Annotated in this window: 47 protein-coding genes and 1 pseudogene (1 of these 48 running past the window's edge); 19 read left to right on the top strand and 29 right to left on the bottom strand. The window is 74.1% G+C overall.

Annotation, left to right across the window (positions count from 1 at the left end):
• Both paaK and ACFVGS_RS17585 read left to right on the top strand, forming a co-directional pair.
• Positions 1 to 200: the end of a phenylacetate--CoA ligase PaaK gene (gene paaK / locus ACFVGS_RS17590; protein WP_384418279.1), read on the top strand. It extends 1090 nt beyond the left edge of the window; the window shows 200 of its 1290 coding nt (coding positions 1091-1290); its start codon lies beyond the left edge, outside the window; its stop codon occupies positions 198 to 200.
• A 23-nt stretch (positions 201 to 223) separates the two neighbouring features.
• On the top strand, positions 224 to 604 hold the full coding sequence (locus ACFVGS_RS17585; RefSeq protein WP_385692962.1) for a VOC family protein: 381 nt from the start codon (positions 224 to 226) through the stop codon (positions 602 to 604).
• A gap of 17 nt (positions 605 to 621) precedes the next feature.
• Here ACFVGS_RS17585 and ACFVGS_RS17580 read toward each other — a convergent pair whose 3' ends face one another.
• Positions 622 to 2127, bottom strand: coding sequence for a fatty acyl-CoA synthetase (locus ACFVGS_RS17580; protein ID WP_385692961.1), 1506 nt, complete (start codon positions 2125 to 2127; stop codon positions 622 to 624).
• 156 nt (positions 2128 to 2283) lie between these two features.
• On the opposite strand from ACFVGS_RS17580, the gene ACFVGS_RS17575 reads away from it, so the two are divergent.
• Positions 2284 to 4713 carry a penicillin acylase family protein gene (locus ACFVGS_RS17575; protein WP_385692960.1) on the top strand — a complete coding sequence of 810 codons (2430 nt, stop codon included), beginning with the start codon at positions 2284 to 2286 and terminating at the stop codon, positions 4711 to 4713.
• On the opposite strand, the gene ACFVGS_RS17570 is transcribed toward ACFVGS_RS17575, so the two are convergent.
• The 4 genes from ACFVGS_RS17570 to ACFVGS_RS17555 all read right to left on the bottom strand — a co-directional run bounded on the left by ACFVGS_RS17570 (position 4703) and on the right by ACFVGS_RS17555 (position 9648).
• Positions 4703 to 5809, bottom strand: coding sequence for a calcium:proton antiporter (locus ACFVGS_RS17570; RefSeq protein ID WP_385692959.1), 1107 nt, complete (start codon positions 5807 to 5809; stop codon positions 4703 to 4705). The two genes, ACFVGS_RS17575 and ACFVGS_RS17570, sit on opposite strands and share 11 nt — an antisense overlap.
• A gap of 147 nt (positions 5810 to 5956) precedes the next feature.
• On the bottom strand, positions 5957 to 6847 hold the full coding sequence (locus tag ACFVGS_RS17565; protein ID WP_384418266.1) for a serine protease: 891 nt from the start codon (positions 6845 to 6847) through the stop codon (positions 5957 to 5959).
• A 126-nt stretch (positions 6848 to 6973) separates the two neighbouring features.
• Positions 6974 to 8542, bottom strand: a complete 1569-nt coding sequence (locus ACFVGS_RS17560) for an acyl-CoA synthetase (protein WP_385692958.1) — start codon at positions 8540 to 8542, stop codon at positions 6974 to 6976.
• On the bottom strand, positions 8539 to 9648 hold the full coding sequence (locus ACFVGS_RS17555) for an NAD(P)H-dependent flavin oxidoreductase (RefSeq protein ID WP_384418260.1): 1110 nt from the start codon (positions 9646 to 9648) through the stop codon (positions 8539 to 8541). The genes ACFVGS_RS17560 and ACFVGS_RS17555 overlap by 4 nt, the downstream gene beginning before the upstream one ends.
• 170 nt (positions 9649 to 9818) lie before the next feature.
• On the opposite strand from ACFVGS_RS17555, the gene ACFVGS_RS17550 reads away from it, so the two are divergent.
• The gene (locus ACFVGS_RS17550; RefSeq protein ID WP_385692957.1) at positions 9819 to 11669 is read left to right on the top strand and encodes a serine hydrolase; all 1851 of its coding nucleotides are present in this window, start codon (positions 9819 to 9821) and stop codon (positions 11667 to 11669) included.
• A gap of 32 nt (positions 11670 to 11701) precedes the next feature.
• Here the strand turns inward: ACFVGS_RS17550 and ACFVGS_RS17545 are convergent, their stop codons facing one another.
• The 7 genes from ACFVGS_RS17545 to ACFVGS_RS17515 form a co-directional block, all read right to left on the bottom strand.
• The gene (locus ACFVGS_RS17545) at positions 11702 to 12532 is read right to left on the bottom strand and encodes a DUF5995 family protein (RefSeq protein ID WP_385692956.1); all 831 of its coding nucleotides are present in this window, start codon (positions 12530 to 12532) and stop codon (positions 11702 to 11704) included.
• A gap of 23 nt (positions 12533 to 12555) precedes the next feature.
• Positions 12556 to 13140, bottom strand: coding sequence for a hypothetical protein (locus ACFVGS_RS17540; RefSeq protein ID WP_385692955.1), 585 nt, complete (start codon positions 13138 to 13140; stop codon positions 12556 to 12558).
• Between the two features lie 16 nt (positions 13141 to 13156).
• A complete protein-coding gene (locus ACFVGS_RS17535) occupies positions 13157 to 14098 on the bottom strand; it encodes a proline iminopeptidase-family hydrolase (protein WP_385692954.1) in 942 nt (313 codons plus the stop codon).
• A gap of 103 nt (positions 14099 to 14201) precedes the next feature.
• Positions 14202 to 15110 (bottom strand): LysR family transcriptional regulator, encoded by a 909-nt coding sequence (locus tag ACFVGS_RS17530; protein WP_385692953.1) that lies wholly within the window; start codon positions 15108 to 15110, stop codon positions 14202 to 14204.
• Positions 15111 to 15114: 4 nt separating this feature from the next.
• Positions 15115 to 16314: a glycine C-acetyltransferase gene (locus ACFVGS_RS17525; RefSeq protein WP_385692952.1), complete on the bottom strand. Its 1200-nt coding sequence runs from the start codon at positions 16312 to 16314 to the stop codon at positions 15115 to 15117.
• Between the two features lie 38 nt (positions 16315 to 16352).
• On the bottom strand, positions 16353 to 17381 hold the full coding sequence (gene tdh / locus ACFVGS_RS17520) for an L-threonine 3-dehydrogenase (RefSeq protein ID WP_384418323.1): 1029 nt from the start codon (positions 17379 to 17381) through the stop codon (positions 16353 to 16355).
• A 170-nt stretch (positions 17382 to 17551) separates the two neighbouring features.
• Positions 17552 to 19168 (bottom strand): phytoene desaturase family protein, encoded by a 1617-nt coding sequence (locus ACFVGS_RS17515; RefSeq protein ID WP_385692951.1) that lies wholly within the window; start codon positions 19166 to 19168, stop codon positions 17552 to 17554.
• Positions 19169 to 19251: 83 nt separating this feature from the next.
• On the opposite strand from ACFVGS_RS17515, the gene ACFVGS_RS17510 reads away from it, so the two are divergent.
• The gene (locus ACFVGS_RS17510) at positions 19252 to 19812 is read left to right on the top strand and encodes a hypothetical protein (protein WP_384418238.1); all 561 of its coding nucleotides are present in this window, start codon (positions 19252 to 19254) and stop codon (positions 19810 to 19812) included.
• A gap of 122 nt (positions 19813 to 19934) precedes the next feature.
• Here ACFVGS_RS17510 and ACFVGS_RS17505 read toward each other — a convergent pair whose 3' ends face one another.
• The 5 genes from ACFVGS_RS17505 to ACFVGS_RS17485 all read right to left on the bottom strand — a co-directional run bounded on the left by ACFVGS_RS17505 (position 19935) and on the right by ACFVGS_RS17485 (position 25536).
• Positions 19935 to 22115: a tetratricopeptide repeat protein gene (locus ACFVGS_RS17505; RefSeq protein ID WP_384418235.1), complete on the bottom strand. Its 2181-nt coding sequence runs from the start codon at positions 22113 to 22115 to the stop codon at positions 19935 to 19937.
• Positions 22091 to 23020, bottom strand: coding sequence for an oxygenase MpaB family protein (locus tag ACFVGS_RS17500; RefSeq protein ID WP_385692950.1), 930 nt, complete (start codon positions 23018 to 23020; stop codon positions 22091 to 22093). Before ACFVGS_RS17500 ends, ACFVGS_RS17505 begins: the two co-directional genes overlap by 25 nt.
• Positions 23021 to 23216: 196 nt before the next feature.
• Positions 23217 to 23672, bottom strand: a complete 456-nt coding sequence (locus ACFVGS_RS17495; protein WP_384418229.1) for a hypothetical protein — start codon at positions 23670 to 23672, stop codon at positions 23217 to 23219.
• 247 nt (positions 23673 to 23919) lie between these two features.
• Positions 23920 to 25194 (bottom strand): hypothetical protein, encoded by a 1275-nt coding sequence (locus ACFVGS_RS17490; RefSeq protein ID WP_384418226.1) that lies wholly within the window; start codon positions 25192 to 25194, stop codon positions 23920 to 23922.
• Positions 25195 to 25224: 30 nt separating this feature from the next.
• On the bottom strand, positions 25225 to 25536 hold the full coding sequence (locus ACFVGS_RS17485) for a hypothetical protein (protein ID WP_384418223.1): 312 nt from the start codon (positions 25534 to 25536) through the stop codon (positions 25225 to 25227).
• Positions 25537 to 25670: 134 nt separating this feature from the next.
• On the opposite strand from ACFVGS_RS17485, the gene ACFVGS_RS17480 reads away from it, so the two are divergent.
• Positions 25671 to 26714 (top strand): LuxR C-terminal-related transcriptional regulator, encoded by a 1044-nt coding sequence (locus tag ACFVGS_RS17480; RefSeq protein WP_384418220.1) that lies wholly within the window; start codon positions 25671 to 25673, stop codon positions 26712 to 26714.
• A 163-nt stretch (positions 26715 to 26877) separates the two neighbouring features.
• On the opposite strand, the gene ACFVGS_RS17475 is transcribed toward ACFVGS_RS17480, so the two are convergent.
• Both ACFVGS_RS17475 and ACFVGS_RS17470 read right to left on the bottom strand, forming a co-directional pair.
• Positions 26878 to 28068, bottom strand: coding sequence for an acyl-CoA dehydrogenase family protein (locus ACFVGS_RS17475; RefSeq protein WP_384418217.1), 1191 nt, complete (start codon positions 28066 to 28068; stop codon positions 26878 to 26880).
• Positions 28069 to 28392: 324 nt separating this feature from the next.
• Positions 28393 to 28602 carry a hypothetical protein gene (locus ACFVGS_RS17470; RefSeq protein ID WP_384418214.1) on the bottom strand — a complete coding sequence of 70 codons (210 nt, stop codon included), beginning with the start codon at positions 28600 to 28602 and terminating at the stop codon, positions 28393 to 28395.
• Between the two features lie 352 nt (positions 28603 to 28954).
• On the opposite strand from ACFVGS_RS17470, the gene ACFVGS_RS17465 reads away from it, so the two are divergent.
• On the top strand, positions 28955 to 29797 hold the full coding sequence (locus ACFVGS_RS17465) for a siderophore-interacting protein (RefSeq protein WP_385692949.1): 843 nt from the start codon (positions 28955 to 28957) through the stop codon (positions 29795 to 29797).
• On the opposite strand, the gene ACFVGS_RS17460 is transcribed toward ACFVGS_RS17465, so the two are convergent.
• Positions 29724 to 33299, bottom strand: coding sequence for a BTAD domain-containing putative transcriptional regulator (locus ACFVGS_RS17460; protein WP_385692948.1), 3576 nt, complete (start codon positions 33297 to 33299; stop codon positions 29724 to 29726). The two genes, ACFVGS_RS17465 and ACFVGS_RS17460, sit on opposite strands and share 74 nt — an antisense overlap.
• Before the next feature lie 35 nt (positions 33300 to 33334).
• Between ACFVGS_RS17460 and ACFVGS_RS17455 the strand changes: the two genes are divergently transcribed.
• Positions 33335 to 35428: a SpoIIE family protein phosphatase gene (locus ACFVGS_RS17455; protein WP_384418206.1), complete on the top strand. Its 2094-nt coding sequence runs from the start codon at positions 33335 to 33337 to the stop codon at positions 35426 to 35428.
• 18 nt (positions 35429 to 35446) lie between these two features.
• Complete coding sequence (locus ACFVGS_RS17450) at positions 35447 to 36457, top strand: PHP domain-containing protein (RefSeq protein WP_385692947.1); 1011 nt, start codon at positions 35447 to 35449, stop codon at positions 36455 to 36457.
• Between the two features lie 82 nt (positions 36458 to 36539).
• Here the strand turns inward: ACFVGS_RS17450 and ACFVGS_RS17445 are convergent, their stop codons facing one another.
• From ACFVGS_RS17445 to ACFVGS_RS17435, 3 genes are all read right to left on the bottom strand, one after another.
• Complete coding sequence (locus tag ACFVGS_RS17445) at positions 36540 to 37931, bottom strand: NADP-dependent succinic semialdehyde dehydrogenase (RefSeq protein WP_385692946.1); 1392 nt, start codon at positions 37929 to 37931, stop codon at positions 36540 to 36542.
• A 213-nt stretch (positions 37932 to 38144) separates the two neighbouring features.
• Positions 38145 to 38822 (bottom strand): ThuA domain-containing protein, encoded by a 678-nt coding sequence (locus ACFVGS_RS17440; protein WP_385692945.1) that lies wholly within the window; start codon positions 38820 to 38822, stop codon positions 38145 to 38147.
• 172 nt (positions 38823 to 38994) lie between these two features.
• A complete protein-coding gene (locus ACFVGS_RS17435; RefSeq protein ID WP_384418193.1) occupies positions 38995 to 39621 on the bottom strand; it encodes a TetR/AcrR family transcriptional regulator in 627 nt (208 codons plus the stop codon).
• A 221-nt stretch (positions 39622 to 39842) separates the two neighbouring features.
• Between ACFVGS_RS17435 and ACFVGS_RS17430 the strand changes: the two genes are divergently transcribed.
• The 4 genes from ACFVGS_RS17430 to ACFVGS_RS17415 all read left to right on the top strand — a co-directional run bounded on the left by ACFVGS_RS17430 (position 39843) and on the right by ACFVGS_RS17415 (position 45405).
• Positions 39843 to 42377: an FHA domain-containing protein gene (locus tag ACFVGS_RS17430; protein ID WP_385692944.1), complete on the top strand. Its 2535-nt coding sequence runs from the start codon at positions 39843 to 39845 to the stop codon at positions 42375 to 42377.
• A 6-nt stretch (positions 42378 to 42383) separates the two neighbouring features.
• Complete coding sequence (locus tag ACFVGS_RS17425) at positions 42384 to 43529, top strand: hypothetical protein (protein WP_385692943.1); 1146 nt, start codon at positions 42384 to 42386, stop codon at positions 43527 to 43529.
• Positions 43526 to 44611 (top strand): serine/threonine-protein kinase, encoded by a 1086-nt coding sequence (locus ACFVGS_RS17420; RefSeq protein WP_385692942.1) that lies wholly within the window; start codon positions 43526 to 43528, stop codon positions 44609 to 44611. Before ACFVGS_RS17425 ends, ACFVGS_RS17420 begins: the two co-directional genes overlap by 4 nt.
• A 92-nt stretch (positions 44612 to 44703) precedes the next feature.
• A complete protein-coding gene (locus ACFVGS_RS17415; RefSeq protein WP_385692941.1) occupies positions 44704 to 45405 on the top strand; it encodes a hypothetical protein in 702 nt (233 codons plus the stop codon).
• A 52-nt stretch (positions 45406 to 45457) separates the two neighbouring features.
• Here ACFVGS_RS17415 and ACFVGS_RS17410 read toward each other — a convergent pair whose 3' ends face one another.
• Positions 45458 to 46798, bottom strand: coding sequence for a streptophobe family protein (locus ACFVGS_RS17410; RefSeq protein WP_385692940.1), 1341 nt, complete (start codon positions 46796 to 46798; stop codon positions 45458 to 45460).
• 189 nt (positions 46799 to 46987) lie between these two features.
• Between ACFVGS_RS17410 and ACFVGS_RS17405 the strand changes: the two genes are divergently transcribed.
• Complete coding sequence (locus ACFVGS_RS17405) at positions 46988 to 48343, top strand: DUF6777 domain-containing protein (RefSeq protein ID WP_385692939.1); 1356 nt, start codon at positions 46988 to 46990, stop codon at positions 48341 to 48343.
• On the opposite strand, the gene ACFVGS_RS17400 is transcribed toward ACFVGS_RS17405, so the two are convergent.
• Complete coding sequence (locus tag ACFVGS_RS17400; RefSeq protein ID WP_384423316.1) at positions 48328 to 48507, bottom strand: hypothetical protein; 180 nt, start codon at positions 48505 to 48507, stop codon at positions 48328 to 48330. The genes ACFVGS_RS17405 and ACFVGS_RS17400 overlap by 16 nt on opposite strands.
• Before the next feature lie 92 nt (positions 48508 to 48599).
• On the opposite strand from ACFVGS_RS17400, the gene ACFVGS_RS17395 reads away from it, so the two are divergent.
• Together ACFVGS_RS17395 and ACFVGS_RS17390 are read left to right on the top strand one after the other, a co-directional pair.
• On the top strand, positions 48600 to 50081 hold the full coding sequence (locus ACFVGS_RS17395) for a PLP-dependent aminotransferase family protein (protein ID WP_385692938.1): 1482 nt from the start codon (positions 48600 to 48602) through the stop codon (positions 50079 to 50081).
• Positions 50082 to 50143: 62 nt separating this feature from the next.
• Complete coding sequence (locus ACFVGS_RS17390; protein ID WP_385692937.1) at positions 50144 to 50647, top strand: FBP domain-containing protein; 504 nt, start codon at positions 50144 to 50146, stop codon at positions 50645 to 50647.
• Between the two features lie 100 nt (positions 50648 to 50747).
• On the opposite strand, the gene ACFVGS_RS17385 is transcribed toward ACFVGS_RS17390, so the two are convergent.
• On the bottom strand, positions 50748 to 51941 hold the full coding sequence (locus tag ACFVGS_RS17385) for an acyl-CoA dehydrogenase family protein (RefSeq protein WP_384423309.1): 1194 nt from the start codon (positions 51939 to 51941) through the stop codon (positions 50748 to 50750).
• Positions 51942 to 52098: 157 nt separating this feature from the next.
• Between ACFVGS_RS17385 and ACFVGS_RS17380 the strand changes: the two genes are divergently transcribed.
• From ACFVGS_RS17380 to ACFVGS_RS17370, 3 genes are all read left to right on the top strand, one after another.
• Positions 52099 to 53538, top strand: a complete 1440-nt coding sequence (locus ACFVGS_RS17380) for a CaiB/BaiF CoA transferase family protein (protein ID WP_384423307.1) — start codon at positions 52099 to 52101, stop codon at positions 53536 to 53538.
• Complete coding sequence (locus ACFVGS_RS17375) at positions 53535 to 54200, top strand: GntR family transcriptional regulator (RefSeq protein WP_384423305.1); 666 nt, start codon at positions 53535 to 53537, stop codon at positions 54198 to 54200. Before ACFVGS_RS17380 ends, ACFVGS_RS17375 begins: the two co-directional genes overlap by 4 nt.
• Positions 54201 to 54535: 335 nt before the next feature.
• Positions 54536 to 55144: a CBS domain-containing protein gene (locus ACFVGS_RS17370; RefSeq protein WP_384423303.1), complete on the top strand. Its 609-nt coding sequence runs from the start codon at positions 54536 to 54538 to the stop codon at positions 55142 to 55144.
• Positions 55145 to 55321: 177 nt separating this feature from the next.
• Here ACFVGS_RS17370 and ACFVGS_RS17365 read toward each other — a convergent pair whose 3' ends face one another.
• The 3 genes and pseudogenes from ACFVGS_RS17365 to ACFVGS_RS17355 form a co-directional block, all read right to left on the bottom strand.
• Positions 55322 to 55621: a DUF1876 domain-containing protein gene (locus ACFVGS_RS17365; protein WP_384423622.1), complete on the bottom strand. Its 300-nt coding sequence runs from the start codon at positions 55619 to 55621 to the stop codon at positions 55322 to 55324.
• 194 nt (positions 55622 to 55815) lie between these two features.
• The gene (locus ACFVGS_RS17360; RefSeq protein WP_384423623.1) at positions 55816 to 56598 is read right to left on the bottom strand and encodes an SAM-dependent methyltransferase; all 783 of its coding nucleotides are present in this window, start codon (positions 56596 to 56598) and stop codon (positions 55816 to 55818) included.
• 203 nt (positions 56599 to 56801) lie between these two features.
• Positions 56802 to 56909: pseudogene (locus ACFVGS_RS17355) on the bottom strand (ABC transporter permease); the annotation flags it as partial.

Below are 56909 nucleotides of genomic sequence, written 5' to 3'. Positions count from 1 at the left end.
GGCTCGACGCGCTCACCGTGCGGGCGGAGGCGCGCCCGGACGCCACGCCCGAGCAGCGCGCGGAGGCGGCGCGCGCGATCGCGACGGCCGTCAAGGACGGCATCGGCGTCTCGGTGGCGGTGGAGGTGGTCGACCCGGAGACGCTGGAGCGCTCGGTCGGCAAGATCAAGCGGATCGTGGACCTGCGGGACCGCGCGTAGCCTGGAGGGAGGAGGTGGTAGCGATGCTGGCGGACTCCCCCATAGCCGCGATCATTCCCGTGAACGACCTGGCCCGCGCCAAGCGCTTCTACACCGAGACCCTCGGCCTCACGCTCACGAAGGAGTCGCCCGAGGACACGAGGCTCGAGACCGGTGGCACGGTCATCGGCCTCTACGAGACGCCCTACGGCGGCCAGGCCCAGCACACACTGGCCAGCTGGAAGGTCGCCGACCTCGACGCCGAGATGAAGGAGCTGCGCTCCAAGGGCGTCGCGTTCGAGGACTACGACATGGCCGACCTCAAGACGGTGGACGGCGTGGCCGAGACGGACACGATGCGGGGCGCCTGGTTCAAGGACAGTGAGGGAAACATCCTCTGCGTGATGGAGGAGCGCGAGGGCTGACGCCCCGGGGCAGTCGGTCACAAGGCGCCGAAGCGGTCCCGCAGTTCGCGCTTGAGGATCTTGCCGCTGGCGTTGCGGGGCAGCTCGTCGACCAGGAACACCCGCTTCGGGGCCTTGAAGTGGGCGAGCCTGTCGCGTGCGTGGGCGAGGAGTTCGTCCTCGGTGACGTCCGCGCGCGGGACGACGAAGGCGGTGACCGCCTCGATCCAGCGGTCGTCGGGGAGGCCGACGACCGCTGTCTCGGCGACCGCGGGGTGCGTGTAGAGGGCGTCCTCGACCTGGCGTGAGGCGACCAGGACGCCCCCGGAGTTGATGACGTCCTTGACCCGGTCGACGACCGTGAAGTAGCCCTCCGCGTCGCGGACCGCGAGGTCGCCGGAGCGGAACCAGCCGTCGCGGAAGGCCTCCTTCGTCTCCTCCGGCTTGTCCCAGTAGCCGGTGCACAACTGCGGGGAGCGGTAGACGACTTCGCCCGGCGTGCCGTCGGGCACGTCCTTGCCGTCCTCGTCGACGATCCTCGCCTCGACGTGGCGCACCGGGCGGCCGCAGGAGTCCATGCGGCCCTCGTGCTCCTCGGGGCCCAGCACGGTGGCGAGGGGACCGATCTCGGACTGGCCGAAGCAGTTGTAGAAGCGCAGACCGGGCAGCCGGGTCCGCAGGCCCTCCAGGACCGGCACGGGCATGATCGAGGCGCCGTAGTAGGCCTTGCGGAGGGCGGACAGGTCGCGGGTGGCGTACTCCGGGTGGTTGGCGAGCCCGATCCAGACGGTCGGGGGCGCGAAGAGGCTGTCGCACCGGCCGGATTCGGTCAGGTCGAAGAGGAGCGCGGGGTCGGGTCCGTCGACGATGGTGTTCTCGGCGCCCACCGCGAGGTACGGCAGCAGGAAGACGTGCATCTGCGCCGAGTGGTACAGCGGCAGCGAGTGCACCGGCCGGTCGTCCTCGTGGAGGTCGAGGGCGTCGATGGCGCTCGCGTACTCGTGGACCAGGGCGCGATGGGTCATCATCGCGCCCTTGGGCAGGGCCGTGGTGCCCGAGGTGTAGAGCAGCTGGACGAGGTCGCGGGCGTCGCGGTCCGTGTCGTACGGCTCGGGCGCGGCGAGCGCCGCGAGGAACGAGTCATCGGTGTCGCGCAGGGGCCGTACGCGGAAGTCTTCGGGGACCCGGCCGGCGAGGGCCGGGTCGGCGAGGACCAGCGAACTGCCGGACTGGCGCAGGATGTAGTCGAGGTCGTCGCCCGTGAGGTGGTGGTTGACCGGCACGTGGACGAGACCGGCGCGTGAGCAGGCGAGGAACGCGACGAGGTAGGCGTCCGAGTTGTGCGCGTACGTCGCCACGCGGTCGTGTTCCGCGAGGTCCCATCGCTGCCGCAGGACGGCCGCGGCGGTCGACACGGCGGCGTCCAGCTCCGCGTACGTCCAGGTGCGCTCGCCGTACCGCACGGCCGTCCGGTCCGGGACCCGGCGGGCGCTCTCGCGGAGCACACCGTCGACGGTACGGGAGAGCAGTCGTCGTTCGTCCATGGCTCGGATCCTCGGCCGGGCCGGGCGGCCGGTCAAGTACCCGTCGCGGTTGTCGTGCCCGTGCACCTCGGATACCGAACGGGATGTTGACAGAGCAAGCGCTTGACTGCCTGGATGGCCCAACCCGCATTCCACGCATGCTCGTTGGGAGGCACGTTGCACTTCCGCACCCTGTTTCCGGCCCGACTGAAACACCTCGCCCTGGTCGGCGCGGCCCTCGCCACCGTCACCGCCTCGCTGCCCGCGGCGGCCGTCGCCGACGCCGGCGACCGGAGCCACCGCCCCTCCGACCGCGGCCTGTCGGCCGTCATCCGGTACACCGAGTACGGCATCCCGCACATCGTCGCCGGGGACTACGCGGACCTGGGGTTCGGCACCGGCTGGGCGCAGGCCGCCGACCAGGTCTGCGTCCTCGCCGACGGGTTCGTGACGGTCGACGGCGAGCGCTCGCGCTGGTTCGGCGCGGACGGCGCGCCCGACGGCTCGCTGTCGTCGGCGACGAAGAACCTCTCCAGCGACCTGTTCTTCCGCGGGGCCAAGGACGCGGGCACGGTCGAGGCACTGCTCGCCACTCCCGCGCCCGCCGGGCCGAGCCGGCAGCTGAAGGAGCTGATGCGGGGCTGGGCGGCCGGCTACAACGCCTGGCTGCGGAAGAACCGGATCACCGATCCGGCCTGCGCGGGCGCCGCGTGGGTCCGGCCGGTCACCGCGCTCGACGTGGCGCGCCGCGGCTGGGCGGTGTCCGTCCTCGGCGGTCAGGGCCGGGGCGTGGAGGGCATCACGGCGGCCCGCCCCCCGGCCGCCCCCGCCACCGCGACCGCCGGCCCCGCCAGCGCCGACGCGGCCACGACCGCCGTCCCCGACCCCGCCCGGACGGCCGAGGCCGCCCGCGCGCTCCTCGCCGCCGAGAACGCCACGATGGGCTCCAACGCGGTCGCCTTCCAGGGGAGCACGACCGCGAACGGGCGCGGCCTGCTGCTCGGCAACCCGCACTACCCGTGGCAGGGCGGGCGCCGCTTCTGGCAGTCGCAGCAGACCATCCCGGGCGAGCTGAACGTCTCCGGCGCCTCCCTGCTCGGCACCGCCGTCGTCAACATCGGCTTCAACGACAAGGTCGCCTGGAGCCACACCGTGGCCACCGGCGTCCCGTTCAGCCTGCACCAGCTGACGCTCGACCCGGCCGACCCCACCGCGTACCTGGTCGACGGCAGGCCGGAGCGGATGACCCCGCGCACGGTCACCGTCGCCGTCAAGGACGGGGCCCCGGTCACCCGTACCCAGTGGTGGACGCGGTACGGGCCGGTCGTCACCGGACTCGGAGCGAGCCTGCCGCTGCCGTGGACGGCGACGACGGCCTTCGCGCTCAACGATCCCAACGCCGCCAACCTGCGGGCCTCGGACACCGCCCTCGGCTTCGCGAAGTCCCGTTCCACCGCCGACATGGCGCAGACGCTGCGCCGCACCCAGGGCCTGCCGTGGGTGAACACCGTCGCCGCCGACGCGGACGGGCACACCCTGTTCACCCAGGCGCAGGTGCTGCCGCGGGTCACCGACGAGCTCGCGCAGCGCTGCTCCACGCCTCTGGGCCGGGCCACGTATCCGGCGTCTGGCGTCGCGGTGCTCGACGGCGCGCGCGGCGACTGCGCGCTCGGCTCGGACCCGGACGCGGTGCAGCCGGGCGTCTTCGGACCGTCCCGGATGCCGGTCCTGGTGGACGCCCCGTACGTGGAGAACTCCAACGACAGCGCCTGGCTGGCCAACGCCGACCGGCCCGTGACCGGTTACGAGCGGATCTTCGGCACGGTCGGCACGCCGCGTTCGCTGCGCACGCGTGGCGCCGTGGAGGACGTGGCGGCGATGGCCGGCCGTGGCGGGCTGACGGTGGCGGACCTGCAGCGCCAGCAGTTCGCGAACCGGGCGCCGGCCGGTGACCTGGCCGCGGCCGAAGCGGCGGAGGCGTGCGCGGCCGTGCTCGCCGACGATCCCGAGGCCTGCCGGGTGATCGCTGCCTGGGACCGCACCGTGGACACCGACAGCCGGGGCGCGCTGCTCTTCGACCGGTTCTGGCGGAGGTTCACGGGGACGGCGAAGCCGGCCGACCAGTGGAGGGTGCCGTTCTCGGCGGCCGACCCGGTGCGCACCCCGCACACGCTCAACACCGGCTCCCCCGCCTTCGCCCAGGCGCTGAAGGACGCGGTGGCGGAGCTTCGGGCGGCGGGGATCGCGCTCGACGCGCCGCTCGGCCGGCACCAGTTCGTGGTACGGAACGGGGCGCGGATCCCGGTGGGCGGCGGCACGGAGGCGCTGGGCATCTGGAACAAGACGGAGCCCGTGTGGAATCCGGCGGGCGGCGGCTACACGGAGGTCGCGCACGGCACCAGCCACGTACAGGCGGTGGGCTGGGACGGCGGGCGCTGCCCGGTCGCGCGGACCCTGCTGACGTACTCGCAGTCCTCGAACCCGAACTCGCCGCACTACGGCGACCAGACGCGGCTGTACGCGGGCGAGCGCTGGGTGACCGCCCGCTTCTGCGAGCAGCACATCCTGCGCTCGCCCGGGCTGCGCGTGGTGGTGGTCAGGGACTGAACGACAGGAAGACGAAGGCGGCGAAGATCGAGAGGTGGACGCCGCCTTGGAGGAGCGTGGCCCGTCCGGGCACCACGGTCAGGGCGCTCACCACGGCGGTGAGCACGAGCAGCACCATGTGGAGGGCGCCCAGGCCGAGGACGAGGGGTCCGTCCAGCCACACCGAGGCGAGCGCGATCGACGGGATCGTGAGCCCGATGCTGGCGATCGCGGAGCCGTAGGCCAGGTTCATGCTGGTCTGCATCCGGTCCCGGCGGGCCGCGCGCACGGCGGCGAGCGTCTCGGGCAGCAGCACCATCAGGGCGATGACGACGCCGACCACGGCCTTCGGAAGGCCGGCGGACTCGACGCCGTCCTCGATGGTGGGCGAGACCAGCTTGGCGTTGCCGACGACGGCGACGAGGGCGACCACGAGCAGTCCGAGGCTGAACCAGGTCTCGCGGGCGGTCGGCGGCTCGGCGTGGTCGTCCTCCGACTCCTGCCCCTCCTGGCCCGGCCGCGGCACGGGCAGGAAGTAGTCGCGGTGCCGGACCGTCTGCACGGCGACGAACACGCCGTAGAGCAGGAGCGAGGCGACGGCGGCGAAGGCCAGCTGGGCGGTGGAGAACTCGGGCCCGGGGTGGCTCGTGGTGAACGTCGGCAGCACCAGGGTCGTCGTCGCGAGGGTGCAGACGGTCGCGAGGGCGCCGCCGGAGCCCTCGGCGTTGAAGACGGCGACGCGGTTGCGCAGCGCCGCGACGAGCAGGGAGAGGCCGACGATGCCGTTGCAGGTGATCATGACGGCGGCGAAGACGGTGTCGCGGGCGTAGGTGGCGGTCTTCTCGCCGCCTCCGGCCATCAGCGTGACGATGAGTCCGACCTCGATGACGGTGACGGCGACCGCGAGCACGAGGGAGCCGTACGGTTCGCCGACGCGGTGGGCGACGACCTCGGCGTGGTGGACGGCGGCCAGTACGGCGGCGAAGAGGAGGACCGCGACCAGGCCCACCGCGAAGCCGGGCAGATCGCGGCCCCAGCCGGCGGCGAGGCCGGCGGCCGCGACCAGCGGTCCCCAGGTGGTCCACTGTCGTGCCAGTCCTGCCGTCGTCGAACTCATGCCCTGAATCCTGCCATAACGGCATGAAGGGATCGGTCCCAGCGCGTGGGGTGCGGGCATGACGGAGGCTCAGGCTCGGTCGGACGCCGACCGGCGCCGGAAGGCCGCCCGAGGTGTCCCGGGCGGCCTTCGTGCGCGTGGGGTCCGTCAGGGCTTGGGCAGGGTGCAGCCCGCACGGTTCAGGTCGACGACGTTGCCGGGGCCGACGCACGGGACGATGGTGTAGGTCTGCTGGGCGTAGTTGATGCCCTGGCGGACCGTCACGGTGCCGTTCTGGTCGACCTCGCACGGGTTGTTCACGGTGCAGCTCTGGCCGTCCTCGTTGCCCGTGTTGTTCACGGCCACGACCTTGCCGGTGGTCTGGTCGATCACGGGCGAGCCCGAGGTGCCGCCGATGGTGTTGCAGGAGGAGGTGTAGCGGACCGAGTCCTTCCAGGTCCAGTCGCCCTCCTTGAGGCGGTAGACGAACCCGTCGATGCTGCAGCTGTAGGTCCGCTTCCAGTAGCCGGAGACCACCGTGATGGGCGTGCCCTGGGTCGGGTGGGCGGCGTCGAGGGTCAGGGCGCCGATGCCGTACTGGCTCTGGATCTGCGCGTACGTCTTGGTCAGCCGGTAGAGCGAGACGTCCGTGTCGGTCATCGTGCCGTACGCGATCCGGTCGGCGCGCAGCGTGGCGACCTTGGTGCCGGCCCCGTTCAGGAGCGAGAACGAGCGGCTGGAGCGCTGGTTCAGGACGACCTCGCCGGCCGCCGGGAAGCCGGTCTCCAGGCAGTGGCCGTTGGAGAGGACGAGCGCGGGGTCGCCCGGCTGGGAGGCGGGCATGCGGACCAGGGAGCCGGAGCAGTTGCTGAGCGCGACCGTGCCGGCGAAGTCCACGGCGGCGGCCGCGGCCGTGGACTTCGCCGCCGTCCGCGCGCCGTGCGCCGCGGGGGCCGGGGCCTGCGCGACGGCGTCCCGGGGTGCGGACGCCATGGCCGGGGCCGCCGCCGCTCCCGTGAGGAGCAGCGCGAGCAGGGCACCGACGAGAGGCTTCTTCATGTGGGGGTTCCCCTCTGATGACGATGCAACCGAAGATCCTTCGATTGTCATGCGCATTCTCAAGAGGTCCCGCCCCGACTGACAAGGGCGCGTGCCCTGTTGGCCGGAAGCGACCCCCGCCTGCCGTCACAGCGGCCGGTCGTGCCCCTCCCAGTACGGGTCCCTCAAGCGCCGCTTGTAGAGCTTGCCGTTGGGGTCGCGGGGCATGTGCGCGATGAAGTCGACGGACCTCGGACGCTTGTAGCCCGCGAGGAGGCGCTCGCAGTGGGCCAGGATCGCGGCGGCGAGAGCGGGGCCGGGCTCGTGGCCCTCGGCCGGTTCGACGACGGCCTTGACCGCCTCGCCCCAGTCGGCGTGCGGGATCCCGAAGGCGGCGGCGTCGGCGACGGCGGGGTGGGCGAGCAGCGCGGCCTCGATCTCGGCGGGGTAGATGTTGACGCCGCCGGAGATGATCATGTCGATCTTGCGGTCGCGGAGGAAGAGGTAGCCGTCCTCGTCGAGCACGCCGAGGTCGCCGACGGTGAAGAACTCGCCGATGCGGCCCGCCGCGGTCTTGGCCTCGTCCTTGTGGTAGCGGAAGCCGCCGGTGCTCATCTTCATGTAGACGGTGCCGAGTTGCCCGGGCGGCAGGCGTTCGCCGTCGTCGTCGAAGACCGCGAGCTCGCTGATGGGCCAGGCGCGGCCGACGGTGCCGGGCTTCTTCAGCCAGTCCTCGGCGGTGGCGAAGGCGCCGCCGCCCTCGCTTGCCGCATAGTACTCCTCGACACAGTGGCCCCACCAGTCGATCATGGCGCGCTTGACGTGGTCGGGGCAGGGCGCGGCACCGTGGATGGCGTGGCGCATGGAGGACACGTCGTAGCGGCCGCGGACGTCCTCGGGGAGGGCGAGCAGGCGGTGGAACTGGGTGGGGACCATGTGGGTGTGGGTGCAGCGGTGGTCGTCGATGAGCCGCAGCATCTCCTCGGGCGTCCACTTGTCCATGAGGACCAGCGGGTGGCCGATGTGCAGGGCGGCGCCGGCGAACTGGAGCACCGCCGTGTGGTAGAGCGGCGAGCAGACCAGGTGGACGTTGCCGCCGAAGGGCCTGATGCCGAAGATGCCGAGGAAGCCGCCGAGGTAGGTCTCCTCGGGGGTCTTTCCGGGCAGCGGGCGGCGGATGCCGCGGGGCCTTCCGGTGGTGCCCGAGGTGTAGTTCATGACCCAGCCGAGGGTGCGGTCGGCGGGCGGGGTCGCGGGCTGCCCGTCGAGGAGTTCGGCGTACGGGCGGAAGCCGGCGATCTCGCCGACGGCGTAGCGGTGGCTCGGCGGGAGGCCCGCCTCGTCCGCGGCGGCGGTGGCGGCCCCGGCGAACCGCTCGTGGGCGACGAGGACCTTCGCGCCGGAGTCGGCGACGATCCAGGCGATCTCGGGGCCGACGAGGTGGTGGTTGACGGGGACGAGGTAGAACCCGGCCTGGCCGGCGGCCAGGTAGGCGGTGAAGAACTCTATCCCGTTGGGAAGGACGACGGCGAAGGCGTCGCCGCGCTCCAGGCCGGCCGCGCGCAGTCCGTGGACGAGCTGGTTGACCGCCGCGTGGAGGCGGCCGGCGGACCACTGCTCTCCGTCCGGAGCGGTGATGACGATCCGCTCCGGCTCGGCGGTGGCCTGCGCCCAGAAGCCGTTGGGACCCTGGCTCTCCCGGCTCTCCTGGCTCATCCTTCGCTCCTTCCGGCGATGCGGTTGATCCGGTCGACGGCCTTCTCGAAGCCGCGGGTGAGCTCGTCGAAGACCTGCCGGACGCTGCGCTCGGTGTTCATGCGGCCCACGATCTGGCCGACCGGCGTGCCGAGCAGCGGCGTGACCTCGTACTTCTGGATCCGGGAGACCGCCTCGGCGACCAGGAGGCCCTGCAGCGGCATCGGCAGCGGGCCGGGCCCGGCCGGGTCGTCCCAGGCGTCGGTCCACTCGGTGCGCAGCTGCCGGGCGGGTTTGCCGGTGAGGGCGCGGGAGCGGACGGTGTCGCCGGAGCCGGCGGCGAGCAGCTTCTCGGTGAGCGCGCGGGAGTGGAGCTCGGCCTCGGTGGTGGTGAGCCAGAGCGAGCCGAGCCAGACGCCCTGCGCGCCGAGCGCGAGCCCGGCGGCGATCTGCTCGCCGCTGCCGATGCCGCCGGCGGCCAGCACGGGCAGCGGCGCGACGGCGTCGACGACCTCGGGGGTGAGCACCATGGAGGCGATCTCGCCGGTGTGGCCGCCGGCCTCGTAGCCCTGGGCGACGACGATGTCGATGCCCGCGTCGGCGTGGTGGCGCGCGTGCCGGGCGCTGCCGGCGAGGGCGGCGACGAGCACGCCGTGCTCGTGGGCGCGGGCGACGACGTCGGCGGGCGGTGAGCCGAGGGCGTTGGCCAGCAGCTTGATGGGGTAGTCGAAGGCGACGTCGAGCTGGCCGCGGGCGACCTGTTCCATCCAGCCGGTGATCCGCCAGCCGGAGGCCTCGCCCTCGGCGAGTTCGGGGACGCCGTGCTTGGCGAGGGTGGCGCGGACGAACTCGCGGTGCCCGGCCGGGATCATCGCCTCGACGTCGGCCTCGCTCACGCCTTCGACCTTCTTCGCGGGCATGACGACGTCGAGGCCGTAGGGCAGGCCGTCGGTGTGGTCCTGCATCCAGTCGAGGTCGCGTGCGAGGTCGTCGGGGGCGGTGTAGCGGACCGCCCCGAGGACGCCGAACCCACCGGCTCTGGTGATGGCCGCGGCCACCGCGGGGAAGGGCGTGAAGCCGAAGATGGCGTGCTCGATCCCCAGTGTGCGACTCAGCTCCGTCTTCATGGGCGGCATGGTGCCGCAGCCGGTGTGCCGAGGGAAGAGATTTTCTGATGCAGTGTCAGATTCTTTGCGGTGCCGCGCGCTTCCCGGATCCTCCCGGCTCCGGTAGGAAAGTTTCAGATCTTGCCGGAGTGGCCGAAGTTTTCTTTCAGGAGCGGTGAGAGAGGGTGGGCATGACGGACGAGTCGAGGATGGGGAACCGGGGTCCGAGCCGCCGCGCGTTCGGCGGCGGCGTCCTCGCCCTGGGAGGTGCGCTGATGATCGGTACGGTGCCGGGAGCCGCGGCCGCGCCCGAACCGGGCCCCGGCGGCGGTGCGGGCGGCTCCGGGAGTGCGGGCGAGGCCGGGCCGGGCTTCGGCGCCGCGCGGCGGACGACGCTGCGCCGCGGCTCCGCCGAGCGGGCGGGGCTGCTGCCCGGACACCTGGACCGGCTGGTCGCGGACGCCGAGGCGTATCTGCGTCCCTCCCCCACGCACCCGTGGTACGCGGGCGCGGTGCTGCTCGCGGGACGCGGCGGGACCGTGGCGCTGCACCGGCCGATCGGCACGGCCGTGCGCTACGCGGCGTACGACGAGAAGACCGACACGGGCGTCGAGCTGCCGGCCGACCAGCAGATCCCGATGCGCGAGGACACCGTCTTCGACCTGGCGTCCGTCTCCAAGCTGTTCACCTCGATCCTGGCGGTGCAGCAGATCGAGCGCGGGACGCTGGTCCTGGAGGAGAAGGTCACGGCGTACCTGCCGGAGTTCGGCGGCGGAGGGAAACAGGACATCACGGTCCGTCAGCTGCTCACCCACACCTCGGGGTTCCGGGCCTGGATCCCGCTCTACAAGGAGCCGACGCGGGAGGGACGGCTGCGACTGCTGTGGAACGAGGTGCCGGCGAACCCGCCCGGCACCGTCTACCTCTACTCCGACCTGAACCTGATCACGCTTCAGCTGATCCTGGAGGAGATCACCGGTCACCCTCTGGATCACCTGCTCCGGAACGAGATCACCGCTCCGCTCGGGATGCACCGCACGCGTTTCCGTCCCCCGTTCTCGTGGCGCCGGGGCATCGCCGCCACCGAGGACGCCCGCAGGCCATGGTCCGGGCTCGACCGCGGCATGGTGTGGGGCGAGGTGCACGACGAGAACGCGTACGCCATGGGCGGCGTCGCCGGTCACGCCGGCGTCTTCGCCGACGCCTGGGACCTCGCCGTCCTGGCCCGCACCCTGCTCAACGGCGGGGCGTACGGCGACGCCCGCATCCTCTCCCCCGCCTCCGTGGAGCTGATGTTCACCGACTTCAACACCGACTTCCCCGGCGACGAGCACGGCCTCGGCTTCGAGCTCTACCAGCACTGGTACATGGGCGCGATGGCCACCCCGCGCACGGCCGGCCACACCGGTTTCACCGGCACCAGCCTGGTGCTCGATCCGACCACCGACGCGTTCCTGATCGTGCTCGGCAACTCCGTCCACCCGGTCCGGAGCTGGCGCTCCGGCTCCGCGCCCCGGGTCGCCGCCGCCGACGCCCTGGCCCGCGCCGTGCCGGTCCGCCCGGCCCGGGGCCGTACCGCGTGGTTCGCCGGCATGGCGAACGCGACGACCGCGACCCTCACCCTGCCGGAGGTCCCGGGGGCCGCCCGTCTCGAGTGCGCCCTGTGGTGGGACACCGAGCCGGGGACGGACGGCGCCGTCCTGGAGGCCTCGGCGGACGGCGGCGCGCACTGGGCACCGGTCCCGTTCACCACCACCGCGCGCGGTGACGGACCGCCGAGCCGCCAGGAGCACCCCGCCGGCGCGGTCGGCGGCTGGTCGGGCCGCGCGTGGTACGGGCTCCGCGCCGACCTGCCCGGAGGGACGACCGCGCCCGTACGGCTGCGCTGGCGGTACACCACCGACCGGCGCTACGTGGGCCGCGGGGTGTACGTGGACGCCCTCCGCCTCCTGGACCCGGCGGGCCGGCCCCTCTTCGACGAGGCCCGCCCGGCGGACCGGGCCCGCATCGAGGCGGTGGGCTGGACGGCCTCCTCGGACTAGAAACCGTCGGCGCCGATCGGGCGACGGCCCCGTTACACGACCGGCGTGTTCGCCGCGGGCCAGTGCCGGCGCTCGGGAATCAGTCTGCGCAGGATCCACAAGCCGGCGCGCAGCTTCCAGTCTCCGGGGGTGCGGATCTCGGAGATGAGCGCGGCGGTGCTCCTGCCGATCGACCGAGCCGCCGCCTCGGCCGCATCCGGGTCCAGGAGCCGGTCGCAGTTGAACCAGGCCAGGCCCCGGGCGACCCGGATCCCGTAGTTGGTCAGCAGTTCGTCGCTCCGGGTGAACAGCTGGTCCAGGGAGCGGAGTCCGTGGATGTACCGGGCGGCCAGGTCGTCCTGGACCTGGTCGATGCAGGACCCGAGTACGTCGTTCATGCGGTGGAAATCGGCGATGCGGCCGCGGTCGCCCGTGGCCGCCGCCATGCGACGCAACGCCTCCGGCAGGTCGTAGGAGATGTGCGCCATCATGGAGAAGAGCACGTCTTCCAGCGTGTACGAGCGCCGGACGCACGACGCGGCGAAGACGTCCCGCCACGGCGGGGGGATAGAGTCCGGCAGATCACCGGGCCGGACCTCGCCCACGGAGCCACCGGGCCGTCCTGCCAGCCAGGCGTCGATGCTGTCCATCGCGCCGAAGTAGGCCGATGCGAGCGTCTCGCACAGCTCGGCCACCCACGGCGGGTCCTTGAACGCGGGCGTACCCGCGTCCAGGGCCGTGGCGAGCGTCGTCGTGAGGCGGAAGTAGGTGTAGGCGAACGCGGCCCGGCGGTCCTGCGCGGCGTCGTACTGCCGGACCCGGTCGGCGAGCAGTCCGGCGACCAGGGCGACCTTATCGGCGGGGAGCATGGGCTCGGCGGCCATCAGGAGCGTGATCCTCCTGCCCGCTACGCCGGCGCGCTGATGCGGCCGGTCTCCTCGGTCGCCCTGCCCCAGTCACACAGCAGTTCCGCGAAGAGGCTCTGACGGTCGGGTGAGACCCGGTAGTTCGCGATCCAGAGGGCTCCGAGCAGCGGCATGCGGTAGGTCGCGGCCATGCCTCCGTCGCTGATCTCCGCGGAGTAGGTGAATCTCCGCGTGAGCAGGCCGGGCACGGGGCCGAGTCGCTCCTTGGCGCGCACGCTGACCCCGGTGCCGTTGCTCTCCAGTACGTACTGCTCGTCCAGGAGGTACAGCGTCACGCCGAACTTGGAGATCGTGAGCACGTTGTCGGCCTGGCCGAACTCGCCCTCGTCCGGCTTCGCCACGATCACCGAGTGCTGTCGCGCCGGGCCCACGAGCAGCTCGACGACGTGCATGGCGATCGCGAGGAGTTTGTGCGTCACCCCGATGCGGCTGCGAAGGAGACGACGCCAGGAGGTGATGCGGAACGTGGCCTTCCCCTGCCAGGTGCCGGTCCCGATGTCGAAGTAGTAGACGTGATTGGGTGCGCTCGTGCGGTTTCGAGGGACGCCCTCATGCTCCGTTGTCACACTGCGTAGCCTATCATCACTCTCCGTAAGTGGCTCTCTGAGGCTCGTCCGCTCGGGTGGACCGGCTGCCCGCCTCCGCCTCCACCTCGGCGAGGAAGGCCCCGACCACGCGGCGGTAGTGTTCGGGCTCCTCCGCCGAGGGCATGTGGGAGCTCTCCTCGAACAGCATCCAGGCGGCCCCCGGAACCGCCTCGACGAGGTCCCTGACCAGGGCGGGCGTCGCCACGTCGTAGCGGCCCGAGGTGACGAGCACGGGAAGGTCGATCTCGCCGAGCCGGGCGGTGACGTCCCATTCCTTCAGACTGCCGGTGAGGTTCCACTCGGCGGCGCCCCACAGCGCCTCGTACACATCCCGGTTCATGCTCGTGAAGGAGCGCACCAGGTGCGGCGGCCACGGGTCGAGGCGGCAGAGGTGGCGCGCGTAGAAGGCGAGCGCGGCGTCCTGGTACTCCGGGTCGTCGGTGGTGCCGGCGGCCTCGTGGCGGTCGAGGACCTCGCGTACCGCGGCGGGCAGGGACTCCTTCAGACGCAGGGTCTCGGCCTGGTAGGCGGGGGCGTCGGCGATGGGACCGGCGAGGACCAGACTCAGCAGGCCCCGCGGCCGGGTGAGGACGTACTCAAGCGCGAGCTGGCTGCCCCAGGAGTGCCCGAGGAGATGGACGGGATCGAGGCGGAGCGCCTCGCGGACCGCGGCGAGCTCGTCGACGAAGGTGTCGAGCGTCCACAGCGACGGGTCGTCGGGGTGGTCGGACCTGCCGCAGCCGAGCTGGTCGTAGAAGACGACCGGACGGCTGGTCTCCGTGGTGAGGCCGGCGAGGTCGTCGAGGTAGTCGTGCGAGCAGCCGGGGCCGCCGTTGACGACGAGCAGCGGCAGCTGCCCGCCGGGCGTCCGGGCGCCGACGACGCGGTACCAGGTGCGGTGACCGCGGAACGGCACGGTTCCTTCGGTGACGGACATGACCCCGCCTCCTCGTCTCGGCGGCACCCCTTCCATCATGCGTCCCGCGAAGCGCCGCCGTGCGCCGCCCCGGCCCGACCGGGGGCCCGGGCACGCGGTGTCCTCAGCCGGCCGGCTGGGCGGCCTCCCGCAGTGCGGCGAGGACGGGCTGGATCAGCGGATGGTCCTCGCCGCCGCGCCGGACCGCGGCGAAGACGCGGCGGGTGGGGGCGACGCCGTCGACCGGGCGGACCACCACGCCGGTGAGGTCGGTGCCGCGCAGGGCGGAGCGGGGTACGAGGGCCACGCCCGCGCCGGCGCCGGCCAGGGCGACGACGGCCCGGAAGTCGTCGGAGACGTGCTCCATGCGGGGTGCGAAGCCCGCGTACTCGCAGGCGAGGACCGTCACGTCGTGGCAGGGGTTGCCGGCGGACTGCCCGATCCAGGGGTCCTTGGCGAGGTCGGCGAGCGCGATCCGCTCCCGCCCGGCGAGCGCGTGGTCCGGCGGCAGGACGGCGTCGAACGGCTCCGCGTAGAGCGGCAACCGGGTCAGGCGGGCGTCGTCCTCGCCGGGCGCCCCGCGGTACTCGACGGCCACGGCCACGTCGACCTGCCGGTCCAGGACCATGAGCAGGCTCTCGTCGCCCTCCGCGTCCTGGACGCGGACGCGGATGCCCGGCGCGGTACGGGCGAGCGAGCCGATGGCGGGCGCCACGACGAGGCCGATGCCGGTGGCGAAGGCCGCCACCGTCACCGTGCCGGCCTCGCCCGAGCCGTACGCGGCGAGCTCGGCCTCGGCCCGTTCCAGCTGGGCGAGGACGGCGTTGGCGTGGGTCAGCAGGATCTCCCCGGCCGGGGTGAGCCTGGCACCTCGCGCGCTCCGCTCCACCAGGCGGTGGCCGGTCTCCTGCTCCAGCGCGGCGAGCTGCTGGGAGACGGCGGAGGGCGTGAGGTAGAGCGCGGCGGCAGCCGCCGTGACGGTGCGGTGGTCGGCCACCGCCCGGAGGATGTGCAGCCGCCGCGCTTCGATCATGCCCCTAGTCTCGCAGGGCGGCGCGCGCGTCGACGAACGCGTCCACGGCCCGGTTGACGTCCTCCGTGGAGTGGGCGGCGGACAGCTGCACGCGGATGCGGGCCTGGCCCTGCGGAACGACCGGGTACGAGAAGCCGATCACGTACACGCCGCGCTCCAGGAGCAGCTCGGCCATGCGTCCGGCCTCGGCGGCGTCCCCGACCATGACGGGGGCGATCGCGTGGTCGCCGGGGAGGATGTCGAAGCCCTCCTCGGTCATCCGGCGGCGGAACAGCTCGGTGTTGGCGTTGAGCCGCTCGCGCAGGTCGCCGGCCGACTCGAGCAGGTCGAGGACCTTGAGGGAGGCGGCGGCGATCACCGGGGCGAGGGTGTTGGAGAACAGGTACGGGCGGGAGCGCTGGCGCAGCAGCGCGACGATCTCGGCGCGGGCCGCGACGTAACCGCCGGAGGCGCCGCCGAGGGCCTTGCCGAGGGTGCCGGTGATGATGTCGACGCGGTCCATGACGCCGTGCAGCTCGGGGGTGCCGCGGCCGCCGGGGCCGACGAAGCCGACGGCGTGCGAGTCGTCGACCATGACCATGGCGTCGTAGCGCTCGGCCAGGTCGCAGATCTCGTCGAGCGGCGCGACGTAGCCGTCCATCGAGAAGACGCCGTCGGTGACGATCAGCTTGCGCCGGGCGCCGCCCTCGGTGGCCTCCTTGAGCTGCTGCTCCAGGTCGGCCATGTCGCGGTTGGCGTAGCGGAAGCGGCGGGCCTTGGACAGGCGGATGCCGTCGATGATGGAGGCGTGGTTGAGGGCGTCGGAGATGACCGCGTCCTCGGCGCCGAGCAGGGTCTCGAACACGCCGCCGTTGGCGTCGAAGCAGGAGGAGTAGAGGATCGTGTCCTCCTGGCCGAGGAAGCGCGAGATGCGCGCCTCGAGCTCCTTGTGGACCTCCTGGGTGCCGCAGATGAAGCGGACCGAGGCCATGCCGTAGCCCCAGCGGTCCAGCGCCTCGTGGGCGGCGGCGACGACCTCGGGGTGGTCGGCGAGGCCGAGGTAGTTGTTGGCGCAGAAGTTCAGCACCTCGCCGGGGCGGCCGCCCGCGGTGACGGCGACGGTGGCGGACTGCGGCGTGCCGATGACGCGCTCGGGCTTGTGGAGGCCGGCCTCGCGGATCTCGTCGAGGGTGGCGCGGATGTCGTCGCGTACGGAATCGAACATGAGGGAAGCTCCTGGGGGTCGTACGGTCCGGAGGGGGGTCAGGCGGTCCAGTCGAGGATGACCTTGCCGCCCTTGCCGGAGGCGGCGTCGTCGAAGGCGGCCTCGAAGTCGCGGTAGTCGTAGCGGCCGGTGATCACCGGCGACAGGTCGAGTCCGCCCTCCAGGAGCACGGACATGGCGTACCAGGTCTCGAACATCTCGCGGCCGTAGATGCCCTTGATGGTGATCATCGAGGTGACGATCTTCGCCCAGTCGACGGAGAAGTCCTCGCTGGGCAGGCCGAGCATGGCGATCTTTCCGCCGTTGGTCATGTTGGCGACCATGTCCCGCATCGCGTGCGGGTTGCCGGACATCTCCAGGCCGACGTCGAAGCCCTCCTTGAGACCGAGGGTGCGCTGGCCCTCGGCGATGGTGCTGTCCGCGACGTTCAGCGCGAGCGAGACGCCGATCTTGCGGGCGAGCTCCAGGCGCTCCTCGCTGACGTCGGTGACGACGACGTTGCGGGCCCCTGCGTGCTTGGCGACCGCGGCGGTCATGATGCCGATCGGGCCCGCGCCGGTGACCAGGACGTCCTCGCCGACCAGCGGGAAGGACAGCGCGGTGTGCACGGCGTTGCCGAAGGGGTCGAAGATCGCGGCGACGTCGAGGTCGACCGGCACCCGGTGCACCCAGACGTTGGAGGCGGGCAGCACGACGTACTCGGCGAAGGCGCCGTCGCGGCCCACGCCGAGGCCGACGGTGGCGCGGCACAGGTGGCGGCGGCCGGCCAGACAGTTGCGGCACTTGCCGCAGACCAGGTGGCCCTCGCCGCTGACCAGGTCGCCGACGGTGATGTCGACGACGTCGCGGCCGGTCTCGACGACCTCGCCGACGAACTCGTGGCCGAGGGTCAGCGGGGTGGCGATGGTCTTCTGCGCCCAGCCGTCCCAGGAGCGGATGTGCAGGTCGGTGCCGCAGATACCGGTCCGCTTCACCTTGATGAGGACGTCACCGGGACCGGCCTCCGGCTCGGGAACGTCCGTCAGCCAGAGTCCCGGCTCCGCCTTGTGCTTGACCAGTGCCTTCAATGTCACGGCTCCCGACGTGCGCGTCCTGTGATGTACCGGTTCCGGGCACGTCGACGCGCCCAAGATCCCCGGAGGAAAATCTTCCGTGCGTCGGGGGCCGGGGTCCATCGAGGTTTTCTTAAGCGCACTCGCAGATCAGCTTCACGCCCCTGGCCGGGACGCCGTGGGCGTCAACCCGTGAGCCGGTCGAGCACCGCCATGGCCGCGTTGTGACCCGGCACTCCGCTCACTCCGCCGCCGCGCACGGCGCCCGCACCGCACAGCAGGACGTTGGGCCGGGAGGTCTCGACGCCCCAGCGGCCTCCCGGTCCTCCTTCCTCCCCGTAGGGGAAGGAGAGGTCCCGGTGGAAGATGTGGCCGCCGGGCAGTCGCAGGTCGCGTTCGAGGTCCAGCGGCGACTTGGCCTCGACGCAGGGCCGGCCTTCGGCGTCCAGGGCGAGGCAGTCGGCGATCGGCTCGTCGAGGCACGCGTCGAGCTGCGCGAGCGTCGCCTTCAGGAGCGCGTCGCGGGCGCCGTCGGGGTCGGCGGCGAACAGCCGGGCGGGCGCGTGCAGTCCGAACAGGGTGAGGGTCTGGTAGCCGCGGGCCGCGGCCTCCGGGCCCAGGATGCTCGGGTCGGTCAGGGTGTGGCAGTAGATCTCCGAGGGCGGAGCGGCGGGCAGCCGTCCGGCGGCGGCCTCGGCGTAGGCGGTGGCCAGCTGCCCGTATCCCTCGGCGATGTGGAAGGTGCCGGAGAAGGCCTCGCGCGGGTCGACGGCGCGGTCGCGGAGCCTGGGCAGCCGGGTGAGGACCATGTTGACCTTGAGCTGGGCGCCCTCGGCGGGGGCCGGCGCCGGCTCGCCGAGGAGGCCGGCGAGCGCCTGCGGAGAGGCGTTGACCAGGACGTGTCCCGCGCCGACGACGCCTTCGCCGTCGGCGGTGCGGTAGGCGACCTCGGCGCGGCTGCCGTCGGTCTCGATCCGGGTGACCTCGTGGCCGGTGAGGACGGTCGCGCCGGCGGCGCGGGCGGCGTCCGCGAGGGCGTCGGTGAGGGCGCCCATGCCGCCCACGGGCACGTCCCAGTCGCCGGTGCCGCCGCCGATCACGTGGTAGAGGAAGCAGCGGTTCTGGAGCAGCGAGGGGTCGTGGGCGTCGGCGAAGGTGCCGATGAGGGCGTCGGTCAGGACGACGCCGCGCACCAGGTCGTCGGCGAAGTGCTTCTCGACGGCGACACCGATGGGCTGCTCGAAGAGCATCTCCCAGGTCTCGGCGTCGTCGACCAGGGCGCGCAGGCCCTCACGGCTCGGCAGCGGCTCGGTGAGGGTGGGGAAGATCCGGCGGGCGGCGCGGGCGGTGCGCCCGTAGAAGGCCTGCCAGGCCTCGTACTCGCGGTCGGAGCCGGTGAGCGCGGCGAAGGACGCGCGGGTGCGGTCCTGGCCGCCGCCGACGAGGAGGCCGGAGTCGGCGTACGGGGTGTACGAGGAGACGGAACGCTTCCGGACCGCGAAGCGCAGTCCGAGCTCGCGGACGATCTTCTCGGGGAGCAGCGACACCAGGTACGAGTAGCGGGACAGCCGGACGTCGACGCCGGGGAACGGCCGTGTGGAGACGGCGGCACCGCCGGTGTTCCCGAGCCGTTCGAGGACGAGGACCCGTCGCCCGGCGCGGGCGAGATAGGCGGCGGCCACGAGGCCGTTGTGCCCGCCGCCGACGACGACGGCGTCGTACGAGCCGTGCGGGGCGGAGGCGGGAGCGGGTGCCGACGCGGGTGCCGACGCGGATCCGGATGCGGGTGCGGGTGGGGTCATGCCTCTTGCTAACACCTCCCGGGCGGTCCCACCAGGTGCCGTGCGCACGGGTGTTGTCAGTGGCCTCCCCTACCGTCGGTGTCATGGGGAATCACTTCCAGACGCTGGTGGTAGCGGACGCCACGGCCGCGGAGGCGGCGCAGCTCGCCCGGCGCGGCCTCGACTGGCTCGTCGCGGCAGGGATCGTACGGGCGGAGCGCACCGACTGCGTCCTCGGCGCGCCCCTGGGCCATCCGCCAGGCCCGGCCTGGGAGCGGGCCGTGGCCGAGCCGGACTGGGAGCCGGACGGCGGCCTCGCCGTGCACACGGGCCGGCAGGTGTTCCACGCGGGCCAGGACGCTCCGGAGTTCGCGGTCTGCCCGGGCTGCGCCACGCGCACCGCCCTGGTGGAGGACACGTGGCAGCGGTTCGACGCGGCCATACGCGTCTGGGCGGGCGGCGACACGGCGGCCGCCCGGGTCGCGTGCCCTGCGTGCGGCCGGGACGGCGACGTGACGGCCTGGCAGTGGCACGACGACCGGTTCGCCTTGGCCTGCCTCGGATTCGCGTTCTGGGACTGGACGGAGTTCGGGTCGGACTTCCTCACGGACTTCGCGGAGGCGCTCGGCGGCCGCCGGGTCGTCCGGGTGTGGGGCAAACTCTGACCGCGCGTCACGCGAGCCCCCGGGACGGCCGGTCCGCCCTGCCCCGCCGTGCGTCGATCGACAGGCCCCAGGCCGTTTCTTCCGGATCCTGGCCTGTCCGGCCGAGATCCGGAAGAGACGGCCTAGCCGCCGCCTGCCAGGCGCTCCCGGCAGTGGGCCTCGTCGCTGCGGGCCGCGCGCGTGTCCGGGTGGTCGGGGCCGAGGAGGCGGGTGCGGGTCTCGGTGACGTGGCGGTGTTCCGCGAGCGCTTCCGCCCAGCGGCCGAGCCAGCCGAGCGCGATGGCGGTCTCGCGGCGGCTGGCGAGCGTGTCGGCGTGGTCCGGGCCCAGCACGCGGAGCCGTACGGCGCAGACCTCGCGGGCCTCGGAGAGGGCCTCCTCCCAGCGGCCGAGCCGGCCCAGGTTCACGCCCAGGCCGTGGCGGGCCCGCAGGGTCTCCGGGTCCTCCGGTCCTGCGGCCCGGGTGCGGGCGGCGACGAGCTCGCGGTAGAGCGCGGCGGCCTCCTCGGCGCGGCCCAGGCGGCCGAGGCAGATCCCGGCCTCGTAGCGGGCGGCGAGGGTGTCGGGGTGGTCCTGGCCGAGGACGCCGGCGCGCGCCTCGGCGACCTCGCGGTATTCGGTGAGCGCGTCCGACCAGCGTCCGAGCGCGCCGAGCGCGTGGCCGACCTCGTGGCGGGTGGCCAGGGTGTCGGGGTGGTGCGCGCCGAGCAGCCGGGCGCGGGCGTCGGCGACCTCGCGGGCGGTCGCGTACGCCTCGGGCACGCGGCCGATCCGGCCGAGGGTGAACGCCAGGTTGTGGCGGCAGCGCAGGGTGTCCGGGTGCTCCACGCCCATGGTGCGTTCCCGGGCGGCGAGCACCGTCTCGTACACGCCGCAGGCCTCGGTGTGCCGGCCCAGTGCGCCCAGGGCGTAGGCGGTCTCCTGACGGGCGGCGAGGGTGTCGGGGTGGTCGGCGCCCAGCGCGCGGGCCCGGCCGTCGGCGACCTCGCCGAACTGGCGCAGGGCCTCGGCGGGACGGCCGAGCCGGGCGAGGGCGAAGCCCAGCTCGTAGCCGCTGGCGAGGGTGTCGGGGTGGTCGGCGCCGAGGACGTGGGCCCGGTCCCGTACGACGGTACGGAGCAGGTCGGCGGCCTCCTGCCAGCGGTCGAGCCGGCCCAGACCGAGACCGGCGCGGTGCCGTCCGGCGAGGACGGCGACGAGTTCCGCCCGCGGGCCCGCGACGGCCGGGGACGGACGGCCGTCCGGGTGCGTGCCGCCGGCCGCCGGGCCGACGGGCACGGCGGAGGTCCACGTGACGGTCAGCGCCTCGGTGAGGGCCGCGGTCGCCTCGTGCGCGGGAGCGGCCCGCCCGGCGAGCGTCGTGGCGGCCGGGCGGCCCCGGCCCAGACCCGCGGCCCAGGCGGGCAGCGCGGGCGGCGCCGGTGGCGGCAGGGTCCAGGCACCGCTGCTGCGGCCGGCGGCGAGCCGGTCGCGGAGCTCGGCCGCGTCGTTCGGCCGGCCGTCGGGGGTCTTGGCGAGCAGGTCGAGGACCAGCGCGTCGAGATAACCGGGGAGTTCGGCACGGTGGCTGCGCAGCGGCGCGGGCACCGTGTCGCGGTGGCCGATGAGGATGGCCCAGGTGTCGTCCAGGTCGAAGGGCGGCACACCGGTGGCGATCTCGTAGAGGACGCAGCCCAGCGAGTACAGGTCGCTGCGGTGGTCGACCTCGCCGCCGCCGATCTGCTCGGGGCTCATGTAGTGCGGGGTGCCCATGGCGATGCCGGTGCCGGTGAGCCGCGAGGTGAAGCCGATGTCGGCGCCGAGTCGCGCTATCCCGAAGTCGCAGATCTTCACGGTGCCGCCCTCGCCGAGCCGCACGATGTTCGCGGGCTTGAGGTCGCGGTGCACCACGCCCTGGCGGTGGGTGTAGGCGAGGGCGTCCGCGACCTGTTCGGCGATGTCGACGACCTGGTTCACGGGGAGCGGCTGCTTGCGGTTGTCGCCGAGCAGCTGGCTGAGGTTGCGCCCTTCGAGGAGCTCCATGACGAGGAAGAGCACGCCGTCGGACTCGCCGAAGTCGTGCACGACGGTGATGCCGCGGTGCTGGAGCGCGGCGGCGACCCGGGCCTCGCGGCGGAAGCGTTCGCGGAGCACGGCCAGGTTGTCGGGGCTGCGCTGCTGGCCGAGCGGCCGGAGGCACTTGACGGCGACGCGCCGGCCGAGCGACTCGTCGGTGGCCCGCCACACCTCGCCCATGCCGCCGCGGCCGATCACCTCGTGCAGCCGGTACCGGCCCTGGATCAGCCTGGTGTCCGTGTCCGCCATCGCGTGCTGTCGCCCCCGTTTGCCCCGTCGTGGTGCCGCTCCCTCCCCGGCCCGTCCAGTATGGCTGTCCCGTCGCGCAGACTGTACGGCGCGGGTCGGGTCTGCGTGCCGAGCCGGTCCATCGCCCGCAGGATGTGGCGCGGGGGCAGCCGCCAGCGGAGCCGGTCGGGGACGCAGCGCAGCAGATTGGCCGTGGCGGTGAGCCGCCGGGTGACGGTCTCGGCGGGCGGCGCGGGCCGGCCGTACAGCTCATGGGCGTACGGAGGCAGGGAGTCGTACGCGAGGGCGGACACGCGCCGCCAGATCACCTCGCGCGCGGGGAGCAGGACCGTCGGGACGGGCGGCCTGCGCAGGAAGTCGTCCACGGTGCGGGCGTCCTGCCCGGCGGCGAGCTTCGGGCGGACCTCCGCGAAGTAGCGGGCGAGGGCGGCGGCGGTGCGCGGCACCTTGTCGGGGTCGAGGCCGACGAGCCGGGCGGAGGTGCGCTGTTCGTCGACGTAACGGTCGGCCTGGGCGTCGGTCAGCGGGATGCCGGAGCGGCGGACGACGTGGAGGTACGAGTCGATCTCGGCGCAGTGGACCCAGAGGAGGAGCTCGGGGTCGTCGACGCCGAGCAGCCGGTGGATCTTGCGCACCCGCGCGCCGGCGGCCTCGGCCGCCGGGGTGGTGTCGTAGCTGAGGGTGCCGACGAAGCTCGCGGTGCGCATGAGGCGGCCCCAGGCGTCCCTGCGGAAGTCGCTGTTGCTCATGACTCCGCGGACGGCGTCGGGGTGCAGCGCCTGGAGGTACAGGGCGCGCACCCCGCCGATCCACATGACGGGGTCGCCGTGGAGCTGCCAGGTGACGGACCCGGGACCGAAGAGCCCCGGGTCGGGTTCGGGCGGCGTGCTCGGGCCGGGTTCCATGGCCTCAGGCTAGGACGGCCGTGCGGGCACGGGAACAGGGCGGGCACCCGCGGACTGGATCCGGACCTGGATCCGGGGCACGGGAACAGGGCGGGCCCCCCGCCCTGGATCCGGACCCTGGATCCGGCCCGGTCGGCCTCTCCGCCGGGTCGGGGCGGCCTCTGGCCTGTCCGGGCGGATCAGGGCCGGACGGGCGCTAGCGCCAGATCGTCTGCACCGAGTCGAACTGCACCCAGGTGATCGGGTTGCCGGAGTTGGCGCCGAAGACCGTCACCGAGCCGGTCGGGCCGATCTCGACGCGGCAGGCGTTGATGCCCTGGCTGTTGTTGCGGGGCGCGGCGGCCCGCACGTGCGCCGCGGGCAGGGCGAACCCGTCCGGGAGCCGGCCGATCTTCGTGTCGGTGACGAGGTTGCAGGTGATCAGGCCGCGGGCCTGGAGGAACGCGGTGCCGGCGATGGTGACGAGCCGCACCTCGGGGACGGCGGCCGGGTTCGGGGTGATGCCGGACTCCAGGACGAGCGGGGTCCAGGCCCCGGCGTCGATCGTGCCGGGATCGGCGGCGGCCGGGGTGGCGGCGGCGAGGGTGCCGACGGTGAGGGCGGCAGGCAGGGCGAGGGCGGCGCCGAGGACGCCGCGGCGGTCGTACGACATGGGACTCCTTGGGTGGGGCGGGGGCCTGTCCGGCGGCTCGGGCCGGAGGCCGAGTGGCGGGAGGCCAGGTGGCCGGGAGGCCAGGTGGCCGGGAGGCCAGGAGGCCGGGAGGCCAGGAGGCCGGGAGGCCAGGTGGCCGGGAGGGCCGGAGGGTCGGAGGGCCGGAGGGCGGAGGGCCAAGAAGGCCCGAGGGCAGGCGAGCCGACGTGGCTGGTGTGGCCGGAGGGCCGGTGTGGCCAGGTGGGCTCTAGCGCCAGACGGCGGTGAAGTTGTCGAGCTGGGCCCAGGCGAGCGGCGCGGTGGAGCGTCCGCCGTAGAGCCTGACGGCACGGTCGGTGCCGACCTCGACGCGGGCGACGGCGGGTCCGCCGGGCGGGCCGCCGGCCGGCACGGTGGCGCGGGCGGTGACGCTCGGGACGAGGGAGTCGGGCAGGGTGCCGATGACCCTGTCGGCGGTGAAGGGGCCCTCGACGCCGCCGCCGAGCTGGAGGGTGGTGGTGCCGGCCAGGCTGACGAGCCGTCCCTGCGGGGCGTGCTGGTAGGCCGTCACTCCGGCGGCCAGGGCGAGCGGCTGCCAGTCGGTGAGGACCTTGACGCCGTCGGTCTCGGGCGCGCCCGACAGGGACAGGATGGTGCAGGTGCGCGGACCGGGGTCCTCGCAGGCGAAGCCGAAGTGGAGGTGGGGGACGCCGTCGCGGACGGAGACGGCCATGCCCTCGGCCTCGCGCCATGCCAGGCCGGGTCCCGCGGTGACGTGCCGGTGGTCGAGCTGGGCTCCGGTGGCCCACTCGAAGGCGGTGATGTAGGTGTTGCCGGGGAGCGGCACGGCGTCGAGACTCTGGCCCTTCAGCGTGTACAGCACGCCGGCGTGGGACGCGTAGCCCTGGAAGTCGGTGCCGTCGGCGGGGATGTCCGGGGTGATCCGCTGGATGGCCTGCCAGTCGCCCGCCGTCGCCCTGGCCAGGTCGTACCGGGCGAAGGTCGTCACGCCGCCGAGGTAGTAGCGCAGGACGAGTTCGTTCGCGCTGTGGTCGACGGTGGGCGTGATGAAGCGAGCCGCGGGATCGGGGGTGTAGGCGGGGCTGTGACGCGCGGTGCCGGAGTCGACGACGTCGCCGTCGGCGTAGGCGAAGCTGACGACGGCGGTGCCGTAACCCTCGTTCTTGCTGTTGGGCGTGGACGCGGCCTCGGTCCACAGCCAGACCTCCCCGGCGCGGTTCTCCACGCCGAGGTTGACGCCGTGTCCGAAGCCGCGCAGGTACATGTGGCCGCGGATCGCGCCGGCCTGGTCGAGGCGGGTCAGGCACAGGTCGCCCTGCGCCTTGCGGGTCGGGTAGTCGACGGCGGCGGCCTCGTCGTCGAGCCGGAGACCGCCCTCCATGATCTGGAGCACGTAGACGTCGCCGGTGACCGGGTCGACGGCGAACGACTGCATGACCGTGCCGTTGTGGAGCGGGCGCCGGTGGAGCAGTTTGCCCACCGGCCCCGCGATGTCTATCTGTCCTGGGATGGTGACGCTCAAGGGCGCGGCTCCTCGGGAGATGGCGAAGGCTCATGATCGAACCGCGCCAGTCTGCCAAATCTCCTCCTCGATGGTGAGGACCCGGGTGAGCGGACGCCCGGCGAGGGCGGGCGAACTGGCCGGCCGGGACCAGACCGTGGTGGTGAGGAAGCGCAGGAAGCTCTCGGCCTGCCCGGGCTCGGCGAAGCCGAGGTCGACGACGACGTAGGCCGGGTCGTCGACGGGCCGGCGGACGGTGTGCCGCAGGACGCCGGCCTCGGCGCGGGCGGCGGCGAAGCGGTCGAAGGCGCGCTTCCACAGGGCGTAGTCGGTGACGGGGTGCTCGATGTGGAGGGTGATCACGGCTCCTCCTGGTGGGTGGCGCGGGCGGCTCGGCCGCTGTGGGGTGCTCGTGGTTCCGTGTTCCCAGGGTGGGGCGGGGCGGCACGGCGGCGACATCCCAGATCCCTGGGGTTCCGGCCCGTACGCTCCGCTCCATGTCCTCGCCCACCGTGTACGCCCGCTCGTACGAGCGGATCGCCCGGCTCTGCGCGGCCGGCGGTGACACCCGGGAGCTGCGGGTGCGGGTGCTACGGGAGTTGCGTGAGGTGCTCGGCTTCGACGCCTTCGCGTTCCTGCTGACCGATCCGGCGACCGAGGTGGGCTGCGCGCCGGTGGCGCGGATCCCGGATCTGTCCGATCTGCCGAGGATCGTCCGGCTCAAGTACCTCACGCCGGTCAACCGCTGGACGACGCTGTCCCGGGCCGCCGCGCTGAGCGGGTACGAGCCGGGGGCGCGGGGGCCGATGTGGGCGGAGGCGCTGCGCCCGCTGGGCGTACGGGACCTGGCGTCGGTGGTGTTCCGGGACCGGCACGGGTGCTGGGGCTTCCTCGACCTGTGGCGGTACGGGTCGGAGTTCGGGCCCGCCGAGCTGGGCCTGCTGGACCGCATCGCCGGACCGGTCACGGCGGCGCTGCGCACGGGCCAGGCGGCGACGTTCACGGCGAGGCCGGCGGGGGCGGTACGGCCGGGCCCGCTGGTGCTGCTCCTCGCGCCGGACCTCCGGGTCCGCGGCCGGACCCCGGACTCGGACGCCTACCTGGCCCGACTGATCCCGCCGGAGGAGGGCCACGCACCGGTCCCGGCCGCCGCGTACAACGTGGCGGCCCAGCTCCTGGCCCGCGAGGCAGGCGTGGACGCCCATCCGCCGCGGGCCCGGGTGGCGCCGGCCGACGGCCTGTGGCTGACGCTTCGGGCGGCGCGGATCGGCGACGAGGAACCGGCGCGGGAGCGCCGGATCGCGGTCACCATCGAGGAGACGACCCCGGCCGAGCGCCTCGACGTCTTCGCCCGCGCCTACGGCCTGAGCACCCGCGAGCGCGAACTGCTCGCCCTCCTCGCGGAGGGCGCCGACAGCCATGCGCTGGCCGCCGCGCTCTTCCTCTCCGAGCACACGGTCCAGGACCACCTCAAGTCCGTCTTCACGAAGACGGACACGCACAGCCGCCGGACGCTGCTGGCACGGGCGCTGGGGACCTGACGGTGATGCGTCGGTCTCCGTCCATGGGGTCGGGCGCCAGGAGGATGCCGGCCGGTTCGGCGCGGGCGGTGCGGTCGGTGTTGACGAACGCCCAGCGGATGGTGCCGCCCCGGACGCCGCCTGATCGCACCCGCCTTCCCGGCCGGGCACCTCACACGCGGCGTCAGCGGCGGACGCGCGGCATGCCCAGGCCGATCCAGGAGATGATCTCGCGCTGGATCTCGTTGTTGCCGCCGCCGAAGGTGAAGATGACGGCCGAGCGGTAGCCGCGTTCGAGTTCGCCGTGGAGGACGGCGCCGGCGGAGCCCTCCTTGAGGGCGCCGGCGGAACCGGTGATCTCCATGAGCCAGGCGTAGGCGTCACGGCGGGCCTCCGAGCCGTAGACCTTGACGGCCGAGGCGTCCTGGGGAGTGAGGGTGCCGTTCTGGACGGCGTTCACCATCTGCCAGTTGAGGAGCTTCATCGCGTCGAGGCGGGTGTGCGTACGGGCGAGCGAGCGGCGGACCCACGCGAGGTCGAGGACGCGGCGGCCGTCGGCGAGTTTCGTGTCCGCGGCCCAGCGCTGGACGTCGTGGAGGGCGCGGATGGCCATGGTGCCGTGGGCGGCGAGGGTGACGCGCTCGTGGTTGAGCTGGTTGGTGATCAGCCGCCAGCCCTTGTTCTCCTCGCCGACCCGGCGCGAGCAGGGCACGCGAATGTTCTCGTAGTGGCTCGCCGTGGTGTCGTGCGAGGCGAGGGTGTTGATGACGGTGCAGGAGTAGCCGGGGTCCGTGGTCGGCACCAGGAGCATGGTAATGCCCTTGTGCGGCGGCGCGGCCGGGTCGGTGCGTACGGCGAGCCAGACCCAGTCCGCCGTGTCGCCGTTGGTCGTCCAGATCTTCTGGCCGTTGACGGTGTAGTGGCCCGTGGTCACGTCGCCCTCGCGGACCGCGCGGGTCTTCAGGGCCGCGAGGTCCGTGCCGGCGTCGGGCTCGCTGTAGCCGATCGCGAAGTCGATCTCGCCGGAGAGGATCTTCGGCAGGAAGTACGCCTTCTGCTCGTCGGTGCCGAACTGCATGATCGTGGGGCCGACCGTGTTCAGCGCCATCAGCGGCAGCGGGACACCGGCCTGGGCGGCCTCGTCGAAGAAGATGAACTGCTCCATGGGCGTGAGCCCGCGCCCGCCGTACTCCGTCGGCCAGCCGACGCCCAGCCAGCCGTCGGCACCGAGACGGCGCACCGTCTCCCGGTAGAAGCGCTTCTGCGCGGCCGGGTCGGCGTAGCGGGAGTGGACGTCCTCGGGGACCAGCTCGGCGAAGTAGGCACGCAGCTCGGCGCGCAGGCGGTGCTGGGCGGGCGTGTACTCGAGTTGCATGGCGTCTCCCGTGGCTCGGTGCTCCGCGCGGTGGGGCGCCACGGTAGAACGTGTTCCATAAATGCGGAAGGCCCGTGCGCGGTCGGGGCGCAGGGGCGGGACAAGCGTTACGGGGCGGGGGTAGGAGCGGGGTCAGGCCCTGGGGTCCGCGTCTGGACAGGGACGGCGCAGGGGCAGGCGCCGGGACAGGGATGCGGACGGGCGGGCGCGCGAGAGGGACGGTCGGCGGACGGTTCCGCGCGGGCGCGCCGTGACCTGCCGGCCGGCGGCCGCCCGTCCGAGCGGCCGCCGGTCAGGGAGCCGCCCGCCGTGTTCCCCGGCCGGTCAGGGGAGCAGTTCGTCGAGCGAGGCCCGCCCCTTCTCGGCCATGCGGCGCTCCGCCCAGGCCAGGTTCTTGGGAGTCAGGTCGCGACCCGACGCGAGGCACACGTCCTCGGCCGAGAATTCGCCCTCCGACCCGGCGTGCAGCAGCCTGTCGGGCGTCGGGGTGTCCCCCCGGGCCCCCCGGGACGTCTTGTCGGTGTCACCGTTCATGCCGCCTCCTCGTGTTCTGCGGGTGGCACTCGCCATTCTCGTGTCCGGCTCCCGGTCCCGCATCCGGGCGACACCGGCGCCCCGCGAGCCGGTGTCGGCGGCACGTCGGCGCCGTGTCGACGGGGGCGGGGAGGCTGACGGCCCGGCCGTCGCGGAACCACCGCAGAAAGTGAGCCCTCTCATGTCCTTCCAGCCGTCCCAGGCATCCCGGATATCCCCCACGCCCCAGACGCCCCAGACACCCGAGACACCCCAGACACCCGAGACACCCCAAACACCCCAGACACCCCAGACACCCCCAGCGTCCGAGGCGTCGCCGCCGCGCCTCCCCGATCCCCTCCCTCTCCGCCGGGTGCGCGTCACCGCCGTCCGGCCGGTCACGCCACGGATGCTGCGGGTCACCCTCGGCGACCCGTCGCTCAGCGGGGCCTCGCTCGCCCGCCCCGACGCGCAGGTGAAGCTGTACTTCCCGCGCCCCGGGCAGTCCGAGCCCGTGCTGCCCGCGCCGGACCCGGACGGCGACGTCATGCGCTGGTACGCGGCGTACGGCGCGATCCCGGAGCCGCGGCGGCCCTGGATGCGCAGCTACACGATCCGGGCGCACGACCCGGCCGCCGGGACCGTGGACGTCGACTTCCACCTGCACGGCGGCGACGAGGGCGGCGGCGCGGAGGGGCCGGCGACGCGGTGGGCGCGGGGCGCCCGGCCCGGGGACGTGCTCGGCATGTTCGGGCCCTCGGAGTACTTCGCCGCGCCCGTCGACCCCGGTGCGGGCGACTGGGCCCTGCTGATCGCGGACGCCTGCGCGCTTCCCGCGCTCGCGACGGTCGCCGAGGCACTGCCGCCGGGCCACCGTGCCGTCGCCTTCGTGGAGGTGGCCGACGCGGCGGAGGAGCAGCCCCTGCCGAGCCCGGGCGCCCTGACCGTGCACTGGCTGCATACGGCCGACGGGCGCTCCCTCGTGGACGCGGTACGGGCGGCCACGGGCCTTCCGGACGGCGAGCCGTACGCCTGGCTGGCCGGCGAGGCCGGCGCCGTACGGGAGCTGCGCCGCCATCTGGTCGAGGAGCGCGGTGTCGACCGCCGGTCGGTCGACTTCGCCGGTTACTGGCGCCACCGCCTCACCCAGGACGACGCCCCGGCGCCGGATGACCTGGCGGAGGCCCGGGAGCGGCTCGCGTCGCGGGAGGCGTAGCCCGGCCGGCCGGCGCCCGGGCCGGGTGGTCCCGTACGAGCGCCGCCGCCTCGTGCAGCGTGAGGGCGCGGCCCTCCTCGTAGGGAGCGGTGAAGGCCGTCGGGGCGAGGAGCGCGCGGAGGGCGGCCTCGGCGTGGGCGCGTACGGCCGCTTCCGTGCGGGCGGTGAGCGGGCGGATGCCGGCACCGCCCGGGCCGCCGCGGTGGGCGTCGTACGCGCCGAGCAGGCGCGCGCCCTCCTCGGCGGCGCCGGAGCCGGCGCGGGCCCACGCGGCGGTGGCGAGCTGGGTGACGACGAGATAGGGCGCGACCAGGAAGGCCAGGGTCTCCATCTCCCGCACCGCGTCCGCGAGTCGGCTGTTGGCCGCCTCGAACGCGCCGTCGAGGCAGTCGAGCCAACCGCCGAGGCCGTCGAGCATGCCGCGGAAGAGACCCGGGGTCAGTTCGCTGAAGTTCGCCCGCATAAAGGCCAGTTGTTCGCGGGCCGGAGCGGTCCTGCCGGTGTTTCCGTAGTGCTGGGCGAGCAGCAGGCGCGCGGTGCTCACGGCCTCCACGCCCGACGCGCCGGACTCCTCGGCGGCCTCGACGAGCATCCGCTCGGTGGCCGCCCGCGCCACCGGGTCCTCCGCCACCTCCGCCGTACGGAGCCGGACCGCGGCCAACAACGCCTTGAACACGTGGACCTGGGAGCGTGCCCCGAGGCGGGCGACGGCGTCCATGGCCCGCGCGAAGTCCGCCGCGGCCTCGGCGGTGCGGCCGGCCCGCTCGTAGGTCTCGCCGCGCGCCGCAAGCGACTCGGCGATGCCCCACGAGTCCCTCATCGCCTCGAAGCGGGCGAGCGCCTCCTCCGCGTCCCGCTCCTGGCCGCCGAGCAGCCTGGCGCGCAGCAGCAGCGCGAAGGCGAGGTCCCAGCCCTCGCCGTGCTCGCGCGCGGCCGCGACCAGCGCGGCCAGCGTCTCGTCCAGGCCGGCGAACCGTCCCGTCATGAGCTGGGCGAAGAACCACATGGTCCCGGGATGGCGGCAGTTCTGCGGGAGACCCGGACGGTACGCGGAGACGACGGCGTCGAGCCGGGCCCGGGTCGAGGCCTGCTCCAGGGCGGTGGCCCCGCCGCCGCCCTCCGTCGCGAGCACGAGCAGCCGGCCGCCGCGCCGCGCCTCCCACAGCCGCTCCCCGGACCACGGCGGCGGTACGTCGCCGCACCGGCCCTCGAACGGCTCGGCGGCCCGTACGGGCTCCGCGAACGGGTCCGGTCCCAGCGCGCTCGCCTCCCGCGCCCAGGTGAGGGCGTCGTACTGGTGGTTGCGCAGCTGCCAGAACCAGCTCATGGCGTGCACCAGGCACAGCGCGTCCTGCTCCGCCCGCAGCCGTACGGCGGTCCGCAGCGCGCCGCGCACGTTGTCGTGCTCGGTCTCCAGGCGGAGCATGGCGGACTCCTGGCGGGGGCCGCGGAGTTCGGCATCGGTGAGCCGGGCGAGCTCCCGGTAGTGGGTCAGGTGGCGGCGCTCGGTGGCGGCACGGTCCCCGGCCTCGTCGAGCCGCTGCGCGGCGTACTCCGCGACGGTCTCCAGGAGGCGGTAGCGCATCCCGGCGCCGGTCCCGACCTCGGTCCCCGTCGCCGTCCCCGTCCCCGTCCCGGGTCCGCCTCCCGGCGCGGCGACGACGAGCGACTTGTCGACGAGGGAGCCGAGCAGATCGAGCACATCGGCGGGGGCCGGTCCGGCCGGGCCGGGACCCTCTGCCGTTCCGGACGGCGCGACCGGGCCGTCCGGAACGCCGTTCACACCGCCCGCCCCGCCGCCCACACCGTCCGGCGCGCCGCAGACCGCCTCCGCCGCCTCCAGGTCGCAGCCGCCGCGGAAGACCGAAAGGCGGCGGAGCACGGCGCGTTCGCCTTCGTTCAGGAGGTCCCAGGACCAGTCGACGACCGCGCGCAGGGTCTGCTGGCGCGGCAGGACCGTGCGGGCGCCGGAGGTGAGGAGACGGAAGCGGTCGTCGAGGCGGTCGGCGATCTGGCGGGCCGTCAGTACCCGGAGCCGCGCCGCCGCGAGTTCGATCGCCAGCGGCAGTCCGTCGAGGCGGCGCACGATCTCGGTCGCCGCTTCCGGGTCCTCGGCGACGTCGAAGCCGGGACGCGCGGCGGCGCCGCGCTCGCCGAGCAGGCGCACCGCCGCCGCGTCGGCCAGCGGGCCCACCGGGTGCAGCACCTCTCCCGGTACGCCCAGCGGCTCCCGGCTCGTCGCGAGCACGGTCACGCCGGGGCAGCGGGTCAGCAGGGCCGCCGTCAAACCGGCCGCGGCGGCCACCACGTGTTCGCAGTTGTCGAGCACGAGCAGCATCCGGCGGCGGGCGCAGTGCTCCACGAGGGCGGTGAGCGGGTCGCGCGCACCGGCGTCCGGGAGGGCGGATCCGCTCCAGACGGCGGTCTCGCGGGCTTCGAGGGCGGTGAGGACGGCGGCGGGGACGTCCGACTCCTCGCGTACGGCGGCGAGTTCGGCGATCCGGACCTCCTCGGTACGCGCCGAGGCGGCCTCCAGGGCGAGGCGGGTCTTGCCGACGCCGCCGGGACCGGTCAGGGTGACGAGCCGTGATGCGCCGCTCGTCAACTCCTCCGCCAGGCCGTGCAGTTCGTCGTCACGGCCCAGGAAGGAGGTCGGCGGCGCACCCACCGTGCGCCTGACGGCGACGGCCGGCTCCGTCGCTCCACCTCCCTCCAGCAACTCCTCGTACACGCCCTTGAGTTCGGGTCCGGGTTCGGTGCCCAGCCGGTCGGCCAGCGCGCGGCGTACCGTCTCGTAGGCCTCCAGCGCCTCGGCGGGGCGCCCGGCGGCGCGCAGGGCGCGGAGGCGGAGGGCGTGCAGGGGCTCGTCGAGCGGGTGCTCGGTGGTGAGGGCGGCGAGCGGCGCGAGGGTGTCCTGGGCGCGGCCGAGGGCGACGTCGGCCGCGAGCCTGTCGCGACGGGCGCGGGTGCGGCGCGCCTCGGCGCGTACGGCGAGCGGGTCGGTCGCGTGTCCGGGGAGGTCCGCGAGGGCGGGGCCGTGCCAGAGGCCGAGGGCCTGGTCGAGGAGGGCCGCGGCGGGTGCGGGGCGGCCGGCATCCAGCTCGCGTGCCGCCTCGTCGGCGAGGCGCTCGAAGCGGAAGAGGTCGACGTCCTCGGGCCCGGCGGCCAGCCGGTAGCCGCCGGGCGCGGAGCCGACCGCGTCGCGGCCGAGGGCGCGGCGCAGCCTGCCCACGAGGGCCTGGAGGGCCGCGACCCGGTCCTCGTCGGTGTCGTCCCCCCACACCTGGGCGATCAGGGCGTCGGTGCGGACGGCGCGGCCGCCCGCCGCGGCGAGTGCGGTCAGCAGGGCGCGCAGCCGGGCGCCGTTCAGGGCCGCTTCGCCGCCGTCGGTGCGGCGGGCCCGGGCGGGGCCGAGGACGCGGTAGGGCGGGGTCGGGGGCTGGGGCGGCGACTGCACCGGCCCATTCTGACGAATCCACCCGTGTGGCGTCGTCCGAGCCATGGCGTGCGCGGGGTGCCGGTTCGACAATGGGGAGGATGACCGATGACGAGCGGAGCGCGCGCGGCGGCGAGATCGGGCCGACCGAGCGCCTCGCCATGAACCGCACCGGCAGTTTCGACTGGGATCTCGACACGGGCACCATCGATGTCGACGACGCGGGACTGCTGGTCTTCGGTGTGGCCCCGCACGACTTCGACGGGCGCCCCACGACGCTCGTGCGCGGACTGGACCCGACGGAGCGGACGCGTCTGGAGCAGGTGATCCGAGACGCGATCACCGGCGGCAGGTCCTCGTACACGGCGCACGTCCGGCTGGAGCGGGCGGACGGTACACCCCAATGGACGCACGTGCAGGCGCGCATCCTGCGCCGCGGCGGCGGGATGGCGCACCGGATCGTGGGCATCGTGCGGGACGCGACGGCGGAGGTGACGCACTCGGCGTTCGTCCTGGACCTGGAGAAGCGCCGCGAGGTGCAGACCACGATCGTGGAGCGGACCACGCACGCGCTGTCGCGCGCGGTGACCGTGGACGACGTGACGGCCGCGCTGACCGGGCCCGGCGGGCTCGCGCGGCTCGGCGCCGAGGGGCTGGCGCTCGGTCTGGTGGAGCACGGCTCGCTCAACATCATCGCGCTGAGCGGTGAATCGCTGGAGGCCTTCGACGACTTCCGCAGCCGGCGGCTGGACCGCGGGCTGCCGCTGGCGGAGGCGGTGCTGAGCGGGCGGCCGCGGTTCGTGCCCTCGTTCCCGACGCTGGGACAGGACTTCCCCGAGCTCGCCCCGTACGTGGTCCGGATGCCGTTCCGCTCGGCCTGCTATCTGCCGCTGGTGGCGCAGGCCCGCTCGCTGGGCGGGATGGCGCTGTTCTACCGGCGCCGCAGCAACTTCAACGCCGACGAGCGCAATCTGCTGCTCGGACTCGCGGCGATCGTGGCCCAGTCGCTGCAGCGGGCGATCCTCTTCGACGAGGAGCGGGAGCTGGCCACCGGGCTCCAGGCGACGATGCTGCCGCGCCGGATCCCGCGGATCACCGGCGGCGAGATCGCCGTGCGCTACCACGCGGCGTGGAGCGGACGGCAGGTCGGCGGCGACTGGTACGACGTGATCCCGCTGCCGCGCGGCAGGGTCGGGGTGGTCGTGGGCGACGTGCAGGGCCACGACACCCACGCCGCCGCGATCATGGGACAGCTGCGGATCGCGCTGCGGGCGTACGCGGGCGAGGGCCACGCGCCGTCGACGGTGCTCGCGCGGGCCTCCCGGTTTCTCGCGGAGCTGGACACCAATCGCTTCGCGACCTGCACCTACGCCCAGGTGGACCTGGCCGGCGGCACGGTGCGCGGGGTACGGGCGGGGCACCTGGGGCCGCTGATCCGGCACACGGACGGCCGGGTGGGCAGGCCGAAGCTGCGCGGCGGGCTGCCGCTCGGCCTGGCGACGCTGTTCGGGGAGGAGGAGTTCCCCGAGACCCGGCTCGACCTGGTGCCGGGCGAGACGCTCGTGCTGTGCACGGACGGCCTGGTCGAACAGCCCGGCACGGACATCGAGGCGGGTCTCGCGGCGCTCGCCGACGCGGTGAGCAGCGGCCCGCCGCAGGCGGAGGCACTGGCCGACCACCTCTCGGAGCGACTGTGGGAGCGCTGGGGCTCGGGCGACGACGTGGCGCTGCTCGTGCTGCGGCGCAGCCCGGACCCGGGCACGCCGAAGGCGCCCCGCATCCACCAGTACATCCACCAGGCCGACCCGCAGGGCCTGTCGGACGCGCGGGCCGCGGTGGGGCAGGCGCTCGTGGACTGGGGCATGCCCGAACTCGCCGACGACGCCGAACTGTTGACGGGTGAGCTGCTCGTGAACGTGCTGCTGCACACCGAGGGCGGCGCGGTGCTCACCCTGGAGGTGCTGCCCGAGCCGGTGCGGCGGGTGCGGCTCTCGGTGCAGGACCGGTCGAGCGCCTGGCCGCGGCGGCGCACGCCGGGCGAGGCGGCGACCTCGGGCCGCGGACTGCTCCTGATGGACGCCATCGCCTCGCGGTGGGGCGTCGAGCCGCGGGGCGAGGGCAAGGCCGTGTGGTGCGAGATCGGGCCGCCGCCGTCGGACACCCCCGCGCCGGCGCCGACGTCGGCCTCGACCTAGCGGAGGGCGGTGCGGCCCATGGACCCCGTGGCGGCGCTGGAACGGATCGCGTTCCTCCTGGAGCGCTCGCAGGCCCCCACGTACCGCGTCCGCGCCTTCCGTACGGCGTCCGCCGCCGTGACGGCGCTCGGCACGGAGGAGGTGGTGCGGCGCGCCGCCGCCGGCACCCTGGAGGCGGTGAAGGGCATCGGCCCGAAGACGGCGGCCGTGGTGCGCGAGGCGCTCGCGGGACGGGTTCCGGCGTACCTGGAGCACCTCGAACAGGAGGTGCGGCTTCCTCGTACGGACGGCGGCGAGGAGTTGCGGGCGGCGCTGCGCGGCGACTGCCACGTGCACTCGGACTGGTCCGACGGCGGCAGCACCATCGAGGACATGGGGCGCACGGCGGCCAGGCTCGAGCACGAGTGGACGGTCCTGACGGACCACTCGCCGAGCCTGAAGGTGGCGCGCGGTCTGTCGCCGGATCGGCTGCGGGAGCAACTGGACGTGGTGGCGCGGCTGAACGAGGAGTGGGCACCGTTCCGGCTGCTCACCGGGATCGAGTGCGACATCCTGGAGGACGGCTCCCTCGACCAGGAGCCGGAACTCCTCGACCGGCTGGACCTGGTGGTCGGCTCGGTGCACTCGAAGCTGCGCATGGAGGCGCGGGCGATGACCCGCCGCATGGAGCGCGCGGTGCGCAATCCGCTGATGGACGTGCTCGGTCACTGCACGGGCCGGCTGGTGAGCGGCGGACGGCTGCGGCCCGAGTCGGAGTTCGACGCGGAGCGGGTCTTCGCGGCCTGCGCGGAGTCGGGGACGGCGGTGGAGATCAACAGCCGCCCGGAGCGGCGCGATCCGCCGCGCAGGCTGCTGCGGGAGGCGGTGGCGGCGGGCGTGTACTTCGCGGTGGACACGGACGCGCACGCGCCGGGTCAGCTGGAGTGGCAGATCTTCGGCTGCGCGCGGGCGGAGGCGTGCGGGGTCACGGCCGACCGGGTGATCAACACCTGGTCGGCGGAGGAACTCCTCGCTTGGACGCGGGCATGAGGGGCCGATTCCCGGGCTCGCGCGGGAGGAGGCGGGTCCGCGGGCAGGCCGGGTCCGCGTGAGCCGGCTGGGCCGCCTGGCGTCAGGCGCGCTGCCAGACCGTGGTGACGTTGCAGAACTCGCGGATGCCGTGGCCGGAGAGCTCACGGCCGTAGCCGGAGCGCTTCACGCCGCCGAAGGGCAGGGCGGGGTGGGAGGCGGTCATGCCGTTGACGAAGACGCCGCCCGCCTCCAGGTCCCGTACGAAGAAGGCGACATCCTCGTCCTTGCGAGTCCAGACGTTCGAACTCAGGCCGAACGGCGAGTCGTTGGCGACGGCCACGGCCTCCTCGATGTCGCCGACCGGGTACAGGGTCGCGACGGGCCCGAAGGTCTCCTCGCGGTGGACGCGCATCTGCGGCGTGATCCCGGTGAGGACGGTGGGACGGTAGAACCAGCCGCGGGGCAGCTCGTCCGGGCGGCTGCCGCCGCACAACGCGGTGGCGCCCTTGCCCACGGCGTCGTCGACGAGCTCTTCCAGGTCGGCGCGGCCCTTCTCGGTCGCGAGCGGCCCGACGTCGGTGTCGTCGTCGAGCGGGTCGCCGACGGTGAGGGCGTTCATGGCGGCGGTGAAGCGCTCGGCGAAGTCGTCGTAGACGTCCTGGTGGACGATGAAGCGCTTGGCGGCGATGCAGGACTGGCCGTTGTTCTGCACGCGCGCGGTGACGGCGGTCTTCACGGCCCTGGGCAGGTCGGCGGAGGGCATGACGATGTACGGGTCGCTGCCGCCCAGTTCCAGGACGGTCTTCTTGACCTCGTCGCCGGCGATCGCGGCGACCGAGCGGCCGGCGGGTTCGCTGCCGGTGAGGGTCGCGGCGGCGATCCGGGGGTCGCGCAGGACGCCCTCGACGGCGCCGGAGCCGATGAGGAGAGTCTGGAAGCAGCCCGCGGGGAACCCGGCGCGGCGGAACAGGTCGCCGAGGTAGAGGGCGGTCTGCGGGACGTTGGAGGCGTGCTTGAGGAGTCCGGTGTTGCCGGCCATCAGGGCGGGCGCGGCGAAGCGGATCACCTGCCAGAGCGGGAAGTTCCACGGCATGACGGCGAGGACCGGGCCGAGCGGACGGTAGTGGACGCGGGCGAGGTCGGCGCCGGAGTCCTGGACGTCGTGGTCGGTGGGACGCTCGTCGGCGAGCAGGGCCTCGGCGTGCTCGGCGTACCAGCGCATGGTCCTGGCGCACTTGGCGGCCTCGGCGCGGGCGGCGACGATCGGCTTGCCCATCTCGGTGGTCATGGTGCGGGCGATGTCCTCGGCGTCCTCGTCGAGGAGGGCCGCGGCGGCCTTCATGAGCCGGGCGCGCTCGGCGAAGGGCGTGGTGCGGTACTGGCGGAAGGCCTCGTGGGCGGCGTCGATGCGCCGCTCGACCTCGGCGGGGCCGTGGGCCTCGTACGTGCGCAGCGTCTCGCCGGTCGCCGGGTTCACGGTGGCGATGCCCATCTCGTCTCCTCCTGACCTGGAGCCCCCGCGCGTCCTCCCCCAGGGTCAACCTTCCGCCGCGGGGCGCGGCCCGCAAATCGGGGCGGGGCGGCGGGGTGACGGGGCTCGCCGGGCGTCCGGCGCCAGGGCATGGTTCAGGCGCCGCTCATCCGCCGCCCGGCCCCCGGCTCAGGCGCCGCTGATCCGCCGCCCAGCCCCCGGCTCAGCCGTTGCTCAGCCGCCGGTCACCCACCGGAGGGCGCCCGCCAGGTGGGCGCGGAAGGTGGGATCCGCGTACGCCTCGATGGCGTGGCCGAGGGCGGTGAACAGCACCCGGCCGCGGTCGGGCGCGGCCTCCCGGCACCACACCAGGGGATGGTCGGCGCCGAGGGTGCCGCCCTCGTAGCTGGTCTCGTCGACGCGGGCGAGCACGTGGACGCCGGAGGCCCTGGGGTGGGTGGTGTACTCGTACCACTCGTCGGTCCAGGACCAGCGCGCGGGCAGCGGTGCGGTGGCCGGGTGGGCGGGGTCGTCGACGCGGACGGTGCCCGGCTGGAGCGGGGGGTGGCCGGCGAAGCGGGTGCCGAGGAGTTCGCCGTAGAACGGCCAGTCCGGCTCGGCGTTGGCGGCGGCGTGGACGACGAGGAGGCCACCGCCGCCCCGTACGTACGCCTCGAAGGCGGCGCGGCCCTCGTCGGTGAGGACGGTCCCGGTGGTGGAGAGGAGCACGACGGCGGCGCAGCGGGCCAGCCGGTCCGGCGTGAACGCGGCGGGGTCCTCGGTGGTCTCGGGGGTGAGACCGGCCGCGGCGGCGAGTCCGGCGAGCGCGGCGGCCCCGGCGGGTATCGAGTCGTGGCGGTAGCCGGTGGTGCGGGTGAAGACGAGGACGTCCCCGCCCCTGCTGCTGTGCACGTGCCGCCACTCCCCTGCCGTCGGTGTCCGGGCTCCGGCGCTTCACCTGCGGCAAGCGCTTTCCGCCTCGACCGTAGCCAGCGGGAACGGGCTGCCGCAAGATCCCGGCCCGCGTCGGAACGCGCCGGATGTCCGGCGTGCCGTCTCCGCGAGGCCGCGTCCTGAGCCGGCGCTACGCCTGGTCCGGATGCTCCGTGGGCCTGGTGACCGACTCCAACAGGGGTGCCAGGAAGTCCCGTTCGAGGGTTCCGGGCGGGAGCTCGGCCGGCTCCACATAGCTCTGGGCGAGACCGCCCTCGCGCAGGGCGACGACCAGTCGGGCGAACCGGTCGGTGTCCACGGTGAGTTCGCGTCCGGCGCGGCTCAGGACCAGCTCCAGGCCGCGGGCGATCTCGGCACGGAGCCGGGCGTCGTGCCGGGCGAGCACCCACGCCGCCTGCGGGTCGCGGATCGCGTGCAGCGTGAACTCCGTGCTCACCAGGTACCAGTCGCGCTCGTCCGGCTCGACCCGCGAGGCGAGTCGGGCGAGCCGTTCGAGCGTGTAGTCCTCGGGCCCGAGCGCGTCGATCGCCTCGGCGAGGCGCCGGACGATCCGCTCGCCGTGCTCGTCGAAGAGGGCGAGGAAGAGCTCCTCCTTGCTGGCGAAGTTCGAGTAGTACGCGCCGCGCGTGAAGCCTGCGCGTTCGCAGATCTGCTCGATCGACGCGGCGTGGAACCCGTGCTCGGCGAAGGTCTCCAGGGCCGCCCGCAGGAGGGCCGCGCGGGTGCGGGGACGGCTCTGGGTGACACCTTTCGGCACGGGTGGGCTCCTCCTCGTTCGCGGTCGCGCGCCCGCCGCGGCCCTGCCGGGTCGCGCGCGTGAGTCGTCGCGGTGGCACTTTCCCGGCCGATGCCCGGGTCGGACCGGGCCCGGATCCGGGCCCTGGCCGGCCGCCCACGATACCGGCGGGGCGTGCGGCTGCTGCCGGGCGGGCTTCCGCTCGCCCGGCGGGCGGCGGCGCGCGACGTTAAGATTCACGCATGGGAGAGCGGCCCGGCGCGCCCGCCGCGCCCGAACTGGTCCTCGAGATCAACGGGGACGCGACCGTGATGAACCCGGGCCGCGTCTATCGCATCGGACGCGACCCCACCAGCGATTTCGTCCTCGCCGACGCCCGGGCGTCCTGGCATCACGCGGTCCTGCGGGCGGTCAGCGGCCGGTGGACCCTCGAGGACGAGGGCAGTACCAACGGCACCTTCGCCGACGACCGCCGGGTGGCCCTCAGCACCGTCGGCCCCGGCACCGTCATCCGCTTCGGACATCCCCTGGACGGCCCCCGGGCCATGCTGCTCCCGGCGGGGCCGTCACCGGACCCACGAGACGCGCGGCAGGCACAGCCGTCACAGCAGGCGCCCCCGGTCGCGCCCCCTGAGCCGACGCCCGCGCCCGCGCCGGGGCCCTCGCCCACCGCGGAGCCCTCGCCGGAACCCTCGCCCGCCCCCCAGCCAGAGCCCGTACGGGCACCCGCTCCCCAGCCCGCGCCGGCGGCGAGCGCTCCGCCGCGCCCGTCCTCCGTCTCGTACCCCGGCCTCACCGGCACCTTCCGGCAGCCCACGTCCGTGCGGCCGCTGCCGGCCCGCAGCATCCGCATCGGCCGCGCGCCCGACAACGACCTCGTCGTCGACGACCTGACCGTCTCGCGCCGGCACGCCGAGCTGCGGGCGGCGCCGGACGGCACGTACTGGATCCGCGACCTCGGCAGCCACAACGGCACCTTCCTCAACGGCCGTCCGATCGGCGAGGCCCGGGTGACCGCCGAGGACATCGTCGGCATCGGCCACCGCGCCTACTGCCTGATCGGCGGCAACCTGGTCGAGTTCACCGACACCGGCGAGGTCTCCCTCGACGTGCAACGGCTCGCCGTGACCGTCGACCACGGCCGCAAGACCCTCCTCGAGGACGTGTCCTTCCCCGTCGGGCAGAAGTGCCTGCTCGCGGTCGTCGGCCCGTCCGGCGCGGGCAAGTCGACCCTGCTCGGCGCGCTCACCGGCCAGCGGCCCGCCGACCGCGGCACCGTCCTCTACGACGGCCGCGACCTCTACCGGGACTACGCGGAGCTGCGCCAGCGCATCGGCCTGGTCCCGCAGGACGACATCCTGCACCTCCAGCTCACCGTCCGCAGAGCCCTGGGTTACGCCGCCGAGCTGCGCTTCCCCGAGGACACGGCTCCCGCGGAACGGCGGGCCCGGGTCGACGAGGTGATCGGAGAGCTGGGCCTGGAGGAGCGGGCCGGGCAGCCGATCCACAGCCTCTCCGGCGGCCAGCGCAAACGCGTGAGCGTGGCCCTGGAACTGCTGACGAAACCCTCGTTGCTCTTCCTCGACGAGCCGACCTCCGGCCTCGACCCCGGCATGGACCGCTCGGTGATGCACATGCTGCGCGGCCTCGCCGACGACGGGCGCACCGTCATCGTCGTCACCCACAGCGTGCTGAGCCTCGACGTGTGCGACCGGCTGCTCGTGCTCGCGCCCGGCGGCCGGGTCGCGTACTACGGTCCGCCCGCCGACAGCCTGGACTTCTTCGGCTTCGCGCAGTGGCCGGAGGCGTTCGAGGCCTTCGAGAACGACCGCGGACGCGACTGGGCGGGCCAGTACCGGACCTCGCGCTTCCAGCGGCAGTACATCGACGATCCTTCCGTACGGCCGGGACCGGCGCCGGTGGCCGGAGTGCCGCCGGAGCCGGCACCGCCGCCGAAGGCGCAGAGCTGGGGCGCCCAGCTCCGTACCCTCGTCCGGCGGTACGCGGCGGCACTGTCCGCCGACCGGACCTTCCTGGCCATCATGGTGGCGCTGCCCTTCGTCATGGGTGCCATGGCCCGGGCCCTGTCGGAGGGCAGCCTCAATCCCGAGTCGACGCTGAACGTGCTCCTGATCCTGTGCGTGGGCGGCGTCCTGACGGGCGCGGCGAACGCGGTGCGCGAGCTGGTGAAGGAGCGCACGATCTACCGCCGTGAGAGAGCCGTCGGCCTGTCCCGTTCCGCGTATCTGATGTCCAAGGTGACGGTCCTCGGTCTGATCACCGTGGTGCAGGCGGTGGTCCTGACGCTGGTGGCGCTGATCGGCGTGCCGTTGAACGTGCCGGGCGACGGCCAGGGCGTGCTGATGCCCCCGCTCGTGGAGCTGACCCTCGCCGTCGCGCTGCTCGCCTTCACCGCGATGATGCTCGGCCTGTTCGTCTCCGCCCTGGTGAGCAAGGAGGAGGTGACGATGCCGCTGCTCGTCCTCCTCGCCATCGTGCAGGTGGTGTTCTGCGGCGCGCTGCTGAAGGTGACGGGCACGCCCGTCCTGGAGCAGCTGGCGTGGCTGGTGCCGTCGCGGTGGGCGTTCGCGGCGATGGGCGCGACGATCGACATCGGCGCGACCGTGCCGGGCGAGAAGACCGCCGACCCGCTGATGGACCACTCCGTGGGCGTCTGGCTCTTCGACATGGGCATGCTGGTCGTGCTCTGTGTCGTCCTCGGTCTGGTGGTCGCCCGGCTGCTGCGCCGGCACGAGCCGGTCGTGATGCGGAGGTAGGAACCCGTGGTCTCTGCGGATGGCACGCCGGAGTACGTGCCGGGCTATGTCCCGGGGTACGTGCCGGAGTACGTGCCGGACTTCCGGCCCACGCACGTGGTGCCCCGCGACGGGCTGCCCGCCTGGGAGGCGCCCGACCCGACGCTGCCGACCGCGTCGCTGGACGCGTTCCTGCCGGTGCAGCTGACGGAGCGGGTGGGCGACTGGGGCCAGGTGCTGTGCTCCAACGGCTGGTCCGCGTGGGTCGACGCGCGGCTGCTCGTCTCCGTACCGGCGGATCCGCCGGCCGCGGGCGGCCCGGTGACCCGTACGGCCGACCCGCGCCCGCTGATCGCACGGGCCGAGGACGCGCTCGGGCGCTACCGGCGGGCCGCGGAGGAGCTGGCGGCGGGCCGGGTGGACGGCGAGACGTTCCGCCAGCGCACCCGCGGTCTGCGGGTGGGGATGGTCGTGGACGGCGAGTCGGTGTGGCTGTACGACGCGGAGCACGAGCGGTGGGTGTACTGCGACGGCATGGGGCTCCGTACGTACGCGGCCTCGTCGGGCCCGTCGGCGGCGGGCCGGCCGGCGGCTTCGGGCGCGGCAGCGGCTTCGGGCCCGCCGGCGGCAGGCCGGCCGGCGGCTGCAGGCCCGTCGGCGTCGGCGCCGACGCCGGGGTCCTCGCCGACGCCGGGGTCCTCGCCGACGCCGGGGTACGCGCCGACGCCGGTGGCCACGCCCACACCGGCGCCCGCGCCCGCGCCGACGTCCGCGGCCACGCCCGCCGGCTCCGCCGGGCGGCCGGCTGCCGCATCCGCTCCGGAACCGGCCTCGGAGCTCGTGCCCGAGGCCGAGCCCCGGTTCCGGACCCAGGCCCGGGCGCAGGCCCGGCCCGAGGACCCGGCCGAGGCGGAGCCCGGGTTCGTGCCCGCCGTCGACGTCGGGCACGAGCCGACCCAGGTGGTGCCCCAGCTCGTCCAGGACGCTCTCCGGGGCCCCGGGACGGGTCCCTGGGCGGGCGCCGCGGAGGGGCCGGACGCCACCAGGGTCGTGTCGGAGCCGCCGGCACAGGAACGGGCCGACACGCAGGCAAACGCCGGCGCGGAGGCGGAGGCGGAAGCGCGGGTGGAGGAGGAAGCGCCGGAGCCGGACGGGCGGGGTGAGGGCCGATGACGCCGGCGACGCCCGCGGCCGGGGCGGACGGGGCGGGCAGGGCGGACGGGCGCGGCGATCCGGGTACGGACCCGGCGCCCCACCCGACGACGCATCCCGGGCTCCCCGCCGCCGGCCGTGACTCGGGGCTGCTCGGCAAGCGGATCGCCGGCTACCTGGTGGAGCAGGAGATCGGGCGCGGCGGCATGGCGGTGGTCTACCGGGCCTTCGACGTCAAGCTGGAGCGCACGGTGGCGCTGAAGCTGCTCGCTCCGGAACTGGCCCGCAACGACACCTTCCGCAAGCGCTTCGCGCACGAGTCGCGGGTGGCCGCCGCCATCGACCATCCGCACATCGTGCCGGTCTTCGAGGCGGGCGAGACGGAGGGCGTGCTGTACATCGCGATGCGTTACGTGCCGGGGCAGGACCTGCGGGCGCTCCTCGACCGGGAGGGGCCGCTGGCCCCGGTGCCGGCGGGCCGGATCGCGACCCAGGTGGCCTCCGCCCTGGACGCCGCGCACGCGCACGACCTGGTGCACCGGGACGTGAAGCCGGGCAACATCCTGGTGGCCGAGGGCACGGACCGGGACCACCCGGAGCACGTGTATCTGACCGACTTCGGGCTGACGAAGAAGTCGCTGTCGCTGACCGGGTTCACCACGGTCGGGCAGTTCGTCGGCACCCTGGACTACGTGGCGCCCGAGCAGATCTCCGGCAAGCCGGTGGACGGGCGCTGTGACGTGTACAGCCTGGCCTGCGTGGTCTTCGAGACGCTGACGGGCGTGCCGCCGTTCCGCAGGGACGACGACATGGCGCTGCTGTGGGCCCACCAGTACGACCCGCCGCCGCCCCTGTCGGAGGAGAGGCCGGGACTGCCGGAGGCGGCGGACGAGGTGTTCGCCGTCGCGCTGGCGAAGTCTCCGGACGAGCGCTACGGCACGTGTCTGGAGTTCGTGACGGAGCTCCGCGCGGCCCTGGCACGGGAGGCGGGCACCGGCGGCACCGGCCGGACGGGCCGGGCGCGGAGCGACGAGTGGCGGCCCACTCCCCCGCCGGAGCCCCCGGCATGGGCACGGCCGGTGTTCCGGTCGCTGGGGCCGTGACGGCGAGCGTACGGATCATGTTTGCGCGCCGGCCGGGCCGCTGCGATCATCCGGTGACGCCGAGGGGATGATCGGCGAACAGGGGGGGAATCATGCGTGAGGGAGATCGTGGCGCCGTTCTGCGCGTCGCCGCTGCTCGTGTCGCCGTCGGTGGCGCGCTGCTGGCCATGGCCCTGACGGGCTGTTCCGGCGGGTCCGGCGGGTCCGGGAAGGACCGGTCGGCCGGCGCCGGGACGCCCGCGGCTTCTTCGCCCGCGCCCACGCCGTCGCGGCCGTCCCGCGCGGAGGTCGCCCAGCGGACCGGCGCGCTGCTGACCAGGACGCTCGGTTCCGGGGAGGCGGAGGACGTCGCGGGCCCGGGCGGGCTGATGCTGGTCGACGCGTGGTCGAGCGGCCAGGCCGAGTACGTGTGGGAGACGGCGGACGGGCGGCTGTGCCACGCCACGGTCGGCCCCCAGGTCGTCGGCGTGCGGGCGTGCCTGACGGAGCCGCACCAACCGCCCCTCGCGAAGTCGGGCGGGACCAGCGGCCTCTTCACCTCGTTCGCCGGGGGCTGGGGGCGGATCTTCGCCGTCGACCACGCGAAGGTGACGGCCGCGAGCTGTGGCGGCGAGCCCGTCAAGGTCATCCCGATCGGCACGGTCGCGGACGACGCCCGCACCCTGTACGCCGTGTGGTTCCCGGACTACACCAAGGGCGAGATCCTGCTGACGCTGCAGCGCGGCGACAAGACGTCCCAGGAGCCCTTCACGCTCGGCGACAGCGGCGACGACTCCTGCGCAGCGACTCCCTAGGGACTGGCCCCCCAGGGGTGCCTCGCCGGCCCGGCCCTCAGGGGTGCCTCGCCTAGCCCTTGTCCGCCGGGACCTCGCCGCGCCGCTGGACGCGGCTCGCGAGCAGCGCGCCCAGGAAGCCGGTCACCAGCCCCCAGAGCAGGGCCAGGCCGACGATCTTCCAGATGTGCGGCCGGAGCACGACGTCGGCGCCGAGCGCCCCGAGGTCGCCGATCCCGAGGATCGAGAGGCCGAAGCTCGCCTCGACGTTCGTGAGCGGGGCGACCACGAGCATGGTGACGGCGAAGGCGGCTCCGACGTGGACGGCGTGGCGCCAGAGCGGGACGCCGGCGGGCGAGCGGACGGCGGCGAGGAAGGCGGCGGCGAGGACGAGGACCGCCGCGATCGGCAGCAGCCACCAGGCGCGCCCGTCGTAGGCGGCGAGAGCGGACAGGTCGACGGTCGACAGGTCCTTGCCGCCGTCGCCGCCGCGCAGCACGGAATCGAGGGTCTGGGGCATCGGCAGGCCGAACGGGCCCTCGGCCCGGCCCTCCCAGGAGCCGCCGATGCCGATGCCGAGCGCGAGCCACGCCACGTTGGGCAGGCCGAGCAGCAGCACGGCGAAGGTCTCGGCGGCATGCCCCTTCGTGGCGGCGACCACCAGTCCGATGACCAGGGCGACGAACACGTACGCGAGGAGCAGGAGCAGCATCGCGGAGGCCGCGGGCCGTACGGCCTGGTGGTGGCGGACGAGCCGGGGCGGAAGCGGCGTGCGGCGGGAGACGAGCAGGGCGACGACGAGGACGCCGAGGATCCACAGCAGTCCGTAGAAGAGCGTGGGTCCGACGTCCGTGGTGAAGCCGACCGAGGGATCCGTCGCGTCCAGGAGGTCCTTGAAGAGATCGCCGAGGTCCCCGGTGTCCTCGGAGGTGCCGCCGCCGAGGCTGATCGGGAAGTCGTGCCGGGCCAGCGCGGACAGCCCGCCGAGCCCGGCGAGCCAGAGCACGACGGTGGGCACGGCGAGGGCGAGGAGTGCGCGGGCGGGAGCGACGGCGTGGTGGCGCAGCGGGCGCAGGAAGAGGCTTCCGGTGACGAGTGCGCCCACCAGGGTGACGGTGAGCGGCATGGCGCTGAGTTCGGCCTGGGTACCGGCGAGGGAGCCGGCCTCGCCGGAGAGCGAGACCTGGCCGCCTGTGGCCATCACGACGACCGCGGCGAGGACGGCGACGAACGCGCCGCTGCCTCCCGGCATGTCGGCCGCGCCGGCGGCCCAGAGTCCCAGGCCGGCGGTGAGGCACATCGCCGCGTAGCCGGCGACGACGGCGGCGAACGCCCACGCGACGGCGTGCGTCGCCTGCGCGGTGGCGGCGCCTGGCGCGGCCGTGCCGGGTGGGGTGGGGAGCCGGGTGCTCACCCTGCCCACGCTAATACCGGCGGCTTCCGACCGCTTGCGGACCGTCCTTCCGGCGGCCCGTCCGCTCGCGAGCCGTCGCCTGGGTCTGTCCGACCCTGACCGCCGGACAGGCCGTGGGCAGGCCGTCCGCTTGCGGGTGACCCCGGATCGGCGCACACAATGGGCGCGGAACGGAAGAAAGGGAAAAACGTGACTTCCCACCCGCCGTCCGGTCGGCCCTCAGTCCCTCCCAGCGGCCCGCCCTCGGGCCCCCTCTCGGGTCCCGGCACGCGCCCGGGCCAGACCCCTCCGCCACCGCCTCCCGGCCCTCCGCACGACGGCTCGGGCGGCGGCGGGGGTGGCCGTGGCGGCGGTCCGGGCGGCCCCGGCGGCGGTACGGGAGGAGGCGCGGCGCCCGGCGGTGGCGGCGGAGGCCCGTGGTGGCGTTCCGTGCCCAAGGTCGCCTCGCTGACGGCGATCGTGGTGGCGGCGGTCGCCCTGGTCGTCGTCCTGACCACGCGGAACGGCGGGGACGGCGGCACCCAGGCCGGTTCGGGCGGCGGCGAGGTGTTCCTGCAGAACACCTCCGCGAGCGGCCCGGATCCCTTCACCCGCTCCACGGCCCGTACGGACGACTCCACCCTCTCGCCGCCGCCGCTGCCGAGCGCGACCGGCACGGCGGTCAACGTGGCGCGCAGCGTCACGGGGTCGACGCCGGGCCTGTACGGCGGCACGCACCGGACGGCGAGCTGCGACGTCGAGCAGCAGGTCCGCTTCCTGGCGGAGGAGCCGGCCAAGAACGCGGCCTTCGCCTCGGCCCTCGGCATCTCGGCCGATGAAGTGCCGGGCTATCTGCGCTCCCTGACCTCGCTTCAGCTGCGGGTGGACACCCGGGTGACCAACCACGGCTTCAGCGGCGGGAAGGCCACCTCGTACCAGTCGGTGCTCCAGGCGGGCACCGCGGTCCTGGTCGACGACCACGGCGTGCCGCGGGTGCGGTGCGCCTGCGGCAATCCGCTGGCGCCGCCGGTCGCCCAGCAGTCGCCGAAGCAGGTCGGTGCCGCGTGGCCGGGCTACCGGACGGGCAACGTGGTCGTCGTCCAGCCGTCCGTGACGGTGATCAACGTCTTCGTGGTCTACGACCCGCACACCGACAGCTGGATCGCCCGGAAGACCGGCGGCACGGGCCACCGCCACGACAAGCACACCACTCCCCCGCCGCCGCCCACGCCCACCCCGTCGAAGTCGACGTCTCCCTCGAAGTCGACGTCGACGTCCCCGTCGACCTCACCGTCGTCTCCCGTGCCGTGCGTGACGATCACGGGTACGGAGACCCCGACGCCCGTCAACGGCGTGACCCCCTCGCCGTGCCCTTCGACGCTCACCCCGACCACTCCGACCCCGTCCACGTCGACCCCGACCCCGTCGGACTCGACGCCTTCGGACACGACGCCGTCGACGCAGTCCTCGGGTCCCGAGTCGCAGCCCGCCACGGACCTGACCTCGTCGTCTTCCTCGTCCTCGCCACCCGCGCCGGGCGGGCCCGGCGGTCAGCCGCTGATCTGAGCGACCGGGTTCACGACCTCGGTGCCGCGCTGCCTGCGCCGCCGCACCCTCCGGCCGGTGCGCAGGGAGCGGAGGAAGGCCCCGAGGTCCCACGGTTCGGCGATCCGCTCCTCGGTGCGCCGCTGCCAGGTCCTCTCGTCGCGATCGGTGAAGTGTCCGGACATCTCGTCTGCTCCTCTCCTGGGCCACCAGGCCACTGACAGGGAGTCTGTAGCCTTATTGGCCTGGACAGCAGAGCCAATGAGGAGTGATTGGCATGGCAGAGGGCCGAGTGGTCCGTTCCGTGGTCACCGCGTCCGACCGCACCCTGAGCGGCCGTCAGCTGGCGGCCCTGCTCACGCCGCCCGCCGAGGGCCGCTTCGGTTACCGCGAACTGGCCCGGGCGGTGCGGCAGGCCCTGCTCGACGGACGGGTCGCGCTGCGGATGCGGCTGCCCGCCGAGCGCGAGCTCGCGGTGGCGCTCGGGGTGAGCAGGACGACGGTCACCGCCGCGTACGACCTGCTGCGCGAGAGCGGTTACGCGCACAGCCGGCAGGGCGCGGGCACCTGGACGGCGCTCCCCGACGGCCAGTCGCCGATCGGTCCGGCCGCGCTGCACGGCGACTCCGGCGCCGTGATCGACCTCGCCCTCGCCGCACCCGAGGCGCCGGCGGACCTGGTGGCGCAGGCCCTCTCCGAGGCCGCCGCCGAGCTGCCGCGCTACACGACGACCCAGGGCTACCACCCGTACGGGATCCCCGAGTTGCGTGCCGCGATCGCCGCGCGGTACACGGCACGCGGCCTGCCCACGCGCCCCGAGCAGATCCTCGTGACCACGGGCGCCCAGCAGGCGCTCGCACTGGCCCTCGCGCTGCTCGGCGGCCCGGGCGACCGGGTCCTGGCGGAGAACCCCTCGTACACCAACGCCCTGGACGCGATGCGCGGCCACCGGATGCGGATCACCCCGGTACCGGTCACCGAGGCGGGCTGGGACAGCGGGCTCGTCGACGCGGCGCTGCGGCAGACGGCGCCGCGGCTCGCCTATCTCATCCCGGACTTCCACAACCCGACGGGCCGTCTGATGCCGGAGGAACAGCGGCGCGAGGTGGCGCAGGCGGCCCGGGCCACCGGCACGTGGCTGGTGGTGGACGAGACGCTGGCCGACATCGCCCTGGACGTGCCGGCGCCCCGGCCGTTCGCGGCGTCGGCCGGTCCGGGCACCGGGGAGCAGATCATCAGTGTCGGCTCCCTCAGCAAGAGCTGCTGGGGCGGACTGCGGGTCGGCTGGGCGCGGGCTTCCTCGCGGGTGGTCACCGAGCTGGCGCGGGTACGGATCACCCACGACCTCGCCGGCTCGGTGCTCGACCAGCTGGTCGCCGTCGCCCTGATGGACCGGATCGATCCGCTGCTGCCCGGACGGGCGGCGGAGCTGCGGCGGCGCCGGGAGGCGCTGGTGTCCGCGCTCGCCCGGCACGTGCCGGAGTGGCGGTGGACGCTTCCGCCGGGCGGGCTCTGCCTGTGGATCGACCTCGGCCGCCCCTTCGCCTCGCAGCTCGCGGCGCGGGCCCTCCGGCACGGGGTGCGGGTCGAGGGCGGTGCCCGCTTCGGGGTGGATCCCGGGACCCACGAGCACCGGCTGCGGATCCCGTACGCGCTGCCGGCCGAGGTGTACGAGACGGCGGCGGAGCGGCTCGCGGCGGCCCTGGACGGCGCTCCGGCCCGGCTCGCGGACCCGCACCTGCCGGACTGGGTGGCCTGAGGCGGGGCCCGGGCGCCCGATAATCGGATGCCCAGGGCAAGCACTCCGGTTACGGTCGCCTGGTGGAACCACTGACCGACAAAGAGATCCGGTCGTCCTTCGTGAACTGTACGAAGGGCGACGCGGCCCGCATGAAGCTGCCGCTCGACTTCGCCGAACTCCCCTGGGAGGACCTGGACTTCCTGGGCTGGGTCGACCCGGGCGCGCCGCTGCGCGCCCACCTGGTCGTACCGCGCCCCGAGGGCCTCGTCGGCATCACGCTGCGGGTGCCGGCGGTGGGCCGCACCAGCGCGATGAAGTCCAGCATGTGCCAGATCTGCCTGACCTCGCACGCCTCCTCCGGCGTGACCCTGCTCGCCGCGCCGCTGGCGGGCGCGCGGGGCCGCGAGGGCAACACGGTGGGCACCTACATCTGCGCCGACCTCGCCTGCCCGCTGTACGTGCGGGGCAGGCGGCAGCCGAAGCTGCGCGGCCGGCGCCACGAGGAGTCCCTGACCCTGGAGGAGCAGGTCGCCCGGATGAAGGGCAACCTCGACGCCTTCGTGGACCGGGTGACGGCAGGCTAGGGCCTGTCCGGCGGATCAGGGCCGGACACGACCCGGGGACCGTTTTCCGGATCAGGGCCGGATGGGGCCGCCGCGACGGCTCAGGGGCGGGGGCGGCAGGTCAGCGGAAGGCCTGCTCGCCGGTGAGCGCCTTGCCGATGACCAGGGAGTGCACCTCGCTGGTGCCCTCGTAGGTGAGGACCGACTCCAGGTTGTTGGCGTGGCGCAGCACCGGGTACTCCAGGGTGATGCCGTTGGCGCCGAGGATGGTGCGGCATTCGCGGGCGACGGCGATGGCCTCGCGGACGTTGTTCAGCTTTCCGAGGCTGATCTGCTCGGGGGCGAGCGTGCCGGCGTCCTTCAGCCGGCCGAGGTGGACGGCGAGCAGCATGCCCTTGCCGAGCTCCAGCGACATGTCGGCGAGCTTCTGCTGCGTCAGCTGGTACGAGGAAAGCGGCCGCGCGAAGACCGTGCGGTCGCCCGCGTACGAGATCGCCGTCTCCAGGCAGTCCCGGGCGGCGCCGAGGGCGCCGAAGACGATGCCGAAGCGCGCCTCGTTGAGGCAGCCGAGCGGGCCGGAGAGGCCTCGGGCGCCGGGCAGCATCGCGTCGGCGGGCAGCCGCACGTCCTCCATGACCAGTTCGCTGGTGACGCTGGCGCGCAGGGAGAGCTTCTGCTTGATCTCGGGCGCGCTGAAGCCGGGGGTGTCCGTGGGCACGACGAAGCCGCGGACACCGTCCTCGGTGCGGGCCCAGACGACGGCGACGTCGGCGACCGAGCCGTTGGTGATCCACATCTTGGTGCCGTTGAGCACCCAGTCGGCGCCGTCGCGCTTGGCGTTGGTGCGCATGGCGCCCGGGTCGGAGCCGGCGTCCGGCTCGGTCAGGCCGAAGCAGCCGATGTACTCGCCGGCCGCCATGCCGGGCAGCCAGCGCTGCTTCTGCTCCTCGGAGCCGAACTTCCAGATCGCGTACATGGCGAGCGAGCCCTGCACGGAGACCAGCGAGCGCAGGCCGGAGTCGACGGCCTCCAGCTCCATGCACGCCAGGCCGTACGCCACCGCGTTGGTGCCCGCGCAGCCGTAACCCTCCAGGTGCATGCCGAGAACGCCGAGGCCGCCCAGGGTGCGGGCCAGCTCGCGGGCGGGGATGGCGCCCGCCTCGAACCACTCGGCGACGTGCGGGCGCAGCTCGCGGTCGGCGAGCGCCCGTACGGTGCGGCGGATCTCCCGCTCCTCGTCCGTCAGGAGCCCGTCGATCGCGAACAGGTCGAGCGGGTGGACGGGCGACGGATTCGGGGACTTCGGCGACTTCACGGACGGCCTCCTGGCGACAGTGACAACTCGGCGGGCCGCAGCCTAGCGGGAGATCGGATATTGGATCCAGTATTGAATATGCGATCACCGGGGCGTACGGTCCGGCGTGGACCGGCTGGATCCGACGGCCCCGAATCGGGCCACGAAGGAGAGCGGTATGCGGGCGGAACGGCCGGAAGGCCCTGCGGACGACGCCCTGCCGGCGAGGCCGGCAGAGGCTGCGGACGGCGTCCTGCCCGGGAGGGCGGAAGGGGCCTCGGAGGGCGACGCCCTGGCCGGTGGGCCGGCGGGGGCTTCGGATGTCGCCCAGGCCGGTGGGCCGGCAGGGGCTGCGCAGGGCGGCGCCCTGGCCGGGATCGTCGTGGCCGACTTCGGCCGGGTGCTCGCCGGCCCGTACATGACGATGCTCCTCGCGGACCTCGGCGCCGAGGTGATCAAGATCGAGCGTCCCGGTTCGGGCGACGACACGCGCGCGTGGGGCCCGCCCTTCGCCGACGGCCAGGCCACGTACTTCCTCGGCGTGAACCGCAACAAGCGCTCCGTCGCGCTCGATCTGGCCGACCCGGCGGACCTGGAGACCGCCCGGGCGATCGTCGACCGGGCCGACGTCCTCGTGGAGAACTTCCGCCCCGGCACCATGGACCGCCTCGGCCTCGGCTACGAGCGGGTACGGGCCACCAACCCCGGCCTCGTCTACTGCTCCGTGACCGGATTCGGCTCCGCCGAGGGCGCCGCGCTGCCCGGCTACGACCTGCTCGTGCAGGCCATGGGCGGGCTGATGAGCGTCACCGGTGAGCCCGGCGGCCCCGGCACCAAGGCGGGTGTCGCGCTCGTGGACGTCATCACCGGCCTCCACGCGGGACTCGGCGTCCTGGCCGCGCTGCGCCACCGCGAGCGGACCGGCGAGGGGCAGCGGATCGAGGTCTCGCTGCTGACCTCCCTGCTCTCCGCGCTCACCAACCAGGCCTCGGCCCACCTCGCCGCCGGCGTCGTACCGCGCGCCCTGGGCAACCGGCACCCCAGCATCACCCCGTACGAGGTGTTCGAGGCGAGCGACCGCCCGCTCGTGCTCGCCGTCGGCAACGACCGCCAGTTCCGCGCCCTGTGCGAACGGATCGGCAGTCCCGGCCTCGCCGACGACCCCCGCTTCGCCACCAACACCGCCCGCGTCGCCCACCGGGAGGAGCTGGCCGCAGCGCTGTCCGGGCGGCTCGCGGCGCGCACCGCCGACGACTGGTTCGAGGAGCTGACCGCGGCCGGCGTGCCCTGCGGCCCGATCAACGACCTGTCCGGCGCCTTCGCGCTGGCCGACCGGCTCGGGCTCGGCCCGCGCGTCCCGGAGGAGGCCGCCGGGCCGGGGCAGGTGGCCCACCCCGTCACCTTCGGCGCCACGCCCGCCGCGTACCGCTCCGCTCCCCCGCGCCTCGGCGAGCACACCGCGGAGGTCCTGGCGGAGCTGGGGTCGAAGGGGCGTGGAGCGGTGGAGCCCGGCGAGGGACAGCTCGGAGAGGCAGGGATCGGAGAGGCAGAGATCGGGCAGGCGGGGCTCGGGCAGGCGAGGCTCGGGCAGGGAGAGTTCGAAGGGACACGGCGATGAGCGGCGCGGTGGAGAGGCGGCGGCCGCCGACCGCCCAGCAGTTCGTCCTGGAGGAACTGCGACGCGCCATCACCACCGGGGAGTTGCGGCCCGGCGACCCGATCCGGCAGGACTCCCTCGCCGCGCGGCTCGACGTGAGCCGGGTCCCGCTGCGGGAGGCGCTGAAGACCCTGGAGGCCGAGGGCCTGGTGGTGCACCACGTCCACCGGGGTTATTTCGTCGCCGAGTTGTCCATGGCGGACCTGGAGGAGATCTACCGGATCCGGCAGCTCCTGGAGACGGAGGCCGTCCGCGCCGCGCTCGGCCGGATGCCGGACGGGCTGACCGACACCCTGGAGCAGATCCAGGAGGAGGTCGAACGGGCGGCCGGCACGGGCGACGTCACGGCCATGGCCGAGGCCAACCGGCGCTTCCACTTCGCCCTGATCGAGGCCTCCGTCATGCCGCGCCTGGTGCGGCTGATCGCCACCCTGTGGGACGCCACCGACGCGTACCGCGCGCTCTACTACGCCGAGGACCCGCACCGTGAGCAGGCGGTCCACGAGCACCGGGCGGTCATCTCGGCGGTGTCCGAGGGCGACGCGGCGGCGGCGGTGCGATGGCTCGACGAGCACCGCGACCACGCGGTGGCGGCGCTGCGCGAGGTGCTCGACCTGGCCTGAGCACCCGCGCACCCGCACACGCCGGGCGAGTTCGCCCGACTGTAGGCCGTACGGACGCCAACGGCGTTACTCGTACGGCCCGACGGCCATCTCGGCGCGCGGCTCTCGCCGTCCGCGACGGCCGGGCTCGACGCGTGTCTGCCGGGAGTCTTCGGCGGCTGAGCGGGCGGGCTCGGGTCCGGCAGGTCTCGCGCCGTCAGTCCCGGACCACGTGTTCGACCTGCCACGGCCGGCCGAGCCGAGGGGCCCGGCCCCGGATTCCCGCCCCCCGGGACCCCCGACCGACATCCGTGAGGGATCATGGACAAAGGAGCCGAGAAGGGACGGGACGAACGATGAGGCACCGCAGTGTCGCCGACCTCATGACGCCGACCGCGATCGCGGTGCAGCCGGGCACTCCCTTCAAGGAGATCGCCCGGCTGCTCGACGAGTACGGCATCACGGCCGTGCCGGTCGTGGACGAGGCGAACCGGCCGGTGGGCGTGGTCTCCGAGGCGGACCTGCTCCGGCGCCACACCGCGAAGGACGGCCCCAGCACCGCCGAGGCCATGATGTCGAGCCCGGTGGTCACCGCCCGCCCCTCATGGACGGCGGTGGAGGCGGCCCGGCACATGGAACGGCACCGGGTGAAGCGGCTGCCGGTGGTGGACCCGGAGGGCCGGCTGATCGGCGTCCTCAGCCGCAGCGATCTGCTCCAGTTGTTCCTGCGGCGCGACCGGGCCATCCAGGAGGAGATCCTGGAGGACGTCGTGACCCGCATCCTGCGTCTGTCGCCCGCGTCCCTCCACATCGACGTGGCGGAGGGCCGGGTGACGCTGAGCGGCACCCTGCCGCGCAAGAGCCTCGCGCCGATCTTCGTACGCCTCTGCGAGGACGTGGACGGGGTCGTCGAGGTCGTGGACCGGCTCACCTACGAGGACGACGAGGAGAAGAGGCCGGGCTGAGCGGCCGCGGCCGCCGCCCCGTGGTCCCGGGGGCGGGCCGTCCGGAATCGGGCCGGTCGCGGAAGGACGGGACGGGCCGTCCGGGATTCAGGCCGGGCCGCAGGCGCCACGGCAGCGCCCGGCCCGCCGGTGCGCTCGGCACCGGCGGGCCGGGGCGGACTGCTGCGCGGCGGTCCGTCACTCGACCGCCTCCGGCCAGCCGTAGCCGGGGCCGGTGCGCCGCGGCACCGTGTCGGCGCCCACGGCCTCCATCTCCCGGTCGGCCTCCCTCATCAGCTTTCCGGCCAGATCCTTCATGGCCCGGCCCGCGGCGAGCTCGTCGCCGATGACCGGTACGTCCACGTCGGACGGGTTGCAGCGGGCGCTGCCGTGTCCGGTGAGGGTCGACGTGCCGGTGTCCAGGCGCGCCTCCGCCTTGGTCCTGCCGCCTTCCTCGACCAGATCCACGCCGACCTTCCACTCCAGGTGCCGTGTCATGGTCCGCCTCCTCGTACCCGCGACCACGCGGAAGCGCCGCGCGGCCCTTCTCCTCTCAGCATCCCGCTGCGGAGGGGTTCGCGCCACGGAGGGCACCCTGGCTCCCGGGCCTCACTCCCGGACCCTGCTCCTCAGGCAGTCGCGCGCGGCCGCGCCGGCGGCTACGGTCACGCCGTCGGCTGCGGCTTGTGCCGTCACTTGCGGCCGACGCCCCCGTACATCGCGACGTCGTCCGCCGGCGTCTCCGGCCGCCACGCCGAGCACGAGACGACGCCGGGCTCGAGCAGTTCCAGGCCGTCGAAGTAGCGGGTGACGGCGGCGGGGGTGCGCTGGGTGAGCCTGGGGGTGCCGTGCTCGTTCCAGAACGCGACCGCCGCGTCGACGTCCGGCATGTCGGGGTGCGTGACCGTGTGCGACAGGACGAGGTGGCTGCCGGGTGCGAGCGCGTCCATGAGGCGGCGGACGACGGCGTACGACTCCTCGTCGTCCTCGATGAAGATGACGACGCCGAGCAGCATCAGCGCGACCGGCTGCGAGAGGTCGAGCGTCTTCGAGGCGGCGGCGAGGATCGTGTCGACGTCCCTCAGGTCCGCGTCCAGGTAGTCCGTCCGGCCCTCGGGGGTCCCGACGAGCAGTGCGCGGGCGTGCGCGAGGACCAGCGGGTCGTTGTCGACGTACACGACCCGCGCGTCGGGGGCGACGCGCTGGGCGACCTCGTGGGTGTTGTCGGCGCTCGGCAGGCCGGTACCGATGTCCAGGAACTGCCGTATCCCCGCTTCGGAGGCCAGGTGGCGAACGGCTCGCCCCAGGAACAGCCGGTCCGCCTTCGCGTACTCCCCGATCCCGGGATGCAGCTGCCGGATCTGGTCACCGGCCTCCCGGTCGACGGGGTAGTTGTCCTTTCCGCCCGTCCAGTAGTTCCAGATCCGGGCGGTGTGGGGCCGGGACGTGTCGATGCGCGATTCGATGTCGGTCACCCCCTCAACGTAACCCAGCACATCGGCAACTCCCTTACGCTGCCGCCTCCTTGCCCTCTGTTGTTCACGTTCTCCCGGCTCGTGCCCACCTCCGCAGCGCGCATTCTGCGTTCCTCGGAATGCCGGGCGTGGCAGGCCGGTTGAGACGGCCACGGGTCATCTAGGCCCCGGCGGCCCTCGATGTGGCCGCCGGGTCCGCCCCGCTACTTCGGGTCCTCGTCGAACTTCGACGTGGACCAGAGGTAGCCGAGCACTGCGAGGCCGAGGCACCAGGCGGTGGCGAGCCAGCCGTTGTGGCCGATCTCGGTGCC

Source organism: Streptomyces sp. NPDC127114, assembly GCF_042677525.1.
In the GTDB taxonomy this organism is placed as follows: Bacteria; Actinomycetota; Actinomycetes; order Streptomycetales; family Streptomycetaceae; genus Streptomyces.
Note: the sequence above shows the minus strand (reverse complement) of the source record. Positions and strands in the feature narration are given on the sequence as shown.

Coding starts and splice junctions, on each gene's coding strand:
- ACFVGS_RS17455 (WP_384418206.1), top strand. CDS start 33,335: ATGACCGATGACGAGCGGAGCGCGCGCGGCGGCGAGATCGGGCCGACC.
- ACFVGS_RS17530 (WP_385692953.1), bottom strand. CDS start 15,110: ATGATCGAAGCGCGGCGGCTGCACATCCTCCGGGCGGTGGCCGACCAC.
- ACFVGS_RS17430 (WP_385692944.1), top strand. CDS start 39,843: ATGGGAGAGCGGCCCGGCGCGCCCGCCGCGCCCGAACTGGTCCTCGAG.
- ACFVGS_RS17420 (WP_385692942.1), top strand. CDS start 43,526: ATGACGCCGGCGACGCCCGCGGCCGGGGCGGACGGGGCGGGCAGGGCG.
- ACFVGS_RS17450 (WP_385692947.1), top strand. CDS start 35,447: ATGGACCCCGTGGCGGCGCTGGAACGGATCGCGTTCCTCCTGGAGCGC.
- ACFVGS_RS17495 (WP_384418229.1), bottom strand. CDS start 23,672: ATGTCGTACGACCGCCGCGGCGTCCTCGGCGCCGCCCTCGCCCTGCCT.
- ACFVGS_RS17460 (WP_385692948.1), bottom strand. CDS start 33,299: ATGGCTCGGACGACGCCACACGGGTGGATTCGTCAGAATGGGCCGGTG.
- ACFVGS_RS17515 (WP_385692951.1), bottom strand. CDS start 19,168: ATGACCCCACCCGCACCCGCATCCGGATCCGCGTCGGCACCCGCGTCG.
- ACFVGS_RS17505 (WP_384418235.1), bottom strand. CDS start 22,115: ATGGCGGACACGGACACCAGGCTGATCCAGGGCCGGTACCGGCTGCAC.
- ACFVGS_RS17415 (WP_385692941.1), top strand. CDS start 44,704: ATGCGTGAGGGAGATCGTGGCGCCGTTCTGCGCGTCGCCGCTGCTCGT.
- ACFVGS_RS17445 (WP_385692946.1), bottom strand. CDS start 37,931: ATGGGCATCGCCACCGTGAACCCGGCGACCGGCGAGACGCTGCGCACG.
- ACFVGS_RS17365 (WP_384423622.1), bottom strand. CDS start 55,621: ATGACACGGCACCTGGAGTGGAAGGTCGGCGTGGATCTGGTCGAGGAA.
- ACFVGS_RS17535 (WP_385692954.1), bottom strand. CDS start 14,098: ATGTCCGTCACCGAAGGAACCGTGCCGTTCCGCGGTCACCGCACCTGG.
- ACFVGS_RS17380 (WP_384423307.1), top strand. CDS start 52,099: ATGCGGGCGGAACGGCCGGAAGGCCCTGCGGACGACGCCCTGCCGGCG.
- ACFVGS_RS17500 (WP_385692950.1), bottom strand. CDS start 23,020: ATGGAACCCGGCCCGAGCACGCCGCCCGAACCCGACCCGGGGCTCTTC.
- ACFVGS_RS17475 (WP_384418217.1), bottom strand. CDS start 28,068: ATGCAACTCGAGTACACGCCCGCCCAGCACCGCCTGCGCGCCGAGCTG.
- ACFVGS_RS17560 (WP_385692958.1), bottom strand. CDS start 8,542: ATGAGCCAGGAGAGCCGGGAGAGCCAGGGTCCCAACGGCTTCTGGGCG.
- ACFVGS_RS17585 (WP_385692962.1), top strand. CDS start 224: ATGCTGGCGGACTCCCCCATAGCCGCGATCATTCCCGTGAACGACCTG.
- ACFVGS_RS17480 (WP_384418220.1), top strand. CDS start 25,671: ATGTCCTCGCCCACCGTGTACGCCCGCTCGTACGAGCGGATCGCCCGG.
- ACFVGS_RS17375 (WP_384423305.1), top strand. CDS start 53,535: ATGAGCGGCGCGGTGGAGAGGCGGCGGCCGCCGACCGCCCAGCAGTTC.
- ACFVGS_RS17550 (WP_385692957.1), top strand. CDS start 9,819: ATGACGGACGAGTCGAGGATGGGGAACCGGGGTCCGAGCCGCCGCGCG.
- ACFVGS_RS17525 (WP_385692952.1), bottom strand. CDS start 16,314: ATGTTCGATTCCGTACGCGACGACATCCGCGCCACCCTCGACGAGATC.
- ACFVGS_RS17565 (WP_384418266.1), bottom strand. CDS start 6,847: ATGAAGAAGCCTCTCGTCGGTGCCCTGCTCGCGCTGCTCCTCACGGGA.
- ACFVGS_RS17510 (WP_384418238.1), top strand. CDS start 19,252: ATGGGGAATCACTTCCAGACGCTGGTGGTAGCGGACGCCACGGCCGCG.
- ACFVGS_RS17370 (WP_384423303.1), top strand. CDS start 54,536: ATGAGGCACCGCAGTGTCGCCGACCTCATGACGCCGACCGCGATCGCG.
- ACFVGS_RS17545 (WP_385692956.1), bottom strand. CDS start 12,532: ATGGCCGCCGAGCCCATGCTCCCCGCCGATAAGGTCGCCCTGGTCGCC.
- ACFVGS_RS17580 (WP_385692961.1), bottom strand. CDS start 2,127: ATGGACGAACGACGACTGCTCTCCCGTACCGTCGACGGTGTGCTCCGC.
- ACFVGS_RS17395 (WP_385692938.1), top strand. CDS start 48,600: ATGGCAGAGGGCCGAGTGGTCCGTTCCGTGGTCACCGCGTCCGACCGC.
- ACFVGS_RS17555 (WP_384418260.1), bottom strand. CDS start 9,648: ATGAAGACGGAGCTGAGTCGCACACTGGGGATCGAGCACGCCATCTTC.
- ACFVGS_RS17470 (WP_384418214.1), bottom strand. CDS start 28,602: ATGAACGGTGACACCGACAAGACGTCCCGGGGGGCCCGGGGGGACACC.
- ACFVGS_RS17570 (WP_385692959.1), bottom strand. CDS start 5,809: ATGAGTTCGACGACGGCAGGACTGGCACGACAGTGGACCACCTGGGGA.
- ACFVGS_RS17400 (WP_384423316.1), bottom strand. CDS start 48,507: ATGTCCGGACACTTCACCGATCGCGACGAGAGGACCTGGCAGCGGCGC.